Genomic DNA, 57671 nt, shown 5'->3' on the forward strand with positions numbered 1-57671 from the left:
TGTTTGGTTTCGCCTCCCTGGCCACCGCATTTGCGCAGACTACCGAGCAGATCCTGGTCCTGCGCTTCATCGCCGGGCTTGGCATGGGCGGTGCGACCCCCGTAGTGCTATCGCTCGCGGCCGAATACGGCAGTGCCAGACAGCGGGGCACTATCATGACCACCGTTTTGCTGGGGCTGCCCGCAGGCGCCATTCTTGGCGGGCTACTGGCCGCCCGGATGCTGCCCTCGATCGGTTGGCAAGGCATTTTTGCCGTCGGCGGTATCGTGCCGCTGCTGCTGGTGGTTGTCTTGATGTTCGCACTGCCAGAGTCGTTGTATTTCCTCACGAGACGCCGCACGAACAGCAGCCTTGCAAAGATCGGGAAAATTGTTGCCACCATCAGCAAAAAGCAGTTCTTGCCCGGCAGTACCTTCAGTGTTCCGGAGGTGGATGTCAAAACCAGCGTAACCTCCCTGTTCTCTGGCGGCCAGGCGCGCAATACCTTTGGAATATGGACGATCTACCTGTTCAATTGGGTCGCATGGTTCATGTTTCTCTCCTGGCTACCCACCGTTCTCAAAGCCACCGGGCTCCCCGCAGAGCAGGCACCCATGGGCACTGTTGCGGTCAACGCCGTGTTTGTCGTTTGTGCGATTCCACTCTCGATCATCTTGCCGAAGATCAACATTCGACTGTTGCTGTTGGCCCTGTTCCTATTCGGGATTGCCCTGTGCCTGGGCCTGGCGAACAGCGGCACGAACTGGGCGCTGGTGTTCATCCTCGCCGGTTTGGCCGGCTTGGGTATCGGCGGTCAGCAAATCGTCCTGAACTACATGGTTGCCCAGGCGTACCCGACCGCCTTGCGCGCCACGGCGACAGGCTGGGCGATTGCCCTGGGGCGGGTAGGCGCGATTATCGGATCAGCAAGCGGCGGCTGGTTTCTCGAGCACGGCGGCCCTGCGGGTTATTACTCGGCGCTGATCGTGCCATTGGCGATTGCAGCGGCGGGACTGATGATCATTCGCACCCAGCCCGATGCGCTGGACAGTCAGCCTGTCGCAGCGCATTGAACGGACTCGCAGGGTTGGGATTACTATCCAGATGCCTGCAAGGCTCAGTCAAAACGGAACGAAGCCCCATAGGCCGAGGCTGGCAAACGACTTGAACCGTCTGCCCGCAGCCGCGAACGGAAGGTGCCGCTATGCGGTTGGCTGCGGTACAGCCCGCGCTTTTGCAGCTCGGGGATCACCAGTTCAACGAAATCCTCGAGGCTGCCGGGGCTGATCAGCGGGTTGAGCATGTAGCCGCTGGTGCCGGAGATTCGTGCATGTTCCTCGATGTGCTCGGCCACCTGTTGTGGTGTGCCTACCAGGATCAGGTCGCTGCCTCGGGTCACCTTGGCAAAGCGCTGTTTGACGTCGCCGGCGGTCAAGGGTTTGCCACTGCCATCGGGATGCATCACGTAGGAGGTCATGCCCTCGGTGTGGGTGGACAGCGCCTCACTGTCGGCGTAGCGGCCGATATCGATACCGGTGTCACCGGCATAACTCACCAGCTGTGCCTGCAAGTGGTAGTTGCTTTGCAGTTCGTCATATTTGCGCTGGGCTTCGATTTCGGTTTTCGCCGTGACGATGCGCAGCACCGTCAGCGACTTTACATCTTCGCTCTGACGACCACGGGCCTCGGCCTTGGCCCAGATCTCTTCCAGCCCGAGACGAATTTCCCGGGGGTTGGACTTGGCGATGAAGATCAGTTCGGCGTGTTTGGCGGCGAACTCACGACCGCGCCCCGACCAGCCCGCCTGAATCAACACAGGCGTGCGTTGCGGCGATGGAGAAGTCAGGTGCGGTCCGGCCACGCGGTAATGCTCACCCGCATGATTGATCGGTCGCACGCGATCACCCCGGGCGTAGAGCCGGCTCGCCTTGTCCGCGACCACGGCGTCGGCAGCCCAACTGCCTTCCCAGAGTTTGTAGGCCACATCCAGGAACTCTTCGGCGCGCTCATAACGATCATCGTGCTTGATCATCTGCTCCAGGCCGAAGTTGCGCGCTGCGCTGGACAGGTAGGACGTGACGATGTTCCAGCCGACCCGGCCATTGGTGAGGTGATCCAGGGTGCTGAAGCGGCGGGCATGGGTAAAGGGATGCTCGTAGCTGGTGGTCACGGTCACGCCAAAGGCCAGGTTTTGCGTGACGGCCGCCAGTGCCGGAATGATCATCAGCGGGTCGTTGGCTGGCGCTTCCACCGCCCATTTCATCGCCGCATCGGCGTTGCCGCCAAACACGTCATAGAAACCCAGGACATCGGCGAAAAACAGCATGTCGAGGTGCGCCTGGTCGGCGATGCGCGCCAGGTTCGACCAGTAGCCCAGGGAATTGATCGCCAGGCGTTCGTCAGCAGGGTGCGTCCACAGGCTTGGCGCACCGCCACAGCCCACGCTGGCTTGCTCATAGAGAGCAAACAGAAGAGGTTTTGGATCGGACATGGTGGTTCCTGAAAAAAGTGAATGACTGAGAGCGAATCAGCGCGGGTGCTTGAACCCTTTGCCGTAGTGGCGCTCAAGGCGGTGCTGGATCAGCTCGAGCCCGATGGACAACAACCAATAGATGACGGCTGCGGTGGTGAGCATTTCGATGTAGCGATAGGAAGACCGCCCATAGGACTGCGCCAGGAACATCACCTCCCACACGCCCATCACCGAAATCAGCGATGAGTCCTTGAGCATTGAAATGAACTGGCTGGTGGTCGGTGGAATGATCGTGCGCATCGCTTGCGGCAAAATGATGTGCACGAAAGCCGCGATCGGCCCGAGCCCCAACGCCATCGCCGCTTGCCGTTGCCCGGGGGCGACCGCCTGGATGCCGGCACGGAAGATCTCGCTGAGGTAGGCCCCGTAATTGAGCGACAGCGCAATGATCCCGGCACTGATGGCGCCAGGCACCACGCCCAACTGCGGCAGGCCCAGGTAGATCAGCAGGATCTGGATCAGCAACGGCGTGCCGCGAAAGAAGGACGCATAGAAACTGGCGATGCCATAGGCCACCGCGCTGCGTGACAATCGCGCCAGCGCCGTCACGAAGCCCAGCAGCAATGAAAGCCAGATCGAGCCGAAACACAGGAACAACGTCAGCGCGGCACCTTGCAGGAAACCGTTCGGCCCCAGATGCAGTCCGACCAGGTTCGGCAATTTCTCCAGGATGATCGAGAACTTCAGGTCGAAGCTCATGAAAAACATCACGCACAATCCGAACAGCGTCGCCCACGTCAGGTACAGGCGCGTGCGAAAGGCAAACAGCGGGTGCACACGACGCTTTCCGATGTCGGCGGCCAGCGTCGTTTTGGCCGGGTGTGGGTTCAGGGCTGTCATTGGCTGATGTCGGCACCGATCCACTTCTGCGATATTTTGCTCAAGGTGCCGTCAGCCTTCAGTTGGCCGATCACCTCGGTCACCTTGGCATTCCATTGCGCATCGCCCTTTTCAATCGCCACCACATTCGGCTCGGCATAGAGCGTCTCGCCGGCGATCTTGAAACGCGGGTCTTGGGCAATTCGCTCGCGGGCCGTGATCAGGTTGGTGACCATTGCATCCAGACGCACGCCGCTGCCCAGTGCCAGGTCCTGGAAGGCCACGGTTTCATTGTCGTAGGGCGCCACTTGGACGTTGTCGAACGGAAAGCTCAATGGCTTGTCCCCGGCGCCCTCGATCACCAGGTCCTTGTTCAAGTAGGCTTCATAAGTTGAAGCGCTGATCACACCGACTTTCTTGCCGGACAAATCCTTGCCCGCCGTGATGGCGTTGTCCTTGGCATTGACCACGATCACCGCAGGCGACTGGTAATACTCCACGGGGAAATCGAACACTTCGGCGCGGGCCTTGCTCGGGGTCATCGAGCACACGCAGATGTCATAGCGTCCGCTCCAGCGACCTGCGGCGATGACATCCCAGGACGGTGTTTCCAGCTTGAGCTTCACCCCAAGGCGTTGTGCAACGGCCTTGGCCACGTCCACGTCAAAGCCGTCCAGCTGGTTCTGCTCGTTGAGAAACGAGAACGGCGGATAGCTCTCCATCAGCACGCCGGTCAATTCGCCTTTTTGCGTGACGCGATCGAGGGTGGCACCTGCCCACGCAGTTGAGCAGGTAGCCAGCAAAGCCAGGCCCAGGGGTAAAAAAGCTCGGGTTTTCAATGACAAATACTCCAATCAATTCAAAATACCTGATTAGATTAAAACGCAATATAAAATTCGTTAGTACTTGTTTTGCGGAATAAAAACCTCGTTTCAAGCTATATCAAATGGCTCATGCGGCGGCCACTCGCTCGGTATTACTGCTCACCTCGAATTGCCCCACCAGTTTCTGCAGCTTGTTGGCATTGAGCCGCACCGTTTCCGCACTGTTCTGCAGCACCACCACGGTCTGGCGCATTTGCGTGGAGCAGTGATCGACCTTGCTGATCGTCTTGCCGCAGTCGAGGCTGCGCCTGTTGAGCTGCTGAATGATCGCGAACATGCTTTCTACAGCCTGATGCAGCTGCACGTTTTCCGAGGAGGCATCTTCGGCCAGGCGCAGGCTGTTATCGACGTCCTTGACGCCCTCCTCCATGAAGCTGACGGCTTTTTGCGTTTCTTTCTGCAAGCCTTCGACCATGTGCCGAATATCGTCGGCCGCCCGTGACGTGCGTGAGGCCAGGCTGCGGACCTCGTCGGCAACCACCGCGAAACCTCGCCCGTGTTCACCCGCTCGTGCGGCCTCGATGGCGGCATTGAGCGCCAGCAGATTGGTCTGGTTGGTGATGTCGCTGATCAGGCCGGTGATCTTGCCGATCTCGGTCATTCTGCTATCGAGCAACTGCACGCTAGAAGAAGAACGCTCGACGACATCGCGAATGGACTGCGTCCCTTCCTGCACGGCGAGAAATTGCTCGCGGGCGCGGGTGACCACTTCGTCCATCGCCTGTTTCATTTGTTCAGCGCTGGCCGAGGCCTGCTGGATCTCGCCCAATTGGTCTTCGACGATGATCATCATCCGATGCACCGCTTCGGCCACCTCGGTGGAAGTGACACCGGCTTCCTGGCTGCGGCCCAGCATCATCAGGTTGGTGGTGCCGACGTTGCTGCTGGCCTTCACCACTTGCCCGACCACCGAGTCCAGGTTATCGATGAAACTGTTGATCCAGCGTCCCATATCACCGGTCTCATCGTTGGCCATGCGCTTGATGTCCAGACGCTGACGCAGGTTGCCCTCGCCTTCGGCGATGGTCCTGATCACGCTCGTCATCTCGTTGAGCCTTGCCGCGAGACGCTTGGGCCCGAGCCGGCTGAACAGCAGCGTCGCACACAACATGCTCAAGACCTCGACACTATCGATCACGCCCTGGCCCAGGCCGCTGTAATGCTGGGCCAGGAAATTGCTGGCAAAGAGTCCGGTCATGGTCGCGACGTAGGGTTTCATCAGGCCGTGGCTGAGCGAGCGCCGGCGGTAGACCTCCTCCAGGTCGGCCTCGCACATCATGCCCCAGCGATCAGGTGAGCCTGGCAGCTGGAAGGTCACGCCCTTGCCGACTACCGGAATGTGCCGGTAGTCCGAGTAACCGGGGTAAGTCACGAACAGGTTGGAGCCGGCACGAATGGTCTCGCGTACGCCCGGGTGCAGTTGCTGGGTCGCCGGGTCGGTGAAGCGCAGCTCCAGTTCGGTGTGGCGCTGGATCTTCACGGTCTTCCAGGGGGTGTGTACACCGCTTTTGAGGTTCTCGCCGTGGCTGAAGGTGCCGTCCTCGAAACGCGAACGTGACAAGGCGGTTCCGGGCTCGATGGCCGGATCAAAACGCGATTGCGCCATGAACAGATAGTTGTCGCCCGACTCGGCAAAAATGTGCCCGGCCTCGCGCTGGATGAGATCGCCCAACACATCGTTGGGCACGCGCCCGCAGAGGCAGCCCAGGACTTTTCCATTGACGCGCAGGGGCTGATAGAACATCAGCGTGACCTCATCATGGAAGCGCGAAGACGAGGGGCCGATTGGCAAGGTCAACGGATCGCTGTAAGGACCATGGAGGAACGGCGCTTTCAAGCCTTCGGCCAATGCGCGGGTGTGCTCGAGCCGGGTTTTGCCGCGGCGACTCCAGGTCGACACGATGACCTGGCCGCTGGCATCAACGACAAATAACTCGGAAAACTCTGCGGCCTGGTCGAGCTTGTCCGTTAGCGCAGTGCTGTCGAGGTTGGCGAAATCACGACCGAGGTTATCCGCCAGTTCCGCCAGGTGCTCCCACTGTTCCCGCGTCCAGTTCTGCAGCAACTGCACCCGGGTTTCAGCGATAGCCTCGAAGGTTTGTTCGATCACCGGGTATGCCGATCGATTGAGCCAGCACGACCAGCCCATCGAGAGTTTTCCAGTCTTGCCGAACCAGGGTAGCCAGCGCTTCTCGCTTGCGGACAACGGCATGAAATGACTTGATAGCGACATCCACTTAATCCACTGCGACATTGAGATGGCAATTGGACAGCAAATACCAGGCCAAGTCGTAAGCACACTAATCAATTCATCTCGCAGGCAAGAAGGTACTGGCTCCCTGGCCGGTTCATCTCACGCCGTGCGCGTGCGGGTTCTGGACTGCACAGGGATCGCCGTTGCGGCGTTGGCTATTTCCCAGGCATCGCGGGGTTCGTCGAGGTCGCGGTTGAGGGTTTCCGGGGTGTTGAACGTTGTGTACAGGGTGACCAGCGTTTTGTAAGGCATGGAGACGTTCATGCCACGCACGCCCAAGGCGCGAATGGCCGCCACGGCGGCACCCGGATCTTCGACGCCAAAACAGACAAAGGAGTAGTCCAGGCCCAGGGCCGCATACGCGGCGTTATGGATCTTTGCCGAGAGCGAAAAAACAGCGAGCCCATGATCGAGCCGCAGAGGGTTGGCAGGGATTGAGGAATGTGGGTGCCCATCGCGAGAGTTAGACGACGCTGGTCAAGCCGCGCGCCTGCACATCGTCCAGCCGGCCTTGAGTGCGCAGATACGTCCCTAGGAGGAAGATGTCGGCGCGCAGTTGTTCGAGCGTGACCGGCACGGGGTCGAGTTGACCGACGAAGGCGCGCTGTTCCTGCCTGAGGCGCTGGATTTTGGCCTGGTGCGCCTGCCCTTGAATGTGCCTGGCGTGCACACGCGCCTGCTCTTCGAGGAATCGCTGGTGGTGGCGTTGCCGCAAGACCATCCGCTGTGCGCCAAGCGACGTATACAGCCTCTGGATCTGGCGGAATGCCAGGTGATGGTACTGGCGCGCAAATTCGCGGCCGGTTTGTATGACCAGATGCTGGCGGGTTTTCATCGACGCAAGATCACCCTGAAGATCGCCCGGGAGATGGGCGAGTTCACCTAGTTGGCGTTGGTCGCCGCTGGCCTCGGCGTGGGCATCCTGCCAAGCGGCGCCGCCTCGGCGCTGACAGCCGGCGTCGTGCCCCGGCCACTGGCGCTGGCCATGAGCGGCGCGGGCATTGGAGTGGCCTGGACCGGCCTGGAAAATCCGCGCAAGCGCGCGCTGATGCAGGTGCTTGACGAACTCTATTCCCGCGACGTGTCCTGAGCTGACACGAACGCCCGGCTGCCGCCGCCCCCCTGGAGCTGCCGAGTGAAACGAGGCTGCGATCTTTTGATGTTGTTTTTAGAAGCAAGATCAAAAGATCGCAGCCTGCGGTGTGAAGCTCCTACAGGATGTCGGGGGCGTTTGTTGAATCTCGGCAAAAAACGCCACGAACCTATTGCCAGGCGGATTGCTGGCTACGCAGAACTTGGCCGACCACTTACATCCTCCCTCTGTCTTTGCATATGCCCTCGATCGAAACCGATATGTGCTGGCATGACCGATTCCAACTAGTTCCGAGCCCCCCAAGCAAAGCCTAAGGATGCTCAAGCGTCGCGCCAAAAAAAGGAAACATCCTTAGAAAAAACCAGACATGTCTGAAAGAATTTTCCGAAAAATGCAACAAAAAATGTGAGCTCTTGAAGTTTCAATCCGCAAAAAATATACATACAGTTCCATGACACCATTTCAAAATCACACGCAGTCCTTTCAAGACGGGGGAACTATGAAAAACGCCATAGCACCTACAAGAAGTGAAAACTTCTCTGAATGGTATCAACAAGTCATCAGCCATTCTGAGCTGGCTGAAAACTCGCCCGTTAGAGGTTGCATGGTCATCCGTCCCTGGGGCTATGGCATATGGGAGCAGATGCAACGAGAGCTTGATCAAAAATTCAAAGACACAGGCCATGTAAACGCTTATTTCCCACTTTTGATCCCATTATCCTTACTTCAAAAAGAAGCAGAACATGTCGATGGATTTGCCAAAGAGTGCGCAGTCGTAACCCATCACCGCCTGGAACAGAATGCAGATGGAACGCTCACTCCCGCTGGCGAACTGGAAGAGCCTTTGATCATCAGGCCTACCAGCGAAACGGTGATCGGGGCTTCCTTTTCACGATGGGTGCAAAGTTATCGGGATCTGCCGTTACTAATCAACCAGTGGGCCAACGTCTTGCGCTGGGAGATGCGTCCAAGGATCTTCCTGCGTACCTCGGAGTTCCTGTGGCAAGAAGGCCACACCGTTCACGCCTCCAGTGAAGAGGCCTTGGGCGAGACGCTGAAGATGCTGGATATCTATGAGCGGTTTACTGTCGAGCACCTGGCGATACCAATAATCAAGGGTGAAAAGTGCTCATGGGAACGTTTCCCAGGCGCCGTGAGCACTTATACCATCGAGGCAATGATGCAGGACGGTAAGGCCTTGCAAGCAGGCACTTCACATTTCCTCGGACAAAATTTTGCCCAGGCATCAGACATCCGCTTTGTTAACAAGGAAGGGGTAAAAGAACTCGCCTGGACCACATCGTGGGGCGTTTCCACGCGTTTGATTGGTGCCATGATCATGGCCCATGGCGATGACGATGGCTTGGTGATCCCACCGCTAGTGGCACCGATGCAGGTCATCATTGTTCCGATCGTACGCAGTGGACAGGATGCCGAAGCCATCCATGCTTATTGCGATAAGTTGCAAAAGCAGATCTCCCGGAAAAGACTGAAGGGACAAAACCTGCGTGTCAGCGTTGATAAACGGGACATGAATGGCGGCGAAAAAAAGTGGTATCACATCAAGCGCGGCGTGCCTGTCCGGGTCGAAGTCGGAATAAAGGAACTGGAGCAGAGCACGGTTTCTTATTCCTGCAGAGACAACAGCAAGAAAACGTTGAACGTAGAGATGAGCAGCTTTGTTAAAGACTTGCCAAAAATCCTGCAAACTATTCAGTCAGGCATGCTGGAAAGTGCCAGAAAAAAGCTGTCGAACAACACCAAAACAGCCACGACGCTTGACGACTTCAAACAAGCCTTCAAACGCAAGGACAAACTCAATACATTCGTACTCGCCCCCTTCGTCGATGACGAAAAAGTTGAGAAAGTCATCAGCGAACTGGGTGTAACCGTGCGATGCATTCCACTCGCTCAACCTAAGGTTGCAGCCACCTGCTTATTTACAGGTCAGCTCACCAAAACTTGGGCATTGTATGCGAAGTCATATTGATCCTTGATCACCAACTTCCAGGCACGGCTGGGATTTTCCTGCACTTGTCACCAAATGAAAAGAAACTGTCGCCGAATGCAGGTCGCCGACCACGAAATCCGCGTAGAACACGTCGCGTATTCCTCTGATTTACATGCTCCACACCATAATAATAATCCGACCAGGGATCGCCCTTAATGCGCGTGAATTTGCCCGTAACCGACCATGAAAGACTGTTTCCCGCCGAACAACGCCTGATCTCCACCACCGACCTTGATAGTCGAATCACTTACTGCAATGACGCGTTTGTCGACATCAGCGGTTTCACCTACGACGAACTGGTCGGCCAGACCCATAACCTGGTGCGACACCCCGATATGCCGCCTGGGGTGTTCATTCATATGTGGCACACCATCAAGCAAGGCAAACCCTGGATGGGGATTGTGAAAAACCGGGCGAAAGATGGTGATTTCTATTGGGTCAGTGCCTATGTCACGCCTATCTATGAAAACGGCCGCATGAGTGGTTACGAGTCAGTTCGCTCGGTGCCCACCCGCGACCAGGTGCATCGGGCATCAGCGCTCTATGCAAGGATGCGTGCGGGCAAGCCGATCGTCGCGCTGAGTGCGCGGATTTTCCGGCCACTGCAGCACGGTTGGCCATTGCTGGTGGCAGGCGCGGTTTCGCTGCTGGCTGATCAGTGGCTGCCAAAAGCGGCGGCCCAGGGGGTGCTGGTGGTGAGCCTGGGGATTGCCTGGTACCTGATCGAGTCCCGACAACGCAGCGCCATAAGACGTACACTGGCCGATCATCCGAAAGCATTTTCCGATCGGTTGGTCGCCCTTACCTACAGCGACAACCATGGTCCCCAGGGTCAACTGGACATGGCCATGCTCAGTGAGGAAGCCCGTTTGCAGACAGCTTTGAGCCGGCTCGTCGATGCCGGGGTCAGTGTCAAGGCCAAGGCGGCACAATCGTCCGAGCTGTCGGGATTGCAGGCGCAATCGCTCGATCGCCAGCGCAGCGAAACGGATCAGTCCGCCGCCGCGATCTCGCAAATGGCTGCTACCAACCAGGAAGTGACGCAGAACGTCATCAATACCGCCCATGCCGCCTCGGAGGCTGACCAGTTGACGAGGGACGGCAGCGAATTGGCCGGGCAAAGTCTGCGCGCCATGGAGGCCATGAACGCGGCCGTCAATGAAATCGGCCAGGCGGTCAACGCGTTGGCGAGCGAGACGCAATCGATCGGCAGCGTCGTCGACGTGATTACGTCCATTGCCGAACAGACCAACCTGCTGGCGCTGAATGCGGCGATCGAGGCGGCGCGGGCCGGAGAGCAAGGTCGCGGGTTTGCCGTAGTGGCCGACGAGGTGCGATCCCTCGCCCAGCGCACCCGCACCTCCACCGAACAGATCCACGGCATCATTGCTTCGCTGCACGAAGGAGCTGATCGCGCAGTTTCGACGGCCACACGCGGTGAGCAGATTTCCCGCGAAAGCATGCAGCGTGTCGAGGCGGTGCAGGCTGCCCTGGTCGGCATCAGCCAGGCCGTCAGCCGGATTACCGACATGAGCCAGCAGATGGCATCGGCGTCGGAAGAGCAAAGTCACGTGACTGAAGACATCAATCAACAGATCACGCGCATTGCGCAGCTGTGTGATCACAGTGCCGGGCAGGCCAAGCAAGGTGCGGCCATCAGTCAGGACCTTGAAGAGATGGCCGAGTATCTGCACAGCCTGGCGGAGCGTTTTAACCGATAACCGTCAGTTCAGCGGCGGGCTGGCTCGGCCCGTCGCTGGTGCACAGGACTATGCAAATCCAAGGAACGACAGGACGACCACGACGACCACCACCAGCCCAACGATGTAAATAATGCTGTTCATCAGTCCACCTCTCAATCTGAACGGGATTGCGAAACGAGGGTGTGCCAACTTCCAGATTACCCACCTTCGCTTGTCACTCCATTCGACAACGCACAGGGCGCATTGTCCCAATCAGGCGTGGAGACACTATGCTTGTATCCAGCCAATTACTCCGGACATCGAAATGCCCGCCGACGAATCCACCCTCCTCCAGAGCTGGAACCACAACGCCCACGCCTGGATCGAAGCCATCCGCAGCGGCGCCATCGAAAGCCGTCTGAAGGTCACGGACCAGGCAATCCTGCTGGCAATACTGGGCCGCCAGCCAGAGCGCGTGCTCGACCTCGGCTGTGGCGAGGGTTGGCTGTTGCGGGCACTGGCGGAACGTGGCATCGAGGCGGTCGGTGTGGATGGCGATGAGACGCTGGTCGAGGCGGCGCGGGCGGCGGGGTCGTCACCGGTGCATCTGGCCAGCTATGAACAACTGGTGGAGGCGAGAGTGGATGTTGGCCGCGACTACAACCTGATCTGCGCCAATTTTGCCTTGCTGCACCAGGACATCATCCCCTTGCTCGCGGCCATGGACGCCCTGCTCGCCCCCGACGGCGCGCTGGTGATCCAGACGCTGCATCCATGGACCGTGGCCGCGGGCGACTATCAGGATGGCTGGCGGGAAGAGACGTTCAGTGGATTCGACGGGCATTGGCAACCCATGCCGTGGTACTTGCGAACCTTGTCCAGTTGGATCAATGCGCTGGACATGGCCGGTTTTCGGCTGGCCGGCCTTCAGGAGCCACAGCACCCGCAAAGTCCCGTGCCGCAGTCATTGTTGTTAGTGGCCGAGTCGCGGCTGTAGGAGCTGGCTTGCCAGCGATGGCGGCAACACGGCCACCATCGCATCGCCAGCAAGCCGGCTCCTACAGAGGTGTGTGACCACAAATTCAACATGGACCCGCAAATCCTGTAGGAGCTGGCTTGCCAGCGATGGCGGCATCACGGCCACTACCGCATCGCCAGCAAGCCGGCTCCTACAGAGGTGTGTCACTCCACAAATCCAACATACCCCGCAAATCCTGTAGGAGCTGGCTTGCCAGCGATGGCGGCATCACGGCCACCATCGCATCGCCAGCAAGCCGGCTCCTACAGAGGTGTGTCACTCCACAAATTCAACATACCCCCGCAAATCCTGTAGGAGCTGGCTTGCCAGCGATGGCGGCATCACGGCCACCATCGCATCGCCAGCAAGCCGGCTCCTACAGAGGTGTGTCACTCCACAAATTCAACATGGACCCGCAAATCCTGTAGGAGCTGGCTTGCCAGCGATGGCGGCATCACGGCCACCATCGCATCGCCAGCAAGCCATCTGTCCAACTTATTATTAATATTTAACGTCCCGGGCCGTGTCGCGGGTGTCCTGTTTGGTGTCGCGCTTGTCCTGGCGACAATCGGCACGGCTCTTTTCATCACCCTCTTTGCATTCTTCCTTGGTTTCCCTTGAGGCTTCGCGCCCTTCCTGCTTGGTGTCACGCGATTCCTGCCGTTGGTCAGCCTGGTCGGTCGCGTAGGCCGGCAACGACACGCCGTATACGCCAGCCGCGAGGGCCAGTGACGCCAGTGCAGCCATGTAAAACCTGCGAATCATGAGCTTTCTCCTGTTCAAGAGTACTCAATCACTGGTTTTTCCCGGTCATTGACCGGGAACACACTTTCCAAAAAGATCCTCTGGAGTGGGAGTTTTAACGATAGTCGATACAGGCAACCCCACAAGCTCGGGGGCCTATACGGTCTAGAGCATTTTCTCCAGGCCGATCTTGTCGCTGAGCCAGGCCTTGAAGCTGCGCCATTTGCTGCCGGGCTCCTGGCGCAAGACATGCAGGCGGCCGTCGTCCTCAGCGATCCAGACCACTTCGCCGTTTTCCAGGCGGGCCTGGTAACTCACCGCTGGCGCCATGCCCTCAAGCGCCAGCTTGCGCACGTAGCCGGCCAGTTCAGGGCTGTCGACCAGCACCCCGACTTCAGTGTTCCACAGCACTGAGCGCGGATCGAAATTGAAGGAGCCGATGAACACCTTCTGCTGGTCGAGGATCATGGCCTTGGTGTGCAGGCTGGAGTCCGAGCCACCGCTGAGGCCAAAGGAAGAAGAACCACCGCTGGGGTCGTCCGGTTGGCGCCGCAGCTCATAGAGCTTCACCCCATGTTCGAGCAGGCGCTTGCGATAAGGCGCATAGCCGCCATGCACCGCAGGCACATCGGTGGCTTCCAGTGAGTTGGTCAACAGGCGCACATCGACCCCGGCATCGGCACGCCCGAGGAGGTAACGCATGCCGGATTGTTGTGGGACGAAGTATGCCGAGATCAGGATCAGCTCTTTATTGACTCTATCGAGCTCAGGCCGCAATTGCGTGGTCATCAATAGCGCGCGAGCCGGTTCGTCGTCGGCCAGGACTTTGCTCGGGGCGTCCCACATCGCCGTGACATTGGCCCAGATCAGCTCCTGACGCCAAATCGCCAGTTGCGGTTGAGTGCGGTAGGTCATGAGGTGGTCGTACAGGGCCTGGTTTTCGATACGCGTGCTCTGAAGTGATTGTTCCAGGCGTTGCCGACTCTCCTGCAAGTCTTGAGCTGTCGGCTTGACGATCAGGAAGTCACTGATCGACCGGCTCAGGGCGCTGTTCCAGTATTGGTCGAAGCTGTGGCCCAGTTGATCGGCGACCGGGCCGAGGCACAACAGGTCCATGTCGGTGAAGTTGAGATCGGGCTTGGCGTCGAAATATTCATCCCCCAGGTTGCGGCCGCCGACGATCGCCGCGCTGTTGTCGGCCAGCCACAGCTTGTTGTGCATGCGCCGGTGCTGCTGCGACAGATTGAGCAGGCGGCCCATGGTGCGGGTCACCAGGGTGCTGCGACCCAGATGCAAAGGGTTGAAGACACGGATATGGATGTTCGGGTGCACGGCCAATGTAGCGATGACTTCTTCCTGGCCATCGCTGGCGGTGTCATCGAGCAATACGCGAATCCGCACGCCGCGATCGGCCGCCAGCAGCAGTTCCCACACCAGCGCCCGGGTGCTCAGGCCGTTGTGCACGATGTAGTACTGCACATCGAGGCTTTTCTGCGCATTTCGGATCAACTCGGCACGCGCCCGGAACGCTTCACTGCTGTTTGGCAGCAGGCGAAAACCCGACCGTCCCTCATGCTGGGCGGCCGCGGCCTGGATCGAACGCCCGAATGCCGATTCGCTGGCGGGTATGGCCCTACTGAACTCGTGGGGCAAGCGCGTTGGGGTGGCGCAGCCGGCGAGCAGCAGGGTGAGCAACAGCGCGGGGACGAACAAAGACATGGACAAGGGGCTCGTCCTCAACCTCGACGGGATGGGTTTCGACTTATTTCAGTAAAGCCCCGTTCAAGCGCGGTATTGCGATATTTTGCGATAGTTCCCGGCAGTGCCGGTTTTTTTTTCATGAAGGCTATTGGCTTCCATGGATGAGCTACCATAGCTAAACCGTTTTTTTTCTTTCGGGAGAAGATTATGCATCGATTGGTTAAACCGTCGGATTATGTTCTTCAGACTGCAATGGACAAAATGGTGTACATCCTGCCTTGGGAACGCCGACATTGCCCCGGTAATCCTACGGATGAGCCCGAGCAAGGCGCCCTACTCTATAACCAATACATCCTGAACTTCCTTCATGGCCTGGAACCTCGAACGCCAGGTGAACGAATCATTGAAATTGCGCAATGGTGCCTGGCGTTAGCCGGAGAGCCTGCCAGGGCCCTGGCCGATGATTTGTCTGCGGCCTACCTCAGTCGGTACAGCTTTGTGCTGGCTGATATCTCAAGATACGATGATGAATCGAGAGAACTTCGCGGGCACCTGGCGCTCTGGCCTGACGAAATAAAAAAGATGCCAGCCAATCTGGTGATGGCTTTGCGAGCCCGGGCTGCAGGCCTTTTGTTGGGCTGACGCCCGGGATAACCAGAAATTGGGGCAGGCCAGCAAATAGACAGCTGCTGGCGCTCCCCAAGTGGTCAGGGCGTGAGATTAGGGATAGTCTCTGAGCGACATTATTTCGAACAGCCGAGCCATGACCCGCGCAGAGTTTTCGCCAGACGTTGAAGCCATCCGCACCATCGATGCCGTTCCAGTCATCCTGAGCATGGTCAAGCATCTCACCGGGATGCGCTTCGCCGCGGTAGCGAGAGTCACCGAAAGAAACTGGGTCGCCTGCGCCGTCGATGATTCAATCGATTTCGGCCTCAAGCCCGGTGGCGAGTTGGTCGTCGAGTCAACCATCTGCCACGAGATCCGCCAGCACCGGCAGCCCGTCATCTTCGGCCACGCCAGTGCGCACCCGGTTTTCTCGTTGCACCACACCCCCAGGACCTATGCGTTGGAGAGCTATATCTCCATTCCCATCATCAGGGCCAATGGCGAATTTTTCGGCACCCTGTGTGCCATCGACTCCGTGCCGGCGAATCTCGATGAGCCCGCGATCGCCAAGTCACTCACCCTCTTCGCCCAGCTGATCGCGATGAGTCTCGACGCCCAAAGCCATCTGCAGGCGACGCAAACCGCACTGGTCAATGCCCATGAACACGCAAGGCTGCACGAGCAGTTCGTCGCCGTCCTCGGCCATGACCTTCGCACGCCCCTGAGCGCGATCCGGATGAGCGCTGATCTGCTGGAAACCAGGGCAACGGAAAAACGCTCACTGAACCTGATTGCAGCGATCCGCAATAGCTCGACTCGAATGGGTGCACTGATCGAGAACGTGCTGGATTTTGCCCGGGGAAGGATGGGTGGTGGGATTCCGGTCAAGCGCCAACTGGTCGATGACCTGGGTCGCACGCTCAAACTGACGCTGGACGAAATACAGGCCTCTCACCCCGAAGCGAAATTGACCCACGACCTGGATGTTCCGACCGGCGTCTATTGCGACGCGCTGCGCATCAGCCAGTTGCTTTCAAATCTCCTGGGCAATGCAGTGACCCATGGCTCGACAGCGGAACCTATCCGCGTGCAGGCCCATGCCGAGGGGAATGAGATGGTCATATCGGTGAGCAATCAGGGTGCCCCGATTCCACCGGCGTTGATGCCATTGCTGTTTGAACCCTTTACCCGGTCAGAAGCTGGCCAGCGCGGCGAAGGCCTGGGCTTGGGACTTTACATCGCTGCCCAGATCGCCACCGCGCACAAAGGTAGCTTGAGCGTTACCTCGACGCTGGAAGCAGGCACTTGTTTCGTCGCAAGATTCCCGGCTGACTTCAAATGGCTCAGTTGAATTTTTCTGAACTAACCTCCGTCTGCGCTCCTCTCCCGCTTACCATCAAACCCATGAGAGGGGCAGGACGTCATGAGAGCACTCACCTATCACGGCGCGCATAGCGTCAAAGTCGACACCGTCCCCGATCCGGTTATCGAGGACAGCGACGACATCATCCTTCGCGTCACCGCCACGGCAATCTGTGGTTCGGACCTGCATCTGTATCGCGGGAAGATCCCGACCGTCGAGCATGGCGATATCTTCGGTCATGAGTTCATGGGCATCGTTGAAGAAACGGGCTCGGCCGTCACTGCCGTGCAACCCGGCGACCGAGTGGTGATCCCCTTCGTTATCGCTTGCGGCAGCTGCTTTTTCTGCCAGATGGATCTGTTCGCCGCCTGTGAAAAGACCAACACGGGGCGTGGCGCGATCCTCAACAAGAAAGCCATTCCATCGGGTGCCGCGCTGTTTGGGTTCAGCCACATGTATGGCGGCATCCCTGGCGGCCAGGCGGAATACGTGCGTGTGCCCAAAGCCAACACCGGGCCGTTCAAAGTCCCGGGCACCCTGTCCGACGAGAAGGTGCTGTTCCTTTCGGACATCTTGCCTACCGCCTTCCAGGCCGTGACCAACACCGGCATCGGCAACGGCTCGAGCATCGCCATCTATGGCGCAGGTCCGGTCGGCCTGTTGAGTGCAGCCTGCGCCAGAATGCTCGGTGCCGAACAGATTTTCATGGTCGATCACCACCCTTACCGCCTGGCTTACGCGCAGAAGACCTATGGCGTGATACCGATCAACTTCGATGAAGATGCCGACCCCGCCGACACCATCGTGCGCCAGACCAAAGGCATGCGCGGCGTGGATGGCGTGGTCGATGCGGTGGGTTTCGAAGCCAAGGGCAGCACCACCGAGACCGTGCTCGCCACGCTAAAGCTCGAAGGCAGCAGCGGCAAGGCATTGCGTCAGTGCATTGCAGCGGTACGACGTGGCGGGGTGGTGAGCGTGCCGGGTGTGTACTCCGGGTTCATCCATGGCTTCCTGTTTGGCGACGCCTTCGATAAAGGCCTGACCTTCAGGATGGGCCAGACCCATGTGCAGCGTTATCTGCCGGAGCTTCTCGAACACATAGAGATGGGGCGCCTTAGCCCTGAGGTCATTATCAGCCATCGACTGTCGCTGGAGCAGGCCGCCGAGGGCTACAGGATGTTCGACAAGAAGGAAGACGATTGCAGGAAGGTCATCCTGACACCGGACGATAACCGGATTGCGTTGCCCGAGAGCGACGACACCGCCGCAGTCCTGGCGACCTGATAATGCTCCCCGAAAAAGAGGACGAGATTTTCGTCCTCTTTCCAACTGTTGCTCAGGTTTCACACACCGCGGGTTGCAGGTCATCACTTTTGCATGGCTCTTGCGACGTTTCCAACAGCAGCTGATCCACTACTTCGGCCAGGGCGGCATGAACATCCCCAGTGCTGCGCAGGGCTCGTTGGTAAAGATCTCGCTGGCGGTCTGCACTGGTGCCGTTGCGCAGAATTAGCCGGGCCTGGGCGAAGACGTTTTCCACACGCAGCTTGCGCGCCGTATCGCCAAGGATCTGCTGCGCCAGAAAGAGCCACTGCTCGGCCGAGAAGGTTCGATCGTACCCCTCAACAATGAATGACGCCTGTGTTCCATGGCGTTTCGCGCGCCAACGATTTTCCTTGAGGATCAAGCGGGACGTTTGCGAATAGGCCAACCCTGGTCGAGGTTGATCAATCGCATAGGCAACCAGCAAGCGAAACAATGAGGCAATGCACAAGGCATCTTCCAGCCGTGGGCAGGCATCCGTCATGCGCAATTCCAGGGTCGGATAGCGGCAAGCGGGCCGTAATCCCCACCAGCATTCGCTGGCCTGGGTGATGGTGCCGGTACGTATCAGCAAGGCGACGTAGGCGTCATAGGCAGGCGTATCCTCGAAGAACTCCGGAATGCCCATCCTCGGCCACTCGTCACAGGCTGTTTGCCGGTAGCTCATGAAGCCGCTGTCGGCACCGTCCCAAAAGGGCGAGGAGCTGCTCAGTGCGAGCAAAAGCGGCGTCCATGGCAAGACTTCGTTCATAACCTGTATACGATCAAGGTGACTCGGAATTTCAACGTGTACATGCAGACCGCAAAGCAGACTACGCCTAGCGACCCGTTGATAGTCTGCAAACAGTTGAAGAAAGTGATGTTGCTCAGTGGGCTGTTGCACGCGCCAGTCAGCCAGAGGATGACTCCCTGCACAGAGCAGTCCCAGGTCATAAGACTCGAGCGAACGCCGCAGGCTTTTGCGAGCAGCCACAAGGTAGTCCCCTGCTTCATCCATGCAGGTGAAGATCGGCGAAGCCACTTCGATCTGGCCCTGGAACATCTCATAGGCGAAACAAGCCCCCATCGCCGCCTCGCACGCGTCAATCGAAGCCTTGGGTGGCTTATCGGTCATGCGCCGGGTGTCCAGATCGGTGATGAAGTATTCCTCTTCAATGCCGAACCTCAGCTGTCTGTCCATGGATGGGCCCTCAGTGATAGTCCTCTCCCGCTACGGCGCGCAGAAACGCCTCGTCCGCCTTTATTCGCAAATCGCGCCACTCTTGCCAACTGACAATGCGCTGGCGATCCATCTCATCCGATTGGCGCAGCAGTTCTTCGTGATAGGCATCGGGAGATTCCATGCGCAGCGCGATGTCATCGAGTGCTCGATGCCAGGCGTCCAGTGCACACAATCTTCGTTCCTGGGACGGCGTCAGCTGGTTCTTGAAGGCGTTCATGGCAGTGCAATCCCGGAGTCATTTTCTGAATGGATCAACAGGGTTCGAGCCAGGTTCACGAGGGCCGACCAGAGGTGCCTGCTGCAAAAAGGGAGGCCGGCATTCGACCTCCCGCTTTGCACGCGACGCCTTACGACGTCCCCAGTCCACGGGACAGATCGGCCGGTTGACTGGCTACTGAGTGGCCATTCCCTTGCGGCTTCTCCACTTCCGCGTTTTCCGTGGTTTTAGTCACTGTATCGCGGACCGCTTCGTAGCCCTCCCGCGCCTGCTGCTTGACCTTGTCGGCCAGCCCGGCGCTGGTCTTGCCCATGTAGCGCTGCTCGGTGGCCGTCGAGGGTAACGCCGCCCCCAGCATGGCTCCCAAGGCGATGCCCGCGGCGGCAACCATCAGCGGCTGTTCCTTGAGCAACTGGCTGACTTGATTGCTCATCACCTGCGTACTGCGCACCAGGCGGTCGCTGGCGTCATGCATGGCATGGCTGATGTTTTCGCTGGCAGCGCCCAGGTTGTCGCCCAGGTGCGCCGCTTTGTCTTTCACACTCTGGTAGCCCTCCTTCAAGGTGTCCGCCGTCTCGTGCAAGTGCTCGCGCGCACTGTCGATGCCCTCGCCCAGGCCTTCGGTCCACTCCCCGACCTTGTTCCGTGTGGGGGCTACGGGATAAGCCGGACGAGGAGTCGGCGGACGGTTCTGGCTCATCATCAGCCATAACAGACCCACCGACGTCACTACCGCCGGGACGGGATTGTTGCGAACGCTGGTGCCCAGGTTGCTCAGGAACGTCGTGCCGTTGCTCTGCATGAACGACAACGCCTGGTCGAAAAACTGTCCCGGGGTGAATTTGCTTTCCAGCGCGTCGACGATGTTGCCGATGCTGGCACGCTGGGCATCGATTTCCCGCTCGATGGTCTCGGGGCTTTTTTGCGACTCGATGTCGAATTCAGTGGTCATGAGACTTTCCTCCGCAGCGCTTCCTGGTCTTTGTTCAAGGCGTCCAGCGTGCGATCTGGCTTGAAGTGGGACGGCTCGAACTGTTTTTTTCCGGACTGCAGCATGGCGAACCCCACGATCATCACCACGACACCAACGATGAGCGCAGCCAACCACGGCGCCATGAACATGCTCAAGGCGTAGACAGCGGACATCAGCAGGATGATGAACCCCGCCAGCAGCACGATCGCACCACCGGCGACACCGGCAATGCCGGCCTTCAGCGTCGTGAGGCTCTCCTGCAGCTCGGCCTTGGCCAACGCCAGTTCCTTGGTGAACAGCGCCGGCACTTCGCGAGTCAGCTGACGCAGCAGGCCGACGACCGAAGCGTCAGGCTCCGGGGTGGGCACCGGTCTGACGCCCGGCAAATCTTGATCTTCTCTGTTCATCACAGCGCTCCTTTATAGGGTGTGGAAGCGGGTGTCGAATTCGTTGCGAAGTCTGATGGATGATCCTGTGCATTCGGCGAGGCTGGCGTGATGCCGGTGGCCAGGCCAGGATTTTCATCAGTACGTGATGGAACGGAGGTTTCGTAGGGGCGTTGCGCGCCGAATCCACCTGACGGCGGCATTGAATGCCCTGCTGCCGGGTCGCCAGCATCGCTGAGCGTCGCCGCCGGCGCGGCCCCGGCCTTGAGAAAACGCGACAGGCCAAAGCCCAGCGCAATGCTGCCGGCAATGAACAATGCCGGGTTGTTGCGCGCCAGTTCGGCGCCGTCATGCAGCAGCTGTTCCGCACTTTTCCCGCGCAGATTGCCCGCCAGCCCGCTCATGGACTCCGCCATGTCCGCGAGGTAGTCGGACATGCCCAGCCTGTCCTTGTCCTGCAGTTCTGAAACGAAGGATTTTGCCCCTTCGGCCAGTGCCTCTATCTGGTCTGCTGCCGTGTCACGGTATTGGCCAAACTGTTCATCCGCCTGCTGCCTTGCTCCGCCAAGCGCCTCCGTTACGTTTTCCTTGAGGTGTTGAAAGTCTGGGGAGTCGGGTTTGTCTGCCTGGCTCCCGGTCGTGCTGTCTGCAGTATTCATGTCGTCCCTCGCCTTCTGATTGAAGAAAAAGCGTTAGCAGGGTTCGCCACGAATCAGCCGCAGCCCCCCTACTGCTGATGACGGAGCGACGTCATGGGGAGTTCCAACAGAATGATGAGTGAGAGGTACATCTCGATCGGGCAGCAAATTTCCTGAACTGTTGCGCGCCGCAGGCTTCTATCGGTAGACCGCGTTGGTCATCCATCCCAGAACCTACTCCGGAGCGCTTGATCATGACGGATCAACCACAGAGCGACAGTGCATCAAGCCAAGAACGTCCCGCCAGCCGTGTCAGCGAGGGGCTGCCCTATCCGTTGGGCGCAACGTGGGACGGCTCGGGCGTCAACTTCGCGATTTTTTCCGCGAATGCCACGAAGGTCGAACTGTGCCTGTTCGACGCCGACGGCCAGGCAGAAATCGAGCGCATCGCCCTGCCGGAATTCACCAACGAGATCTGGCACGGCTACCTGCCCGACGCCCGGCCTGGAACGCTGTATGGCTATCGGGTGCATGGCCCCTACGATCCGGCCAATGGTCATCGATTCAACCCCAACAAATTGCTGATCGACCCCTACGCCAAGCAGATCTCGGGTGAACTGCAATGGGACGATGCGCTGTTTGGCTACACCGTCGGCCATGCAGACGGCGACCTGTCATTCGATGAACGCGACAGCGCACCTTTCATGCCCCGCTGCAGGGTCATCGACCCGGCCTTCACCTGGGGCAATAGCGCAAAACCCAACGTGCCTTGGGAAAATACGGTTTTCTACGAAACCCACGTGCGCGGCTTCAGCAAACGTCATCCTTCGGTGCCAGAGCCTGATCGTGGCACCTTCGCCGCTTTCCACCAGAACGACGTGGTGGAATACATCCGCTCACTCGGCGTGACCTCCGTGGAACTGATGCCCGTGCATTACTTCCTCGATGACAACCACCTGCTGGAAAAAGGCCTGCGCAATTACTGGGGCTACAACACCCTGGGCTTCTTTGCCCCCCATGCGCGCTACATGGCGGGTCAGTCGATCGGCGAGTTCAAGATCATGGTCTCGCGCTTTCACAAGGCCGGGCTGGAGGTGATCCTCGATGTGGTCTACAACCACACGGCCGAAGGCAACGAGATGGGGCCGACCCTGTCGCTCAAAGGCATCGACAACGCCAGCTACTATCGACTGATGCCCGACGATGCGCGCTACTACATCAACGACACCGGTACGGGCAACACACTCAACATGAGCCACCCTTGCGTATTGCAGATGGTGACTGACTCCTTGAGATACTGGAGCTCAGAGATGGGCGTGGACGGGTTCAGATTCGATCTGGCGACCATCCTCGGTCGCGAGCCTGAAGGATTCAGTGAGGGCGGTGGCTTTCTCGATGCCTGTCGCCAGGACCCGGTCCTGGCCAAGGTCAAGCTGGTCGCCGAACCTTGGGACTGTGGCCCTGGCGGTTATCAGGTCGGCAACTTCCCGCCGGGGTGGATGGAGTGGAACGACAAGTTCCGGGATGTCTCCCGTGCCTTCTGGAAAGGCGACGATGACATGCTGGGCGACTTCGCCAAGATCTTTCTCGGCTCGGGCGAGCAGTTCAATCGGCGTGGTCGCAAGCCGGCTTCATCGGTCAATTTCATCACCGCCCATGACGGCTTTACCCTCAATGACCTGGTCTCCTACAACGAAAAGCACAACGAGGCCAACGGAGAAGACAACCGCGATGGGCACTCCGATAACAGGTCGTGGAACTGCGGGGTCGAGGGGCCTACCGAGGACCCTGAGATCATCGAACTGCGCTATCGGCAGATGCGCAACCTGCTCGCCACGTTGTTCCTTGCACAGGGTACGCCCATGCTCCTGGCGGGAGACGAGTTCGCCCGGACCCAGGGCGGCAGCAACAATGCCTACTGCCAGGACAGCGAGATCGGCTGGATAGACTGGAATGTGAGTGAACAAAGCAGCGAGCTGCAAGAGTTTGTCCGCTACCTCATCGAGCTGCGCAACCGCCACCCATTGCTGCGGCGAAATCGTTTCTTCACCGGCGAATACGACGAAAGCCTGGGCGTCAAGGACGTCAGCTGGCTGCAGCCGGGTGGCGAGGAAATGGGTGTGGAACAGTGGCATGACGGCAGTAACCGCTGCATGGGAATCCTGCTCGATGGACGTACCCAGACCAGCGGCATTCGCCGCGAAGGCGTGGATAAATCGCTGCTGATCATCGTCAACGCCCATCACGACGTGGTGAATTTCACCCTGCCGGAAGTGCCACAGGGCCAACAGTGGATTTTGCAGCTGGACACCAACCAGGCGCAGCTCGACCCTGGGGAATCGTTTTCGTTTGGCGATGAGTATCAGGTAACGGGCCGCTCGATGCTGATGTTCGAGCTGAAGAAACCTTCGACGAAAAAACGCAAGTAGGACGCCTCAGACAGGGGATGTGCCAGGCACGGCATTTGCGTACAACGCCGATCAACTGTAGGAGCTGGCTTGCCAGCGAAGGCGCCGGGGCAGTCGACATCGATGTTGAATGTCAGACCGCTTTCGCTGGCAAGCCAGCTCCTACAGGGGATCTTCGTCAGACCCGAGATCTTCGCCAAGCACGGAATTTGTGAACGACGCCGACCAATTGTGGGAGCCGGCCTGCCGGCGATGGCAGTAGGACGCCCCAGACAGGGGATGTGCCAGGCACGGCATTTGTGTACAACGCCGATCAACTGTAGGAGCTGGCTTGCCAGCGAAGGCGCCGGGTCAGTCGACATCGATGTTGGATGTCAGACCGCTATCGCTGGCAAGCCAGCTCCTACAGTGCATCCGGTACAGCCGCGAGCAATTGCTTGGCTGTGAGGTCGCCATCGCCGGCAGGCCAGCTCCCACAGGGAATTTTTGCCAGGCACGGAATTTGAGTACGACCCGATCAACTGTAGGAGCTGGCTTGCCAGCGAAGGCGCCGGGGCAGTCGACATCGATGTTGAATGTCAGACCGCTTTCGCTGGCAAGCCAGCTCCTACAGTGCATCCGGTACAGCCGCGAGCAATTGCTTGGCTGTGAGGTCGCCATCGCCGGCAGGCCAGCTCCCACAGGGAATTTTTGCCAGGCACGGAATTTGAGTACGACCCGATCAACTGTAGGAGCTGGCTTGCCAGCGAAGGCGGCGGGTCAGTCGACATCGATGTTGGATGTCAGACCGCTTTCGCTGGCAAGCCAGCTCCTACAGGGGATCTTCGTCAGACCCGAGATCTTCGCCAAGCACGGAATTTGTGAACGACGCCGACCAATTGTGGGAGCCTGCCTGCCGGCGATGGCAGTAGGACGCCCCAGACAGGGGATGTGCCAGGCACGGCATTTGTGTACAACGCCAATTGCCGTCACCCAATCACTCGCGCATACACTGATCTGTCGATGTTCCCCCCGGACAGAATCACACCCACCCTTTTGCCCCCCATCGTTTCACGCTCCTGTATAAGCGCTGCCAGGGCCGCCGCGCCTGCCCCTTCGGCGAGATTGTGGGTATCGGTGTAATACACGCACATGGCCTCGGCAATCTGCGCGTCTGTGACCGACACGATCCGCGCCGCACCTCGCGCGTAGACGGCAAAGGCTTCAGCAATGGGCTTGCGCACGGCCAGGCCGTCGGCAAAGGTGTCGGCTGACGCGGTTTCGCATATTGCACCCGCTTCAAACGACAACTTCGCGGCCGCCGCTTCACTTGAAACCACGCCCACCACCTCGGTTTTCAGGCCCAGCGCATCGCGGGCGGCGATGACCGCGCAGATGCCCGAGCCACAGCCAATCGGCACGTAGACGGTATCCAGATCCGGCGCGGCCTTGAACAGCTCGAGCGCATAGGTGGCCACGCCTTTGACCAGTTCGGTGTGGAACGGCGGCACCAGGTAGAGGCCATGGGCGCTCGCCAAGCGGGCGGCCTCTTCCCGGGCCTCATCGAAATCGCGACCATACTCGACCACTTCACCGCCAAAGCCGCGCATGGCATTGTTCTTCTCCAGTGAGTTTCCCTGCGGCACGACAATCAGCGAGCGCAAACCCAGTGCGGTCGCCGCCAGCGCCAGGCTCTGGCCATGGTTGCCGCGGGTAGCGGTGACAATGCCCTGCGCCTCGGGATGGGTGCGCTTTAGCCAGTGCATGAAAGTAATGCCGCCTCGCACCTTGAAGGCACCGGTAGGCGTGTGGTTTTCGTGCTTGACCCACACCGTGCAACCCAACCGCTCGGCCAGCAAGGGCCAGGCGTACTGCGCGGTGGCAGGCATTACCTGGTAGACCAGGCCGGCAGCTTGTTCGATATCGTCGCGAGTCAGTCTGTACATGAGGCGTCTCCCTGAGGTGTTGCCCAGTGTAGACACGGGCGCCACTGGCCGGCTTTCAGAAAACCGACCTGACTTTTGCGGCCTCTTTTCTCTACTATGGTGTTCATGAACCGTCACAACCGCCAGCAACCACCCTTCCCGTCTGAACCGGTGCGCCGCATCGAGGCCGGGCCCTGGGCGATCGAACTACTGCCCGGCAGCGCCTACGCGACCCGCTATGTCGCGACCCAGTCGGCAATTGGCTTCGCTTTCGACAGCCAGCAAGGCCTGCACGCCATCGGCAGCGATCGGGTGTTGCCCTTCGTCGCGATGCCCAACGGCCTGGCGTTTGTCCCTGCGGGGTGTGATGTGTTGTCCGAATCCCCCACGGGCGGTGAGTACCTGCGGGTGCTGCGCACCGACGGTTTGGCGCTGCCGGGGCATCGTGCCTTCAACAATCGCATCGATCCGCAAGCGACCGCCCTCGCCCTACGCATGCGTGGCGCGCTTTTGCAGCCCAGAGTGGCGGACGATTGGGAAGCGTGGGCCCTCGCATTGGCTGAACGGGCCCAGGGTAACGAAGCGCTATCGGCACCGCTGCAGGGCTCGATAACCGCCAGCCGCATGCGCTTGCTCGATGAATTCATCGACGCCGGCCTCGGCGGTCCGCTGGGTGTACAGGCGATGGCGCAGTTGCTCGGATTGTCCGAAGGCTATTTCATGCGGGCCTTCAAGACCGCGACGGGTAGAAGCCCCCACAGTTACCTGATCGACCGCCGCCTCGCCAAGGCGCGGACCCTGATGCGCGACTCGACCGCGCGGCTGGCGGAGATCGCCCACGCCTGCGGTTTCAACTCCCAGGCGCACATGACGACCGCTTTCAAGCAGCGCCTTGGCGTGAGTCCGGCGCAGTTGCGTGAAAGCACGCGGTACTAGGCTCAAGCCAGCAGCTCGGTGATCCACCGGGCCTGCCGTGCAATCTCCTGCACCTTGTCCTCAGGCACCGCCTGCCGCGCCCGGCCGAAATGGCTCAGGGTCTTTTGCTTCACGCGCAGCATTCGCTGCCACTTGACCAGGAACGCCGGGCTGCGGGCCTGTATCTGCAGCGGGCCGAAGTACAGCTCCTCGGCGCTATACACCACCGGTCCGGTACGCTCGGCGACGATGATTTCGTAGTCGAAGCGATTTTCCCGCAGCACTTCCTCGCAGAGGATGCGATAGCCATTGTCCATCAGCCATTGCCGCAGGGGCTGTTCGCCGCCATTGGGTTGCAGGATCAGGCGTTCCTGGCCGCTAAGGTGTGCCTTGCCGCTGTCGAGGATGTCGCGGATCGTCTCGCCACCCATGCCGCACAGGGTGATCGCCGTGATCCCGTCTCCCGGCTCGATCGCCGCCAGGCCATTGGCCTGGCGTACGGTGATCCGTTGCGCCTGGCCACTCTCGCGCACGGTGCGTTCGGCCGCGTGGAACGGCGTCAACGCCACCTCGCCGGCCACCGCCGCTGCGATGACACCACGGCGCATCAACGCCACCGGCAGGTAGCCGTGATCCGAGCCGATATCTGCCAGGCGCGCCCCGACGGGCACATGCGCCGCCACGCGCTCCAGGCGCATGGACAATGTCTGTTCGTTCAACTGCAGCCCCTTTTTCACCGCGAACGTCCGGCACCTTTGGCCGAAACGGAGGCGATTCTGTCGGGTAATGCCGTGCATTTCAAATCCATGCGACAAGGGCGCCATGACTGTTGATCGGCCGCACGCCCGCCGGGGCCCCGGCCGTCTAGACTGATCAGGCACACCACAGGTTTCCAGCCGCCTGATCCAGGGGAAACGGGATGACCGCAATCACCGCGAGCCAATGCATGTCATGGGTCCTGCCCTCCCTTATCGCCATCAACCTGGTGCTGACGGCGGGATGTTCAGGCAAGTCCTCCACGGCCCGCTACTCGGCCTCGAACATGGGCTCAAGCTGCTATGCCAAGGCACTGCCCACTGCCGGCGAGGGTGGTCTCGCCTGGGGCAACACCTTGAGCATCGCGCGGCAGAAATCCTTGAATAACTGCATACGTTATGCCGGCCGGTCGGGTGGCACACCCCGTACCTGCCAGGTGGTGTTGTCGGAGTGCAGGCATTGATCTGGCGGCGTTCGCTCCTGTAGGAGCGAGCTTGCTCGCGAAAAACGTCTGGACAACGCAGTCATTCAGACAGTTCGCGTCATCGTTGACGACCATTGCTGGCAAGCCAGCTCCTACAGCTTGACCGGGGTGCCCCCGTGGGAGGCCGCCTTCGCTGGCAAGCCAGCACTTACAGGGCCCTGGTCACGGCAATGCCCTTTCGTCCCAGTTGCTTGACCCCATACATCGCCTGGTCAGCCGCCTTGAGCAAGGTGTCGAGCGTCTGCCCATGCAACGGACACAGGGCAATGCCGATACTGCACGAGAGTGAAATCTCCCCCGCACTGGTAACGATTGACTGACCAATCGCCTCGAACATCTTCGAAGCCTTGACCTCGGCCATATCCGGGTCGGCCAGGTCGGTGACCAGCACCACGAACTCATCGCCGCCATAGCGGGCAACCGTGTCCCCCGTACGCGTGGCCCCCAGCATGCGACTGGCCAACGCCCGCAAGACCTGATCGCCGACCTCATGGCCGTAGCGGTCATTGATGTCCTTGAAATGATCCAGGTCGATCAACAGCACCGCAAACGACACCCGGTCGCCCTTCCAGCGGGACAGCGCCTGCTCGAAGCGTTCGGCAAACAGGTAGCGGTTGGGCAGATCGGTGAGCACATCATGGGTGGCCAGGTAAGCCGAGCGCTGGTGCTCGGCGTCTGCCCGCTCGAGCGCCTTGAAATGCCGGATCAGCAGCAGCGGGATCAACACGAACGCCGCACCCAGTATCGCCAGGAGTGCCAAGGCTTGCCCGGTCAGGACGTCGGCCAGGCGCAACTGACGCTCGAACAGCAACGTCATCGGCTGCGAGGCACTGTGAATCTCCACCCGTTCTTCAAGCAGGGGCAGGAAAAAACCATCGATCAATCCGGCATCCGAGGTCCCCGTGGCGAAGACATGGCTTTCCGTGCCGGCGGCGGTCTGCAGCACCGCGCGAATGTGCACCCGCGAGTCGACGTTGGCATGAATCACGGCATCCAGCAGCGAGCCGGTCCTGATCAACAGCAAGGCGACCATGGTGCTGCCAAAGAAATTCGGTCGGGAGCTTTCGCGCACCCGTTCAGGCCGGTTGACCGATTGCATCAGAATGAACGCATCGCCGCCCTCGTACATCGAGAACACCGGCGAGACCACCGGCTTGGGATTGTTGTAGGTGCGGGCCAGCGCATGGGACAGATAGCCGACGGTTTCCAGCCTGACACCGTAGATCGCATTGGCCTCCGACAGCACCGGGTACATGAACAGCACCGGCCAGGTCTCGCGCAGAAAGGCCTGGTGCCGGGCGGGTTGCCGGGTCAGGGTGGGAAAATCCTTGAGGGTGAAGTCCGGTCGCCAGGTGCGGCGCAGCAGCGCTTCGAAGGCTGCCTGCTCGGCCACCGGCACCGCGCGTGCCGCTTCGAGCATGTACAGATGCGGGTACGCCGACATCACCGCGGCGGCATAACGCGCCGCCGCTTCGGTGTCGCTTTGGTCGACCGCCTGGAGAAAAGCGGAAAACCCGGCCAGTACCGCTTCGTTGGTGTCGAGCTGATTGCGCACGATGCCGGAAATGTTCTGCACGTATTCGGAAAAACGCGTTTCCCGCCGTTGCGTCTCGGACTTGAGCAACAACAGCGCAGACATGCCCATCAGGCCTACGGCCAGGAGAATGAAACCGGCGAAAGCACGGTGGCGTCTGGTCACTCGCGGCCCACCTCAGCGCTGCCCTTCTTTCTGCGCCGGGGCGGCATACCACTGGTCCCTGGGCACCCGCTTCTCAAAGTCCGGGTCGCCCAGATAGTGCGGCGACATGATCTGCACCTCGTACTCATTGAACACATCCTGGATATTGGCGTGCAACATGCTCAACAACACCGCGCGCGGGCGTGGCTGGCTGGGGATGGCCTGGGCCACGAGGCGGTATTCGGGATAGAAATCCGACAGGGCCGTCTGGAACACCTGCGCCGGTGGATCAGTGAGGACGCCGGGGGTGCGCCGGGCCGCTTCCAGCAGCATCGCTTCGACCTGGCGCCACGGCGTGTCGTAGCCGATGGTCACCACAGTGTCGACCACGTAACCCGGGCCTTGCACGGTGCGCGAATAGTTCTTGGTGACGGTGGCGGTGATCATTGAATTGGGCAGCGTCAGCACCTCCCCCAGGCCGGTACGAATGCGCGTGGTGAACATGCCCAGTTCAGTCACCGTGCCTTCGTATTCGCCAATGCGCACGAACTCGCCGGGGCGCAAGGTGCGGGTGTAGGTCAGGATCAAACCGGCCGCCGCCTGCCCGACCACACTGGTAGCGCCCAGGGAAATCATCAGGCCGATCAGCACCGACAGCCCCTTGAACGCATCGGTGCCAGCGCCCGGCAGGTAGGGATAGGCCATCGCCAGGGCGAACAGCCAGATGGCCAGCGACGTCAGCCGTTGGGTCGGTTGCAAGGTTTCCTGGTTCAACCAGCTGAAGGTGCCGGGCGTGGCCATGCGCCGCAGGATCCGTCGGGCAAAGGCCGTGGTGCCCCGGGCAATGAAGAAGATTGCCAGGGCCACGCCCAGTCCCGGTATGGCGCCGACGATACCCTCGAACAAGTAACCCGCGACTTCCAGCAGGTAGTTGTTGAGGCTTTCACCCCAAGGCCTGGTGTAGGGAAACCGCGACAGGACAAAACCCAGCCATTCGTAAGTCAGCAACAGCACGACCAGCCAGCGCAGTAACCCCAGCAAGCGGCTGACCAGCGGATACAGGTAGTTGGCATCGAGCACCTGCACCCGCCCGACTTTCAGGGCCTGGGTGTGCCGGTGCATCAGGTCCGGCAGTTTCTTCAGCAAGCGGCGGCGCAGGTAGGCCATGCCCCAGAGCAAGGCGAAATAAATACCGGTGGCAATCGCTGCGCCCGCCAGTGACCGGAAAATCAGATGCAGGCTGCGGGCTTCCCCGGTTTCGGCCACCACCTGGCGCAGCTTGTCGGCGGCACTTTCTGCCGCCTGCCTGACCGATTCGAACTCGCTGGCATCGACATCCTTTGGGGACACGATAAAGGCGCGCTTGGCACCCAGCAGCACCAGGTAGCTGTCCTGGATGGCATCGAGGGTGACCCGCAGGTCGTCCGCGTCATCCAGTGCTTCGTTGATCGCTGTCCTGGCCCGCTTGACCCGGGTCTGCGGCGTTTCACCCAGCAGCGCGCCGCGAAACACCATGATGCTGCGATTGGCGATTTTCAGTTCCGCTGGCGTAGGTGCAGGATCCAGCGGTTTCGCCGCGTCCTCGGCCCACAGCAGTACCGACCAACACATCGCGAACATGACGATCAATGGGGTGAGCAGCCTGCTCCGCATGCATCGATTTCCTTACGTCACAGGGTTCTGGACAGGGGTACGTATCGCAGCGTAGTCCAGCGATGAGCGGTTGTCAGATAGGCGCCACTCAGTTGGGGTCGAGTAACCCACCGCTCCAGTTGCGCGACGGGCGGCTGCCGGTGAACTTCGCCACCCCCATGCCCTGGGCGATCAGGCGATCGCGATAGCGTGTGACCAGGCGCCCGGTCTGCTCGGCATACAGCACCACTTCGGAGGACGGATCGCCGGGGCGGCGCAGGATGCGTGCGAAGCGCTGACCTTGCTCGACCCGATCGCCCAGCTCCTTCTCGAAGATCAGCACCCCAGGCTGCGGCGCAAGAACGGTCTCCATGTGGCCCATCTCCACCGCCTCGACCGGCCAGTCGGCGGGCGCCGCCCCTTCGTCGATCACCCCATAAGCGCAGAGCCAGGCGTAAAGCCCCTGGGCATCCTGTGCGGCGAAACGGTCGCTGACGTCGCCCTGCCCGCGCAGCTCCAGGGTCGCGGCCATGCGGTGCGCGGTCGTGCCCTCGCGCAGCCAGGGTGCAATGATGGTTTCCTCGAAGGAGCCATCGTCGCCGTCATCCCAGATGATCGCCACGTCCATGCGCAGCGCCGCCGCCAGTTCACGGCCACGGGGCCAGAAACTGCGGTGCACATAAAGGTAGGGCAGCGCCTCGTCATCGGTGTGCAGGTCCAGCACCACATCCGCCGGCGCCGCCAGTTGCACCAGTTTCTGTTGCCACACCTGGACAGCGGTCGAAGGTCGCTGCATCGCGGCCGACTGATCGAAACCCCGGTTGAAGTTATGCCCGGTCGCATCGTGATAGCGCCCAAGAATCCGCCCCTGGCGAAACTGGCCGATGCCCAGCGGGTTGGCCTGTGGCACCACCGTCACGCTGCCTTTGAGCCGGCCTTGCGACTCAGCCGCTTCAAGGCGTTGCATCAACAGATGCAGCACCAGCATGCCGGCGATTTCATCGGCATGCACCCCGGCCTGCAAGTGCACCTTCGGTCCACCTTTGGAACCCTCGAAGCGCCAGACTCCGACCTGCACCGGATCGCCATTGTTGTTGCGAACGCTGAACGAAATATCCTGCGCCATCCGTTTGTCCTCCTGTCATTGATCCGCGACACCCGTCCGGCCGCCATCGGGTTTGATCTCGTCCGCTTCGGGATAAAGGGGTTGCGACACGGAACATTCGGCGCCGACGACGTCCTGCGACGGGTGCCGACCGAAAATCATCGCCAGGGTGCCGCTGACTGCGATCAACCCGGCGCCGATCATCAACGACACATCCATCAGCGTGCCCCAGATCAGGCTCGACAGCAGGAAGGCCCAGATCAGCCCGGTGTACTCGAACGGCGCCAGCACGGTCGCGGTGGCGCGCTGGAAACTGGCGAACAGCAGGAACTGGCCGATGCCGCCCATCAGGCCGGCGCCGAGCATGCCCAGCCAGGCTGGAACCGGTGCCGGGGTGTGGGTCCAGGGCAACGCCAGCGCCATGCAGATCACAAACACCACATTGGTGATCAGCATCTGCTCCAGCACCGAGGTCTGCTCATCGACCTGGCGCAACTGGATATAGGTGAACGCCCAGCACATCGCCGCCAGCAGCGTCAGGACAATGGGCAGCGGATCGGCCATGTTGCTCGGGCGACAGGCGATCACCACCCCGATAAACCCGATGATCAGGGTGAACCACTGCCAGCCGTTGACCCGTTCCTTGAGAATCGCCGTCGCCAGCACCGTGACCATGATTGGCGCCGAGAAATACAGGGTGGTCATCTCCGCCAGGGTCAGGTCGCGGGCCGCCGTGTAGTACAGCAGCCAGGCCGCGATCGACAGCAGGCCGCGCACCACCAGCAGTCGCCGGCTGGACGAGCGCCAGGCACGCCGCACCAGTTGCAGGCGCCCGATCAGCAAACAGGCGAGCACCACCACCAGGGCGCGCCAGAACAGGATGGTGAACACCGAATAATCGGCCACCAGCCACTTGATGCCGGCGTCCTGCAAGGACAGGAACGCGTAGCCCAGGGTGCACAGGCCAATGCCTTGCAAGGAGCGGTCAACCATTGGCGTGCTTTTCATCAGGCGGACCTGCGAACCGGGGTGCCACGGCGCTCGAAGAAGGCGAACAGCGCCTCGATCAGGAACGTCAGGCACACGTAGACACCGGCCACCAGCAGCAACGGCTCATACACTTGCAGGGTTTGCGCGCGCACCACGTTGGCCGCGCCCAACAGATCGATTACGGCAATGGTCGAGGCCAGGGCCGTGGATTTGAGCAGCATCACGGTTTCCCCGGCCAGCGTCGGCAACAGCAGGCGCAGTGCCCGGGGCAAGCGCACCCGCAACAGGGTCTGGCGCGGGGTCATGCCAAACGCCGAAGCCGCTTCCATTTCGCCTTTGGGCACCGCCAGCAGGCCACCGCGGATCACTTCGCCGACATAGGCCCCCACCGACACCACCAGGGCGAACACGATGTACCAGTAGCCGTCACGCAGGTACGGCCAGAGGAAACTGCCGCGAATCAGCGGGAACTGCGCAAACAGGCTGCCCAGGCCGTAGTAGAAAATGTAGATCTGGATCAGCAAGGGGGTGCCGCGGGTCACGCTGGTGTAGAACAGGCTGAGCTTGGCGATGACCGTGTTCTTCGAGATCCGCGCCAGCGCCACCAGCACCGCCAGGACAAAACCGAACACACTGGAAATCACCAGGATCAAAAGGGTCGTCTGCAGCCCTCGGACCAGCAGCGACGCGTATTCAACTATCCACGCTGGAATCATTTCATTCTCTCTGCCGATTTAGTCAGCAAGAGGCATCCAGCGACGAATGCGTCGCTCGAGCCGTCCCGACAGGTAGTTGGACGCCAGCGTCACCGCGTAGTACAGCGCCGCGGCCGTGAGGTAGAACAACAGGTAATGACGCGTCGAACCCGCCCCTTGCCGGGCGGTGTACAACAGCTCGTTGGTGCCGACCACGCTGATCAGGGCGCTGTCCTTGATCAGATTGATCCACAGGTTGGCCATCCCCGCCATCGCGTAGGGCGCCATGATCGGCAGCGTGACGCGCCGGAACAGACCGAAACCGTGCAGGCCGAAGGCTTTCGCCGCTTCGATCTGGCCGAAGGGAATGGCCTGGATCGCCGCCCGGAAAATCTCCGACGCGTAGGCGCCCTGTACCAGGCCCAGCACCACGATCGCCGCCAGCGGCCCGCTGACATTCACCGCGTCGTAACCCAGGGTTGCCATCAGCGAGTTGAGCAGCATGGAGCCGACGTAGTACAGCAACAGGATCAGCAACAGCTCCGGCACCGCGCGGAACAAGGTCGTGTAGCCGCGAGCCAGCGCTGCAACGGGTCTTGGTCCGCCCAACTTGAGGCAGGCCACCACCAGGCCGATGGCCAGCCCGACCACGAAGGCCCCGGCGGAGATCTGCAGGGTCATCCACAGGCCCTTGAGCAGCGCCGTGCCCCATCCCTGCTCGCTGAAACTGATCAAATCGAACATTGCTGGCATTTGAGTCTCCAGTGGCGCACGCGATCCCTTGTGGGAGCGAGCCTGCTCGCGATAGCGGTGGTTCAGTCAACATCGATGTCGACTGTAATGCCCTCATCGCCAGCAGGCTGGCTCCCACAGGGTCTGTGTACAGATCCGGCAAATCAGAACGCCGGCTTCACGCTCGTGCCGAAGTAGCTCTGGGACAAATCGTCATAGTCCTTGCTCGCCAGCAGCTCCTGGATGGCCTTGTCGAGTTTGGCCTTGAGTTCGGTGTCATCCTTGCGCAGGCCGGCGCCCACGCCCTTGCCGAAGATCGGGTCGTACGGCACGGCGCCGAGGTAGGCCAGGTCCTTGGCGTCGGGGGTCTTGACGAAGGCGGCCATGGCGGTGCCGTCGGCCATCATCAGGTCGAGGCGCCCGGCAATCAGGTCGGCGTTGGCCGAGTCCTGGGTGTCGTAGTACTTCACGTCGGCGATTTTTTCGTAGTAGGTCTTCAGGTAGCTGGCGCTGACCGTGGAGTTCTGCACACCGATGGTCTTGCCCTTGAGGTCGTCCGGGTACTTCTTCACCGAAGCGTCCTTGGGACCGACCACGGCGATGACCGAGTCGTAGTACGCCTTGCTGAAGGCGATCTGTTTTTCCCGCTCCTGGGTCACCGACATCGAGGAAAAAATCACGTCGATCTTCTTCGCCAGCAGCGACGGAATGATCCCGTCCCACGCCACTTCCTTGATCTCGCACTCGGCTTTCATTTCGCTGCACAGCTTGTGGATCAGGTCCACTTCAAAGCCCTTCCACTCGCCGTTGGCCTGTTTCTCGGTGTACGGCGGATAGGGTTCGGCGGCGACCGCGAAGCGGATCGGCTGGGCTTGTGCCGAACTCATGGCGGCCAGCAGCAAACAGCCGGCGCCGGTCAACCAGTGTGCAAAACGTCGATTTCCCATGGTGTTTTCCCGTCTTTTTATTGGTGTTAGCGAGTTTGATGAGCGTTGACGAATTGCCGGCAACGCTCGCTGCGTGGGTGTACGAACACTTCGTCCGGCGAACCGGTTTCCTCGATCAGCCCTTGATGCAGAAAGGCGACTTTGGACGAGACATCGCGGGCGAAGGCCATTTCATGGGTTACCAGGATCATGGTCCGACCTTCTTCGGCGAGAGAGCGGATCACCCGCAGCACTTCCCCGACCAGTTCCGGGTCGAGTGCCGAGGTGGGTTCATCGAACAGCATGACCTTGGGCCGCATGGCCAGGGCCCGGGCGATGGCCACCCGTTGTTGCTGTCCCCCGGAGAGAAACGCCGGGTATTCGTTGCGCTTGGCCGCAAGGCCCACCCGATCGAGCAAGGCTTCGGCACGTTCGGTGGCCTCCGCCTTGCTCTCACGAAGGACCTGGGTCGGCGCTTCGATGAGGTTTTCCAGCACCGTGCGATGGGGCCAGAGGTTGAAATTCTGGAACACCATGCCCAGGCTCGAGCGGATGCGCACCAGCTGTTTGGCGTCAGCCACCAGCGGTGCGCCGGGGCGGGTGTGGTTCAGGTGAATGCTTTCGCCGTCCACCAGGATGCGCCCCTGGTCCGGCACTTCGAGCATGTTGATGCAGCGCAGCAAGGTGCTTTTGCCCGAGCCGCTGGCGCCGATCAGCGAGATTACCTCGCCTTCGCGGGCCGTCAGGGACACGCCCTTGAGCACCTCGATGTTGCCAAAACGTTTGTGCAGGCGGTCGACTTCGATCATGGTTCGCGCAGTGACCGGCTCCCTGACCGGTTCGCTCGACACGCGGCTGATCACAGGCTTGGGTGCTGGCGCTTGCAACGCCTGGACAAAATCGCGGATACGCTGGGAGGCCTTGGCCAATACCAGGGACTCGGCATGCGCGACCAGGGCGGGATCAGCGACGATCCAGGCCATGGCCCAATCGGCCATCGGGTGGGATTTCGCCAGGCTGCCGATCACCACGCAACGCTCGGCCATGCCCGGCGCTGCCGCGAGACTCAGATGCGGGTGCTGCAGCGTCAGTTCGTCATGGACCTCGTCGATCACCAACCACAGGTCATGGGCGATGGCGAGTCCGGCGATGGCTTGCAAGGCTTCAGGGTTGCGCTTCGGGCCGGACAGGTAAATTGCCCGGGTCCGCGGGGTAATCGCCTTGGCCAGCGCTGTGGCATCCGCCGAGATCGCCACCTGCACCAGCTTGACGCCGCAGGCCTTGAGCGACGCCTCACAGGTCAGGACCATCGGATCGAGGACAATCACCTCGTCACCTGCGGCCAGCAGGCACATCGACGTGACAAACAAGGCGTTCTGCGCCCCGTCCAGCGTGATCACGCTCGCGGTCTTCGGCTCTCGATTGAGCTGCTTGCCGTAGTGGTCGGCAAGCGCTTCGCGCAAGGCAAGTCGGTCGGTAGATTCGCTGTTGTGTGTGTCACCTTCAGCTGGCACATCAAGAGCGGCCTCGGTGATGAAATCGGCGGCGGGAAAATCCGCGGTGCCAACACCGGGCGTCCGCTCAACAAAGGGTGAAAACCGCATGCCAGTGCCTCGTTCAATATGAAGAAACGCAAGCCCGCAACCAGCCGGGAGAGAAGGTGGAACGAACATAGTCCAAGCTGAACACTCGTTCAACAGAAAACTGTCGAGGGTTCGCGTTCAGCGTAAACAGGTCGTTTTTGCGACAGTCGCGACGTTTTTGCGTACCGACTCTTCAGGCCCATGCAGAAGGCATACAGACGGCTATGCTGCTGTGATGTCCTTTGGTTGGAAAACACCCAATGCAATCAGGTACATCCACACGGATGCGGCATGGTCGACTGCTGCTGCTTGGGGTAGCGGTCCTTGGCGGGTGCGTTCGGCTGGGTCCGGACTTCCAGCCGCCCGGCGAACCCTGGGTCGACCACTGGAACACCCCGGCCCTTGAACACGCCAGTCAACGCGCGCAGTACCCGGACATCCGCCAGTGGTGGCAGATCTTCGCCGACCCGGTGCTCGACCGCCTGATTGCCGAGTCGGACGCGCACAACTCCAGCCTGAAGATCGCCGGCCTGCGGGTGATGGAAGCCCGCGCACAATTGGGCATCGCCGAGAGCGGGCGCTACCCGCAGCTGCAACAGATCGCCGCTGACAGCGTGTACATCGACCGCCATCAGTCCGGCGGGGATAACCCGGTGGACAGCCATTTATGGCAACACAGCGCCGGGTTCGATGTCGGTTGGGAGCTGGACTTCTGGGGTCGCTTCGCCCGTGCCATCGAGGCTGCCGATGCCAGCTATTTCGCGTCTGAAGCCAACTACGACGACGTGCTGGTCCTGCTGCGGGCGCAAGTCGCCGACAGCTATTTTTTCCTGCGCACCACCGAGGCGCGCCTGCGCGTCGCCAATGCAAACGCCAAGCAGCAACATCGCAACTACGAGATCACCGAGAAGCTGTTCAACAGCGGCCAGACCGCCGAACTCGACCTGCAACAAGCCAAGACCCAATACCTGGGCACGTTGAGCACCATCCCCCTTCTGGAAGATCAGCTCCATCGCACCCGCAATGCGTTGGCCGTGTTGATCGGCCAGGCACCCGGTGCGCTGCCACTGGTGGTCGACAACACCCGGTTGATCCCGCTGGTGGATCGCGCCGTGCTGCAGGATGTGCCGGCCAACCTGCTGCTGCGCCGGCCCGATGTGCGCGCAGCCGAGCTGAATGTCGCGGCGCAGTCGGCGCTGGTCGGGGTGGCCGAAACCGATTACTACCCGGCCCTGACGTTGCTGGGCAGCATCGTCTGGTCCACCGACTCCTTGAGCGCAACCTCCCGCAGCCTCGACCTGATTGGCGGGCCGAGCCTGCGCTGGAACGTGTTCGACTATGGCCGCATCGCCAACAACATACGCGTGCAGGATGCGCGCTTGCAGCAATTGATCGAAGCCTATCGCGACAAGGTGCGCCAGGCTGCACGCGAAGCGGATGACGCCGCCAACGGCCTGACCCGCTCCCTGCAGCGCGAACGCATCCTGCGCGAGGCCGAAAGCGCCGCACAACGTTCGCTGGCCCTGGCCAACACGCTGTACCGCGAAGGTTATTCGGACTTCCAGCGGGTGCTGGACGCCCAGCGCGCGCTGCTCGAACTCCAGGACAATTACCTGGTCAGCCGTGGCGATGCGGTGAGCAATGTGATTGCCCTGTACAAGGCGTTGGGCGGCGGTTGGTACAGCGCCCAGCCCAGGGTCGATGCCGCCACGCGCCAGCAAATGGAACAACGGACTGACTGGGGCGACCTGCTCAAAGACCCTGTGCCTGAGCAGCCAGCCTCCCCCTTGCCCACTCAGGTGAAAAAACCATGACTGAAGCCGCGCCCTCCCCTCAGCCAGCGCAGCCTGCCGCCGATCCCGCGAAAAAAGGCATCAAGTGGGTGTTACTGCTGATCGTTTTCAGCCTGGCCTGGTACCTGTTGGCTGACCGTTTCACACCGTACACCCAGCAGGCACGGGTGGGCGCGTTCGTGATTCCGGTGGCGGCGGAAGTCGCCGGCCGGGTGATCCGCGTCAATGTGCGCAATAACCAGGACGTGAAGGCTGGCGAGGTGATTTTCGAGGTGGACCCGCAGCCCTACCAGATCGCCGTTGACCGTGCGCGTGCCGACTTGGAATCCACCCGCCGGCAGATCGGTGCCAGCACCGCCGGTATCGCCTCGGCCCAAGCCAGTCTGCGCGCGGCACAAGCCAACGAACTCAAGGCGAAGCAGGATAACCAGCGGCTTGAAGGCTTGTACCGTGAAGACCCCGGGACCGTTTCCGTACGCCTGCTGGAGGTTTCCCGCGCCGCCCGCGAAGCGGCCACCAGCCAGGTCGCCGCTGCCCGCGCTGAAGTCCAGCGTGCGAAGGAGCAGGAAGGTGGTAAAGAGGAAGACAACGCCTTGCTGCGCAGTGCAGCCACTGCCCTGTCGAAAGCCGAACTGGATCTGTCCAACACGCAGATCCGCGCCCGTTCGGCCGGGTTGATCACCGACCTGCGCACCGACGTCGGCCAGTTCGCCGCGGCCGGCAACCCGGTCATGACCCTGATTGCAATCCACGATGTCTGGATCAGCGCCGACATGACCGAGAACAACCTCGCCCTGGTCAGGCCCGAGACCCCGGTGTCCATTGCCCTCGATGCGCTGCCCGGCGAAGTGTTCCAGGGCCGCGTGCGCAGCGTCGGCTACGGGGTCAGCGTGGGCACCCCGGCCGCTCCCGGCAGCCTGCCGACGGTGCAGAACAGCCGTGATTGGCTGCGCCCCGCCCAGCGTTTTCCGGTGATCATCGAGTTCTCGGCCGAATCCTTGTCGATGCTCAAGGACAACCGCGCGATCCGCTCCGGTGGCCAGGCCGAAGTCATGGCCTTCCCTTCCGAAGGCAACGTGCTTAATCCGCTGGGTCGGTTGTTCCTGTGGCTGATGAGCTGGCTCTCGTATGCCTACTAAGCGTTCGCCGAGGGTGCAGCGCGCGCTGCGCCTGGCCAGTGGCACTGCGTTGTGCCTGGCAGTGAGTTTTGGCCTGGGGATGCCGATCCCGTTCCTGGCGCCGGTGCTGGGGGCATTGTTGCTGGTCAGCATCAATCGCCCGTTGCCGTTCAAGGCCACCCTGGTGCTTGCACTGACTGCGATGCTGACCACCGGCATCGGCCTGCTGCTGATCCCCCTGCTGCGTTATTACGCCTTCAGCGGCGTGCTGCTGATCGGCCTAGGCCTGCTGGCGGTCTTTAGATACGGCCAACGGGGCGGCAACAACCTGGTGGTGACATTCCTGGTGATCGGCCTGACCATGATCCCCGCAGCCGGAGTCGCCGACTTCGGCCTGGCGGCGACGGTGATCAAGGCGCTGACCAGCGGCTTGCTCCTGGCGGTCCTGATCGGTAGGGTGAGTCACTGGCTGTTCCCCGAACCGGCCAATACCCCGACGCCCCCACCCGCCCCGGCTCTATCCACTGAAAACGTCGACCGGGTGGCGTTACGCGCAACCCTGATCGTAATGCCGACGTTTCTGCTGGCCCTGATCGACCCCGCCAGCTACATGCCGATCGTGCTCAAGGCCGTGAGCCTGGGCCAGCAGAGCTCCACCACCAACGCCCGCGATGCCGCCCGCGAGCTGATTGGCTCGACCTTGCTGGGCGGCCTGTTGGCCATTGCGTTCTGGAGCGCACTGACGGTCTTTGTGCACCTGTGGATGTTCTTCCTGTGGATGCTGCTGTTCGCCCTGATCCTGGCGCGCAAGCTCTATGGCCTGAGCCCGGGGCGGTTTAGCCCGGGCTTCTGGCTCAACACCTTGGTCACCCTGATTATCCTGCTCGGGCAATCGGTGCAGGACAGCCTGGCGGGCAAGGACGTCTACACCGCGTTTGCGGTGCGCATGGGGCTCTTCATCGCCGTGACGCTGTATGCCTGCCTGATGGGGTATTGGCTGGATCAGCGGCAGAACACCAGCCTCGCCCCTACAGGCTCGACATGATCATGGATTGACCTGATACCCCTTGCCCTGCAAGCAACTGGTATAGGCCGTCGAAGTGGTCGCGGCGTTGGTTTTCTCCTGCTCCCGGCGCTCCTGGCGCTGGCGCGAACCGCCGACCACAACACCTGCCGCCGCCGTTTGCTTGGCGCGGTCCTGTCGGTAGTCCTGCTTGTTATCGTCATCGACTCGATCATAAAACTCGTCATGCTGACGCCCGCGCACCTGGGCCCCGGCCGCACCGGCCGCAGCGCCCACGGCGGCGCCCTTGACCCGTCCGCCCGAGGGTGTCGAGGTGGTCGATGCACTACTGGCGGCGATGCTGTTGCATTCATTGATATCCAGTTGGGTCTGTTGCGAAGTCTGGCCCTTCAGCGGTACTACCGTCTGGGTCCATCCCTGGGCACTGAACAACGACAGTGCGACGCACAGGCCGATGGGTGACAACCTTTTCATGATGATCTCCTGATGGGCATGATTCACCCTGAGAGAGTGTAGTTCAGCCCTCCTCTACACCAGCAATTCCATTCTAGGCAACTTCAGTGTTTGCGTGTTCAGAACAATGCTGCGGGGATTTGAACCCAACGCAAATCAAACTGTGGGAGCCAGCCTGCTGGCGATGGCGCAGGTCAGTCAACCTGGATGTTGAAGCTGATGCCCCCATCGCCAGCAGGCTGGTTCCCACCGTGTTTTCTGGTCTACACAGGTTTTCACCTATCAGTTCTGTTAGTTCCCGCATCCGAAAAATCCTCTGATACTCAAGCCTCCCAGACTTTTGAAAGTTCGGAGCGCCCAATGTCCAACCCACAGCAACCCTGGCTCATCCGCTATAGCTACGATCCACTGGACCAACTGACCAGCCACACTCAGTTAGGCAACCCGGAACGTCATCGCTTTTACTGCAAAAATCGACTGGTTACCGAGGTTCAGGGTGCAATCGGGCACTCTATAGTCCAGCACGATGAATGGCTGCTGGCCCAGCAACTGCGCCACAACACTGGGCTCGATACCACCCTGTTGGCCACAGACCTGCAACGCTCGGTGCTGCACACGCTCACGAGGAACCAGCAACCGCAACACATTGCCTATTCTCCTTACGGACATCGCCTTGTAGAAAACGCACTGACCAGTTTGCTGGGATTCAACGGAGAACGGCCGGATGCGGTGACCGAGAACTATTTTTTGGGTAACGGTTATCGCGTATTTAATACGAAGTTAATGCGGTTCAATAGTCCGGATGGTTGGAGCCCGTTCGGAGAAGGTGGATTGAACTCTTATGGGTATTGTTCAGGAGATCCTGCAAACAAAATCGATCGAAATGGGAGATCGGCTACTGCTTTTTTAAGAGCGTTCTTCAAAAAGAAAGTTGAAATCCAGGACCACTCCTTTAAAATGTTCTCTCGAACAAAAGCTTCAAAAGCTCTACGCGCGAAAAAAATCATAGAAAAAAATCTGCTAGAAGAAGTCGAAATCAAAACAAGACTGTCTAAATCCCTTGATGCAGATGCCGAGATGAATTTTTATGCACCATTATCAAAGCATACAAGTTTAAAACAGCGAGCGATGAGTGTTGTCCTGAAAACTCCAGAACTCAAGGACACCGAGTTCCCTATTGGGTTTCGCCCACCAAAGATCCGTAGTATAACCGCAGATGGCCTTTATCAGGACGTTATTACGGGGCGAAGAAAATTCGCTAGGAGCGGCATTAACACGGAAGGTTTAAACCCTGAACAGCTAACAATGGTAGCTAATTTCAAAATTCGTAGACAGGTCGATTTAGATCGCCTCGCTGACGTACGTTCGGCTAGGGCAGGGCTTATGAATAAATACTTTAGAATGTCCGCGAACGATAACCCAAGAGCAAGAGAATTTTTCGCTTATTGGTAAACTTATTAAGGTCGAGTAAAAACCTGTCGATCGTTCCCAGGCGTGGGAGCGATCGACAGATCGATTAGATCAGGCATTGGCATCTGTAGCGGTTGTCTTACACAATGGTCAACAACCCGTCAAACTGCGAAAGCTTCGGAAACACCAGCGGCGGATCATCACTCAGCTGTTGCAACCGCTGGTCGTAATCGACCAGAAATTGCTGGCGCGCCTCATCGCTGATGTACGGCACATGCCACGCCACAAACGGCTGCAGTGCGTCGAATCCGACATACACCAACGTCCCGCGCAAAATCGGCCGAAACATGTCCTCCAACGGACCACACCGAAGGGGAGGCCTAAAGCAAGGTATGCGTCTTGGTGAGCCCACGCTGGTGCTCCACCCGGTCGTTGGCGGATCGTGGTGTTCGGCGTAATGGAGGCTACAAGCCCGCCACTGCACCAACAATTCCATTCTCGGCGACTTCAGTGTTTGCGTATTCAGAACAATGCTGCGGGGATTTGAACCCAACGCAACCGAACTGTAGGAGCCAGCCTGCTGGCGATGGCGTCGGGTCAGTCAACTCAGGTGGTGAAGCTGATGGCCTCATCGCCAGCAGGCTGGCTCCCACAGGGGATCTGTGGTGGCTGCAGGATTTGCGTACGACGGAGATCAAACTGTGGGAGCCAGCCTGCTGGCGATGGCGTCGGGTCAGTCAACTCAGGTGGTGAAGCTGATGGCCTCATCGCCAGCAGGCTGGCTCCCACAGGGGATCTGTGGTGGCTGCAGGATTTGCGTACGACGGAGATCAAACTGTGGAAGCCTGCTGGCGATGGCGGCGGGTCAGTCAGCTCAGGTGGTGAAGCTGATGGCCTCATCGCGAGCAAGCTTGCTCCTACAGGTATTGTGGCGCTGATCAGGCTTTCGACGGCAGCGGATACAGCTGTTCGTCGAACTGCGACAGTTTCGGAAACACCAGGGGCTGGTCGTCGCTCAGTTGTTGCAGGCGCTGGTCGTAATCGGCAAGGAATTGCTGGCGCGCCTCGTCGCTGATGTACGGCACATGCCAGGCCACGAATGGTTCCAGCACGTCGAAGCCGACATAGGCCAACGTCCCGCGCAGGATCGGCCGCAGCATGTCCTCCAACGGACCATGGATCGCCTCTTCACCGAACATGTGTTCACGGCCACCCAAGGTCACTGTGACCAACGCTTTTTTGCCGGCGAGCCCGCCCTGATCATAGAAACGCTTGCCGCCATAGCAAATCCCGGATACCAGTACCCGGTCAATCCAGCCCTTGAGTATCGCCGGGGTGGAGAACCAGAAGATCGGGAAGTTGAGGATCAACAGGTCGGCCCACAGCAGCTTGTCCAGTTCCGCCTGGATGTCCGCGGCCAGGGACTGGCTTTTCACCCCCAGGCGTTGTTCCAGGGCGTAGACCAGGTACTCGGGATTTTCCCGCGAGGAGAAGTCATCGGCGCTGGCCACCGGGTTCCAGTTCATTTTGTACAGGTCGCTGACCTGCACTTCGTGGCCCTGGGCTTGGAGGGTGGCAATCGCCTGGTCGCGCAAGGCGGCGGTGAACGATTGGGGCTCTGGGTGAGCGTGGACAATCAGTACTTTCATGGTAATTCCTTAGACTTTTTCCAGCGTAGGGTTTGAATTCGGGGTAGCACGGCTGGCCAGCAAGCGGTCGAGCCAGTCGGGGTCCATTTGCGGTTCGGAGGAAAACAGCAATCCGGTGTAGTCCTGATGCGGTGGGGTGAAAATAGCACTGCGCGAGCCATGATCCACCACCCTGCCCCGTTGCATCACCAGCACTTCGTCGGCGATCGCCCGCACGGTGGCAACGTCATGGGTGATGAACAGGTAGGCCACGCCGAGCTGTTGCTGAATGCGGTTGAGCAGCTTGAGCACGCCTTCGGCCACCAGCTGATCGAGGGCCGAGGTGACTTCGTCGCAGATGATCAGCTGCGGATCGGCCGCCAGGGCCCGGGCAATGCAGATCCGCTGTTTCTGCCCGCCGGACAATTCACGGGGCTGACGCTCCATGAAGGTCGCCGGGTCCAGCTCAATCATTTCCAGCAGCTCGGCGACCCGCGCACGCATGGCTTTGCCCTTGAGCCCGAGATAAAAGGTCAGCGGCCGGCCGATGATGTCGACGATGCGCTGGCGTGGGTTCAGCGCCGTGTCGGGGATCTGATAAATCATCTGGATGCGCCGCAGTTGCTCCTTGCTGCGTTGGCGGAAGTCCGCTGGCAGCAGTTGGCCGTCATACAGCACCTCGCCGTAAGTAGGCGGCAGCAAGCCGGTAATCAGTCGCGCGGTGGAGCTTTTGCCGCTGCCGGATTCGCCGATGACCGCCAGGGTCTGGCCACGATACAGCTTCAAGGAAACGTCGTGCAGCACCGGTTGATGACCGTAACTGGCGCAACTCTGGCGCAACTCCAGAAGCGGTTGCTCCTGCTGTGGCAACGCCTTGGGTTCGGTGCGGAAACTGCGCACCGCCCATAACGACTTGGTGTAGTCCTCCTGCGGGTCACCGAGCATCTTGCGGGTCTCGGCCTCTTCCACCAGCTTGCCATGGCGCAGCACCATGATGCGGTCGGCCATCTGCGCCACCACCGCGAGGTCGTGGCTGATGTAGATCGCCGCACTGCCGTAGGTCTTCACCGCATCGCGAATCGCTGCCAGCACCTCGATCTGGGTGGTGACGTCGAGGGCGGTGGTCGGTTCGTCGAAGATGATCAGGTCCGGGTGGCAGGCCATCGCCATGGCAGTCATGACCCGCTGCAACTGGCCGCCGGAGACCTGATGCGGGTAACGCTGGCCGATCTGTTCGGGGTTGGGCAAGCGCAGCACGCGATACAACTCCACAGCCTCGCGCATGGCCTGTTCGCGGCTGATGCCGCCGTTTTTCACCGCCGTCTCGACATGTTGATCGATCAGGCGGTGAGCCGGATTGAACGAAGCCGCGGCACTTTGCGCGACGTAGGCGATGCGCAAACCGCGCAACTTGCGCAGGGCTTCGGGCCTGGCCTTGAGCAGGTCGATGCCGTCGAAATGCACGGTACCGCCGGTAATCTTGCAGCCGTCGCGGGTATAGCCCATGGCGGACAGGCCGAGGGTCGATTTGCCCGCCCCCGATTCGCCGATCAGCCCCAGCACCTCACCGCGTTGCAGGGTCAAGTCGATGCCCTTGATCAACGGATGCCAGGCGTCCTCGTAGTGGCCTTCGATGTGCAGGTTGCGGATTTCCAGCAAGGGTTTGGAGGTCGTCATGTTCAGCATTCCTTGAGGCCGCTGGATTTGTGCAGCATCCAGTCGACGACGAAGTTGACGCTGACCGTGATCAGCGCCACGGCCAGGGCGGGCAGTAATGGACTGATGTCGCCGAAAGTGATCAACACGGCGTTGTCGCGCACCATGCTGCCCCAGTCGGCGGTGGGCGGCTGGATGCCCAGGCCGAGGAACGACAGCGCACTGATGAACAGGAACACGAAGCAGAACCGCAGGCCGAATTCGGCAATCAGCGGCGCCGCCGCGTTGGGCAGTACCTCGCGGGTCACCAGCCAGTACAGGCCTTCACCGCGCAGGCGCGCAGCCTCGACGAAGTCCTGCACCACCACGTTCATCGCAACGGCGCGGGACAGGCGAAACACCCGGGTCGCATCCAGCAGCGCGATCACCAGCACCAGCGACGTCGCGTTGGTGCCGACCACACTGAGAATCAGCAAGGCAAAAATCAGTTGTGGAATGGCCATCAGGATGTCCACCACCCGCGACAGCCCCTGGTCGATCGCACCGCCCTTGATCGCCGCAATCAGGCCGCAGGTGCCGCCCAACAGGAACGCCAGCACCGTGGTCAGGAAGGCAATGCCCAAGGTGTTGCGCGCGCCATAGACCAGGCGGCTGAACATGTCGCGTCCCAGGTTATCGGTGCCCAGCAGGAACTGCCCACCCCACGGTGCGAAGCCCTCGCCCACCACCTGGGTTTCGCCAAACGGTGCGAGGACCGGGGCAAACAACGCCACCAGGATGTACACAACGATCACCAGCAAGCCGAACTGCGCACTCAGCGGCGCCCGGAGCAAAGTTTTAAGCAGGCTCATGGTCTACCCCTTTGGATGCATCAGACGTGGGTTGCTGGCAATCGACAGCACGTCGGCGCTGGTATTGAGCAGGATGTAAGTCGCGGCAAAGATCAGGCTGCAGGCCTGCACCACCGGGATGTCGCGCTTGGCCACCGAGTCCACCAGCAACTGGCCGAGGCCCGGATAGACAAACACCACCTCGACCACCACCACGCCGACCACCAGGTACGCCAGGTTCAGCGCCACCACGTTGACGATCGGTGCCAGCGCATTGGGCAAGGCATGGCGGAAAATGATCCGCGACTGGCTGATGCCCTTGAGCCGGGCCATTTCGATGTAGGGGCTGGCCAGCAGGTTGATCAGCGAGGCGCGGGTCATGCGCATCATCTGCGCGATCACCACCAGGCTCAGGGTCGCCACCGGCAGCACCGAGCGCTCCAGTACCTCGCCCAGCGAGGCGTTCGGCGAGAGATTGGAAATGCTCGGGAACCAGTTGAGCTTCACCGCGAACACCAGGATCAGGATGTAGGCGACGAAGAACTCGGGGAACGACACCGCGCTCAGGGCCGAGGTGTTGAGCAGGCGGTCGAACCAGCTGTTGCGATACAAGGCCGCGAGCATCCCCAGCAATAAGGCCAGCGGCACCGAGACCATGGCCGCCAGCAAGGCCAGGCTGAAGGTGTTGCCCAGGCGATTGCCGACCAGATCGGCGATCGGCCGCTGGTTGGCCAGCGACACGCCCAGGTCACCGTGCAGCAATTGCCAGATCCAGTGACCGAAACGGGTCAGGGGCGGCAGGTCCAGGCCCAGTTGCGCACGGTAGGCCGCCACGGTTTCCGGGGTGGCGGACTGGCCGAGCATGGCCTGGGCGATATCGCCCGGGAGCAGGCCGACGGCGAGGAAGATGATGACTGAAACGGCGAACAGCGATAACAGGCCTAATGCCAGGCGCTGCCCTAATAGCTTGAAAATACTTCTCATCGTGCGGTTCCTTGAAATGGGCACGTCTTCGAATTCTGCGAATTCCCCCTGTAGGAGCTGGCTTGCCAGCGAAAGCGGTAGGTCATCCAACATCAATGTTGCCTGTACCGACGCCTTCGCTGGCAAGCCAGCTCCTACAGGGATCTTGGAATTACGCCTGCCACCAGCGCTCGATGACGCGCAAACCGTCGAGCTCACCGTAAGGCGCGGTCTGTCCGCCGTGTGCCACCTTGTTCGAACGCGCCGCCACCGAGCTTGCGAACAACGGCACGATCGCCCCGCCGTCATCGCGGCACAGCGCCTGCATTTCGTTGTACATCTCGCGGCGCAGCGGCTCGTTCATTTCGCCCCGGGCGGCGTTGAGCAGTTGGTTGAAACGCGGGTTGTCCCAATGGGTTTCGTTCCATGCCGCGCCCTTGGCGTAGCCGATGCTGAACATGCGGTCGGCGGTCAGGCTGCTGTACCAGAACGAGGTGGTGAAGGGTTGCTTCATCCAGACGTTGGAGAAGAAACCGTCGGCCGGCTCGCGCACCACGTCGATGTCGATCCCCGCCGCACGGGCCTGCTCCTTGAACAGCACTGAGGCATCGACTGCCCCGGTGTACGCCGCGTCGGAGGCCTGCAGGCGGACCTTGAGCGAATCCAGGCCGGCCTGCTTCAGGTGAAAGCGCGCCTTGTCCGGATCGTAGGTACGTTGCTCCAGCGCCGTGTTGATGAAGCGGCTGCCGGGCTGGATCGGGTGATCGTTGCCCACCAGGCCATAGCCGTACAGCACCGACGCCAGCAGGGTTTCGCGGTTGATCGCGTGCTTCATCGCCAGGCGCACATCGTTGTTCTGGAACACCTGGCTATCGGTGAGCATCGGGAAGGTGTAGTGCTGGGCGCCTTTGGTTTCTTCGATCACCAGGTTCGGGTTGCGCTTGAGCAGCGCCACGGTCTTGAGGTCGACCTTGTTGATCACGTCTACCTGGCCCGTGACCAACGCGTTGATTCGCGCGGCGCCATCGCCGATCGCGACCAGCTCGGCGCCAGCGAAGTGCGCCCGCCCGGCTTTCCAGTAATCCGGGCTGCGTTCCAGGGTCATGCGCACACCCGGCTCGAAGTCCTTGAGACGATAACCGCCGGTGCCGACGCCGGCTTGCCAGTCCGGCACGCCGTCCTTGCTCGGCATGATCACCAGATGGTAATCGGCGACCACGTAGGTGAAGTCGGCATTGCCCGAATGCAGCTCGAACACCACGCTGTCACTGCCGTTGGCGCTGACCTTGGCCACATCGCCCAACACGGTCTTGGCCGCCGAGCTGGATTTTTCTCCGAGGTGATGCTGGATCGAGGCGACCACATCGTCGGCGGTCAGGGTCTTGCCGTTGTGGAAGGTCACACCCTGGCGCAACTTGAAGGTCCAGACGCGTGCGTCGGGGGTTGAGGTCCAGCTTTCAGCCAGTTCGGGGATGGCCGAGCCGTCTACGGCGATTTCAGTCAGGGTGTTATAGATCGCCGAGAAGCCGACGAAGGTGAAGGTGTCGACCCAGGAGCCGGGGTCTTTCGAGTCGGTGGTGCTGGCACCCGCCAGGCCCAGGCGCAGCACGCCGCCGGGTTTCGGTGTCGACTCGGCGGCCATGGCGCCAAACGGCAGGCCCATGGAGAACGCTCCGGCCACCGCCGCAGCTGCCGCGCTGTACTTCAGGAAGTCTCTGCGCGGGAAACTGAATTCTTGGTTCGCTTGAGTAATCTTGTTTTTGTTATCGCTCATTGCATTGCCCCTGATCAAAAACTAATGGAATACCGGTTCAACACCACGCAAGACACCGGGCCAAGGCCCGGTGCGCATAACCTTTGAATCGCCAACAGTCACACCTGGATCGCCTTCACTTCGACGAATTCGTTGAGGCCCTCTTCCCCCCATTCACGTCCGTTACCGGATTGTTTGTAGCCGCCGAAAGGCGCCTGGTAATTGAATGCCGCGCCATTGACAAAGCACTGGCCCGCCCGCAGTTGCCGGCCCAATTGCAGGGCTCGTTCGGCACTGCCGGCCCAGACGCCGCTGGACAGGCCGAACGGCGAGTCGTTGGCGAGCTGGATCGCCTGCACCTCATCGGCATAGGGGATCAGGCACAGTACCGGGCCGAAGATCTCTTCCTGGGCGATGCGCATGCGGTTGTCGACATCGGCGAACAGCGTCGGGCTGACGTAATAACCCCGTTCGAACGCCGCGGACGAGTCGCCGCCGCACAGAAGCCGCGCGCCTTCCTCCTGGCCGACCTTGATGTAATCGAGCACGGTACGGCGCTGGCCGGCCGAACACATCGGGCCGAGAAAACTTTGCGGGTCGAGGGGATCGCCCATGCGCAGGCTCAAGGTTTCTGCCAACGCCAGTTCGACGGCCTCGGCATACCGACTGGCCGGGAGCAGCATGCGCGTCAGCGCCGTGCAGGTCTGGCCGGAGTTGATCATCACGTCCTGCACGCCATAACGCACGGCGGCAGCCAGGTCGGCGTCCTCGGCAATCAGCAGCGGCGACTTGCCGCCCAGTTCCAGGCACACCCGCTTGACCGAAGGCGCAGCCGCTTGCGCGACCCGCACCCCGGCGCCGGTGGAACCGGTGAACGACACCATGTCCACATCCGGGTGTTTGGCCAACGCTTCGCCAACTTTCGAACCGGGCCCGCTGACCAGGTTGAACACCCCGGCCGGCAGGCCGATGTCCTCGATCATCTGCGCCAGCAGGAAGGCATGCAGCGGCGTTTCCTGACTCGGCTTGACCACCACCGTGCACCCGGCGGCCAGGGCCGGCGCGAGTTTGCCGATCAACTGGTGCAGCGGGTAATTCCACGGATTGATGAACGCGCAGACGCCCACCGCCTCGCGAATCACCAGCGAGTTGCCGACTTCGCGCACTTCGTCCATCAGGCCGGCGAGTTCGACGTACTGCTCCAGGCCAACGATCGGCCCGTCCACCTGCACCGAGCGGCACCATTGCACCGGCATGCCCAGCTCAGTGGTGATCACCGCGGCCATTTCATCGGCGCGGGCGCGCAGTTGTTCTGCCAGCGCGCGGATGTAGCCGGCACGCACGCTCGACGGCGTGCGCGACCATGGACCAAAGGCCTTGCGTGCGGCGGCCACGGCGTTGTCGACATCGCGTTCGTCGCCCAGGGGCACGCTGCCGGCGACTTCTTCGGTGGCCGGGTTGATCACCTCGGCGATGCCCTGGCCCGACGGGGTAATCCAGCGGCCATCGATAAACAGTGCCTTGTGGTTAAGCATGCAGCTGAGCCTCCATCAGTTCATGGGCACAACGGGCGATGCGCTGACAGGCATCGCGCAGCGGACCGGCGCCGACCACCAGGCCGAGGCGAATGTGCCCGGCCGCACTCGGCCCGAAGGCTTCACCGGCCAGTACCGAAACACCGTGGCGATCGAGCAGACGGTCGGCAAATGCCTGGGCGCTGAGCCCGGTTTCGCGGATATCGACCATCACGAACATCCCGCCATCGGGCTTCAGGGCGCGCACGCCCGGGCAATCGGCCAGGGATTCACACACCAGGTCGCGGCGCTGGCGATAGGCTTCGCGCATGGCGTCCAGTTCCGGCAAGTTGCTTTCCAGCGCCACCACGGCGGCGTCCTGGACGAAGTCGGGCGAGCCGTAGAGCATGCACAGCGCGAGGTTTTCCAGGTGCGCGGTCAGGGACGGCGACGCCACCACCCAACCGACGCGCCAACCGGTCATGGCGTGGGATTTCGACAGGCTGTTGAGGGTCGCGGTGCGCTCGGCCATGCCCGGCAGGCTCGCCGGGCTGACGTGTTCGCCCTCGAACAGCAGCTCGCTGTAGACCTCATCGGAAATCAGCCACAGGTCGTGGGCGATGCACAGTTCCGCCAAGGCTTGCCAGGTGCTGCGCGGCAGGCTCGCGCCCGACGGGTTGTGCGGACTGTTCAGCGCCAGTGCACGGGTACGCGGGGTGATGCGGGCGGCGACGTCTTCCGGCAGTACCCGGAAACCGTTCTCGGGACGCACCGGCACCGGCACGACCTTGGCGCCGCATGCGCCGAACACCGCTTCGTAAGTGACGTACATCGGCTCGGCGACTATCACTTCATCGCCGGGATTGAGCACGCACTGGGCGACGCAGAACAACGCGCATTGCGCCCCGGCCAGCACCGTGACCTCATCGGCCGAAACGACCTGGCCGCTGCGCTTCTGATGACGCCGGGCGATGGCTTCGCGCAAAGCGCGCTTGCCGCGTACATCAGCGTAATGGGTGTTGCCGGCCAGCAGGCTATCGATCGCCCCCTGGACGATGGGTTGTGGCGTGTCGAAATCCGGGTCGCCCACGGACAGCAGCAGGATGTCTTCGCCCTGCTCGCGCAATGCCAGCGCGCGGTAGTGAATATCCCAGGCGGCGGCGCCGTCACCGGCGATTCGTTGCGTCAGATCGGAAAAGCGCATGGCCCTACTCCCTCTAAAAAGTTGAACGTCAGCGAACGCAGGCGTGCTTGAGTTCGATCAGGGTGACCCCGTTGCGCTTGAAGCCCAGGCGCAGGTCGGTTTGCAGTTCCGCGAGGTTCTGCGGCTGGGTCACGGTGCAACCGAAGGCGCGGCCAAGGGCGGCGAAATCCGGATTGCGCGGCAGTACGCCGATCGGCTCGATGTCCAGGCCAAGCATGTCGTCGCGGATCTGCCCCAGGGCGTCGTTGTTCCACAGCAGCACCACCAGCGGGCTATCCAGCTCCTCGACCGCGGTGGCCAGTTCCTGCGCGGTGTAGAGGAAACCGCCATCGCCCACCAGCACCAGGCCTGGCCGTTGCGGTGCACCGAACTTGGCGCCGATACCGGCCGGCAAGCCGTAGCCCAAGGTGCCGTAACCGGTCGGGTGCAACCAGCTGCGGGTGGCCTGGCTGGCGAAGGCGTAGTTGCCGGTGTAGGCCAGCTGGGTCATGTCGGTACTGATGAAGGCGTCTTGCGGCAGTTCGGCAGCGATGCGATCAAGGATGGCTTGATGGATCAACTGCAACGAGCCATGGCTGGCCTTGACCGCTTCATGCAATGCGGCGACCGAGGCAACCGCTGCGCTGGCATCCCGTACATCGTTTGGCAGACGCTCCAGCAAACCGCTGAGGGTTTGTTGTGCATCACCCTGCAACGCCACCGTACAGGGGTAGAAATCGTTGAATTTGCGCGGATCGATATCCACACGCAGGAGTTCAGCGTTGAGCGGCAGGCGCTCGCGCCAGTAATCGGTATCGGCCATTTCGGTGCCGACCGCCAGCACCACGTCGGCTTCGGCGATCAAGTTCCAGCCCGGCTCTACGCACAGGGACGAACCGGCATTGAGCGACGCGTCGGGTGGCAACAGGCCCTTGCCGGCAACGCTGGTGAACAGCGGCGCGGCCAGTCGAGTGCTGAGTTCATTCAGTTCTTTCGCCGCATTCAAGGCACCACCACCGGCGATGATCATCGGACGTTTTGCGCCGTTGAGCTTGGCCACGGCTTGATCCAGTGCAGTGGCGGACGCCGGACCACGCCCCGGACGACGCACCACGTCATTGCTCCAGTCTCGCGCCACGGGTGCCGACAACACGTCCAGCGGCACCGAAATATGCACCGGCCGTGGACGCTCGCTGTCGAACACTGCATAGGCACGGGCGATCAATTGCGGCAGGTCTTCGGCGGTCAAGGCGACGGCGGAGAACGCGGTGATCGGCGCGGTCATGGCGCGCTGGTCCTGGCACTCGTGCAGGATGCCCCAGCCCTTGCCGAGGCTGGCGGTGTGGTTGACGCTGGAAATCACCAGCATTGGAATCGAGTCGGCATAGGCCTGGCCGATACCGGTGGCGGCGTTGGTCACGCCGGGGCCGGTGATGACGAAGCACACCCCGGGTTTGCCACTGACCCGGGCATAGCCGTCGGCCATGAAACTGGCGCCCTGTTCATGGCGGGTCAGCACGTGGCGAATGCCGCTACCGGGCAGGCCGCGATACAGCTCAAGGGTGTGCACGCCGGGAATGCCGAACACGGTATCGACACCGTAGTTGGCCAGCAGACGCACCAGCGCCTGGCCACCGGTCAAGGTTTTGTCTTGCATGTTCAGGTCCTCACGCATGAGCGATGCGAATCAACGCATCGACCGCGGTCGTGCCATGGGCGCCGACCAACAATGGGTTCACATCGAGTTCCAGCAACTGCGCGGCGTTTTCGCAGGCGTAGTCGGCCACGGCGCGGATCGCCGCCACCAGTGCGTCCAGGTCCGCCACTTCGCGCCCGCGAAAACCTTGCAGCAACGGGGCGCTGCGCAGGCTCAGCAAGGCCTGGCGAATCGCGCCGTCGGTGGTCGGCAGCAACAGGCTGCGACTGTCCTTGAGCAACTCCACCAGAATCCCGCCCGCGCCAATCACCAGCGCCAGGCCAAAATCGTTTTCGCGCTTGATGCCGACGATCAGTTCGGCCAGCGGTGGCTTGGCCATCGGCTCCAGCAGCACTTGATCGAAGGGCACGCCCGGCGCGTACGCGGCAATGTTCGCCCGCATGTTGTCCAGGGCAGCGCTCAGGGCGGCGCTGTCCTCGAGGTTCAGGGCCACGGCGCCGGCTTCAGTCTTGTGCGGCAACTGTGCACTCACGGCTTTCAATACCAGCGGATAACCCAGTGCCTGGGCATCGTTCAGCGCGTTGTCCGGGTTGCTCAATACACCATTGGGTGTCGGTAGACCGAACGCACGCAACGCCTGTTTCGAGTCCCACTCATTGAGCAGCTGTCCTTCGCCTTCCAGCGCTTGCGGGCAGAGTGGCACGAGGGCCGATTCGCCCAGCGCCAGCAACGCCTGGCGGTTGCGCTGATAACCGGCGATGCGGCCCCAGGCAGCCAAGCCGTCTTCCACGCCTTGCAATGCCGCCACACCTTGGGCATGCAACTGCTCGCGGGCGTGGGCCGGCAACAGTTCCGGGAATGCCGAGGTGACGAATCCGGTCTTGCCATGCCGCACCAGCGCCTTGCAGTACAGGTCCAGCAGCAGGTCGCACTCCTTGCGCTCGCCGGTAAACTCCGCCGGATAGTCGAGCACCAGCATCGCCGCATCGGCTTCGGTGCGCAGGGCGCTGTCGAGCATGCGGTTCAGCGCCTCGCCGTCGCCCCAGATCGCCGTGGTGAAATCCAGCGGGTTGACCAGGTTGGCGTAGCTGGGCAGCACCTCGGCCAGTTCGCCGACTTGCCCGGCATCGAGCTTGGGCAAAGCCAGTTCATTGCGTTCCGCGTAGTCGGCGATCAAACCAGCATCGCCACCGGAACAGGCCAGCGCGATCAGGCTGTTGCCCGCCGGCAAGTTGCCGCAGGCCGCCGCTTTCAGGGTTTCGACGAAGCTCACCGGGCCGCTGACGCGAATCACCCCGAGGCGATCGAACAGCGCGTCGTACAACGCATCTGAACCGGACAGCGAACTGGTGTGACTCAGGGCCAGTTCAGCGCCGATCTGCGACACGCCGGTTTTCAGTGCGATGATCGGGATGCCCTTCTCCAGCGCCTTGTGCGCGGCGCGGGCGAATCCCGGGACGTTCTTCAGGCCTTCCAGGTGCAGGCCGATGGCGGTGACACGCGGCTCGTCGAGCAGCACGTCCATCAGTTCGGCCACGCCCAGTTGCGCCTGGTTGCCCACCGAGGCCATATAGGCAACCGGCAGCGAGCGGTCGCTCATGGACAGGTTGTAGGCGAAGTTGCCGCTCTGGGTCAGCACCGCCACGCCCTTCTCCACCGCTTTGCCGCCATGGGCCACCGGCCACAGCGCGCTGCTGTGCAGGTAGTCGAGCAGGCCGTAGCAGTTGGGGCCGAGCAAGGCCATGTCGCCCGCGGCTTCGAGCAATTGCTGTTGCAGGGCCTGGCCTTCGGCGCCGGTCTCGGCGAAACCCGAGGCGTAGCAGATCGCGCCGCCGGTGCCGATGGCGGCAAGCTCCGCGACGCAGGTCAGGGTCAGGTCACGGTTGGTCGCAATGAACACCGCGTCGGGCCCGCACGGCAGGTCGGCAACGCTGCGCACGCACGGCACGCCTTCGAGGCTGTCGTGCTGCGGGTTGACCAGCCACATCTGTCCTGGGTAGCCGCCCTCGGCGCAGCGCTTGAGGGCGCGGGCCATGCTGCGGCCGCCGACAAAGGCCACATGGCGGGGCGCGAGCATGCGCTTGAGGTTGTCACGAATGGTCTGGGACATGGGAATTCTCCGGGCCGATCAGCGCAGCAGCGGCCGCAGCAGTTCGCGGGAAATGATGTGCCGCTGGATTTCCGAGGTGCCTTCCCAGACCCGCTCGATCCGCGCGTTACGCCAGATGCGTTCCACCGGACTTTCGTCCATCAGGCCCATGCCGCCAAAAATCTGCACCGCCTCGTCGGCCGCGCGACCGAGCACTTCACTGGCGAACAGCTTGGCCATGCCGGCCTCGCCGTCGGTCATGGTGCCCTGGTCCATTTTCCAGGCGGTGTGCAGGGTCAGCAGCTCGGCAGCGCGAATCTGCGTGGCCATGTCGGCCAGCTTGAACGACACGCCCTGGAAGTTGCCGATGGCCTGGCCGAACTGTTTGCGATCCGCCGCCCATTGCAGCGACACGTCCAGTGCCCGTTGCGCCTGGCCCACGCAGTTGGCGGCGACCATGACCCGGCCGGCGGTGAGCCAGGCGTTGGCCACGTCCCAACCCTTGCCGACTTCGCCCAGCACTTTATTGGCCGGAACGCGGCAGTCGTCGAAGAACATTTCGAAGGTGTGGTAACCGCGGTTGCTCACGCACTTGGGACCCCGGCGGATGGTCATGCCCGGGGTGTTGCGGTCGACCAGGAACGAGGTCACGGCGTTGCGCTTGCGGCCGTTGTGTTCGTAAGTGTCAGTGACGGCGAAGACGATGGCGAAATCGGCGTGGCCGGCGTGGCTGATGAAGTGCTTGCTGCCGTTGAGCACGAAGTCGTCGCCCTCACGCACGGCGCGGGTCTTGATCGCGTTGGCGTCGGAGCCCGCGCCCGGTTCGGTCAGGGCGAAGCAGTCGATTTTCTCGCCCTGGATGCACGGCAACAGGTAGTCGTTGATCTGCTCGCCGGTGCAGGCCATGAGGATTTTCGACGGCCGCGCAACGAAAACGTGCAGTGCCCAGGAGACCTTGGACAGCTCACGCTCGATCAGTGCCTGGGACAGGTAGTCCAGGCCACCACCGCCCACCTCCTCCGGCATGTTGAAAGCATAGAAACCGGCGGCGATCGCCTTGCCGCGGATCTGCGCGGCCAGCTGCGGGGAGACTTCGTCGGCGCGGTCGACCTCGGTTTCATAGGGCAGCAGTTCCTTCTCGACGAAGCTGCGTACCGAGTCCACCAACATTTCTTGTTCTTGGGTCAGTTGGAAATTCATGCTGCTACCTGTTGTTCGTGTGCAATGAGAGGTTTGCCGAGATTTAGCGACCGATAAAACGTGCCGGGCGTTTTTCCGTGGCGGCGCGCAGGGCTTCGTTGCCGTCTTCACTGCGCCCACAAAGCAGGCCGGCGGCCAGTTCC

The 57671-nt window shown here is 61.2% G+C and carries 48 protein-coding genes and 4 pseudogenes (1 of these 52 running past the window's edge); 16 read left to right on the top strand and 36 right to left on the bottom strand.

All coding sequences use genetic code 11. The annotated features are described in order from the left end of the window. A partial coding sequence (locus tag NPS56_RS17225; RefSeq protein ID WP_274075699.1) for an MFS transporter occupies nt 1–1052 on the top strand: 1052 nt, incomplete at its 5' end. Between the two features lie 44 nt (nt 1053–1096). Here the strand turns inward: NPS56_RS17225 and NPS56_RS17230 are convergent. The 6 genes and pseudogenes from NPS56_RS17230 to NPS56_RS17255 all read right to left on the bottom strand — a co-directional run. After that, nucleotides 1097–2470: an LLM class flavin-dependent oxidoreductase gene (locus NPS56_RS17230; protein ID WP_274075700.1), complete on the bottom strand. Its 1374-nt coding sequence runs from the start codon at nt 2468–2470 to the stop codon at nt 1097–1099. A gap of 36 nt (nt 2471–2506) precedes the next feature. Further along, nucleotides 2507–3352 carry an amino acid ABC transporter permease gene (locus tag NPS56_RS17235; RefSeq protein WP_274075701.1) on the bottom strand — a complete coding sequence of 282 codons (846 nt, stop codon included), beginning with the start codon at nt 3350–3352 and terminating at the stop codon, nt 2507–2509. Next, a complete protein-coding gene (locus NPS56_RS17240) occupies nt 3349–4170 on the bottom strand; it encodes an ABC transporter substrate-binding protein (RefSeq protein WP_274075702.1) in 822 nt (273 codons plus the stop codon). The genes NPS56_RS17235 and NPS56_RS17240 overlap by 4 nt, the downstream gene beginning before the upstream one ends. A gap of 112 nt (nt 4171–4282) precedes the next feature. Continuing rightward, nucleotides 4283–6448 carry a methyl-accepting chemotaxis protein gene (locus NPS56_RS17245; RefSeq protein ID WP_274075703.1) on the bottom strand — a complete coding sequence of 722 codons (2166 nt, stop codon included), beginning with the start codon at nt 6446–6448 and terminating at the stop codon, nt 4283–4285. Nucleotides 6449–6568: 120 nt separating this feature from the next. Then, nucleotides 6569–6721, bottom strand: coding sequence for a hypothetical protein (locus tag NPS56_RS17250; RefSeq protein ID WP_274075873.1), 153 nt, complete (start codon nt 6719–6721; stop codon nt 6569–6571). Then, nucleotides 6701–6912, bottom strand: a pseudogene (locus tag NPS56_RS17255) (hypothetical protein); the annotation flags it as partial. The gene NPS56_RS17250 and the pseudogene NPS56_RS17255, both read right to left, overlap by 21 nt. Between NPS56_RS17255 and NPS56_RS31330 the strand changes: the two are divergent. The 5 genes and pseudogenes from NPS56_RS31330 (at nt 6894) to NPS56_RS17280 (ending at nt 12252) form a co-directional block, all read left to right on the top strand. Further along, nucleotides 6894–7559 (top strand): annotated as a pseudogene (locus NPS56_RS31330) (LysR family transcriptional regulator). The pseudogenes NPS56_RS17255 and NPS56_RS31330 overlap by 19 nt on opposite strands. Before the next feature lie 502 nt (nt 7560–8061). Continuing rightward, the gene (gene proS / locus NPS56_RS17270) at nt 8062–9552 is read left to right on the top strand and encodes a proline--tRNA ligase (RefSeq protein ID WP_274075706.1); all 1491 of its coding nucleotides are present in this window, start codon (nt 8062–8064) and stop codon (nt 9550–9552) included. Nucleotides 9553–9728: 176 nt separating this feature from the next. After that, nucleotides 9729–10007: pseudogene (locus tag NPS56_RS31335) on the top strand (PAS domain-containing protein); the annotation flags it as partial. Nucleotides 10008–10142: 135 nt separating this feature from the next. Beyond that, the gene (locus NPS56_RS17275; protein ID WP_425313633.1) at nt 10143–11294 is read left to right on the top strand and encodes a methyl-accepting chemotaxis protein; all 1152 of its coding nucleotides are present in this window, start codon (nt 10143–10145) and stop codon (nt 11292–11294) included. Nucleotides 11295–11580: 286 nt separating this feature from the next. Continuing rightward, a complete protein-coding gene (locus tag NPS56_RS17280) occupies nt 11581–12252 on the top strand; it encodes a class I SAM-dependent methyltransferase (protein WP_274075708.1) in 672 nt (223 codons plus the stop codon). Nucleotides 12253–12774: 522 nt separating this feature from the next. Here NPS56_RS17280 and NPS56_RS17285 read toward each other — a convergent pair. Together NPS56_RS17285 and NPS56_RS17290 are read right to left on the bottom strand one after the other, a co-directional pair. After that, nucleotides 12775–13038: a hypothetical protein gene (locus NPS56_RS17285; protein WP_274075709.1), complete on the bottom strand. Its 264-nt coding sequence runs from the start codon at nt 13036–13038 to the stop codon at nt 12775–12777. Between the two features lie 144 nt (nt 13039–13182). Next, nucleotides 13183–14736, bottom strand: a complete 1554-nt coding sequence (locus tag NPS56_RS17290) for a phospholipase D family protein (RefSeq protein ID WP_274075710.1) — start codon at nt 14734–14736, stop codon at nt 13183–13185. A 189-nt stretch (nt 14737–14925) separates the two neighbouring features. On the opposite strand from NPS56_RS17290, the gene NPS56_RS17295 reads away from it, so the two are divergent. The 3 genes from NPS56_RS17295 (at nt 14926) to NPS56_RS17305 (ending at nt 17974) form a co-directional block, all read left to right on the top strand. Next, on the top strand, nt 14926–15360 hold the full coding sequence (locus tag NPS56_RS17295) for a hypothetical protein (protein WP_274075711.1): 435 nt from the start codon (nt 14926–14928) through the stop codon (nt 15358–15360). A gap of 121 nt (nt 15361–15481) precedes the next feature. Next, the gene (locus tag NPS56_RS17300; RefSeq protein ID WP_274075712.1) at nt 15482–16678 is read left to right on the top strand and encodes a GAF domain-containing sensor histidine kinase; all 1197 of its coding nucleotides are present in this window, start codon (nt 15482–15484) and stop codon (nt 16676–16678) included. 72 nt (nt 16679–16750) lie between these two features. Next, on the top strand, nt 16751–17974 hold the full coding sequence (locus tag NPS56_RS17305; RefSeq protein WP_274075713.1) for a zinc-dependent alcohol dehydrogenase: 1224 nt from the start codon (nt 16751–16753) through the stop codon (nt 17972–17974). Between the two features lie 52 nt (nt 17975–18026). Here NPS56_RS17305 and NPS56_RS17310 read toward each other — a convergent pair whose 3' ends face one another. The 5 genes from NPS56_RS17310 to NPS56_RS17330 all read right to left on the bottom strand — a co-directional run bounded on the left by NPS56_RS17310 (nt 18027) and on the right by NPS56_RS17330 (nt 21470). Then, nucleotides 18027–19193, bottom strand: a complete 1167-nt coding sequence (locus NPS56_RS17310) for a carboxylate-amine ligase (protein WP_274075714.1) — start codon at nt 19191–19193, stop codon at nt 18027–18029. A 10-nt stretch (nt 19194–19203) separates the two neighbouring features. Beyond that, complete coding sequence (locus NPS56_RS17315; protein WP_274075715.1) at nt 19204–19452, bottom strand: hypothetical protein; 249 nt, start codon at nt 19450–19452, stop codon at nt 19204–19206. 130 nt (nt 19453–19582) lie between these two features. After that, nucleotides 19583–20404 carry a DUF3618 domain-containing protein gene (locus NPS56_RS17320; protein WP_274075716.1) on the bottom strand — a complete coding sequence of 274 codons (822 nt, stop codon included), beginning with the start codon at nt 20402–20404 and terminating at the stop codon, nt 19583–19585. Next, entirely contained in the window at nt 20401–20832 is a 432-nt protein-coding gene (locus NPS56_RS17325) for a phage holin family protein (RefSeq protein ID WP_274075717.1), read from the bottom strand. Before NPS56_RS17325 ends, NPS56_RS17320 begins: the two co-directional genes overlap by 4 nt. Beyond that, on the bottom strand, nt 20832–21470 hold the full coding sequence (locus tag NPS56_RS17330) for a hypothetical protein (protein ID WP_274075718.1): 639 nt from the start codon (nt 21468–21470) through the stop codon (nt 20832–20834). Before NPS56_RS17330 ends, NPS56_RS17325 begins: the two co-directional genes overlap by 1 nt. A gap of 233 nt (nt 21471–21703) precedes the next feature. Here NPS56_RS17330 and glgX point away from each other — a divergent pair, with 233 nt between their 5' ends. Continuing rightward, nucleotides 21704–23878 carry a glycogen debranching protein GlgX gene (glgX, locus tag NPS56_RS17335; RefSeq protein ID WP_274075719.1) on the top strand — a complete coding sequence of 725 codons (2175 nt, stop codon included), beginning with the start codon at nt 21704–21706 and terminating at the stop codon, nt 23876–23878. Nucleotides 23879–24825: 947 nt separating this feature from the next. Here glgX and NPS56_RS17340 read toward each other — a convergent pair. Continuing rightward, nucleotides 24826–25782, bottom strand: coding sequence for a threonine dehydratase (locus NPS56_RS17340; protein ID WP_274075720.1), 957 nt, complete (start codon nt 25780–25782; stop codon nt 24826–24828). Between the two features lie 96 nt (nt 25783–25878). Here NPS56_RS17340 and NPS56_RS17345 point away from each other — a divergent pair, with 96 nt between their 5' ends. After that, the gene (locus tag NPS56_RS17345; RefSeq protein WP_274075721.1) at nt 25879–26697 is read left to right on the top strand and encodes a helix-turn-helix transcriptional regulator; all 819 of its coding nucleotides are present in this window, start codon (nt 25879–25881) and stop codon (nt 26695–26697) included. A 2-nt stretch (nt 26698–26699) separates the two neighbouring features. Here NPS56_RS17345 and NPS56_RS17350 read toward each other — a convergent pair whose 3' ends face one another. Beyond that, nucleotides 26700–27395, bottom strand: coding sequence for a tRNA (adenine(22)-N(1))-methyltransferase (locus NPS56_RS17350; RefSeq protein ID WP_274075722.1), 696 nt, complete (start codon nt 27393–27395; stop codon nt 26700–26702). A 200-nt stretch (nt 27396–27595) separates the two neighbouring features. On the opposite strand from NPS56_RS17350, the gene NPS56_RS17355 reads away from it, so the two are divergent. Then, nucleotides 27596–27895 (top strand): hypothetical protein, encoded by a 300-nt coding sequence (locus NPS56_RS17355; RefSeq protein WP_274075723.1) that lies wholly within the window; start codon nt 27596–27598, stop codon nt 27893–27895. Between the two features lie 169 nt (nt 27896–28064). Here NPS56_RS17355 and NPS56_RS17360 read toward each other — a convergent pair whose 3' ends face one another. The 8 genes from NPS56_RS17360 to NPS56_RS17395 form a co-directional block, all read right to left on the bottom strand. Further along, nucleotides 28065–29561 carry a diguanylate cyclase domain-containing protein gene (locus tag NPS56_RS17360; RefSeq protein WP_425313634.1) on the bottom strand — a complete coding sequence of 499 codons (1497 nt, stop codon included), beginning with the start codon at nt 29559–29561 and terminating at the stop codon, nt 28065–28067. Nucleotides 29562–29627: 66 nt separating this feature from the next. After that, nucleotides 29628–31247, bottom strand: coding sequence for a mechanosensitive ion channel family protein (locus NPS56_RS17365; protein WP_274075725.1), 1620 nt, complete (start codon nt 31245–31247; stop codon nt 29628–29630). A gap of 88 nt (nt 31248–31335) precedes the next feature. Then, nucleotides 31336–32352 carry a succinylglutamate desuccinylase/aspartoacylase domain-containing protein gene (locus NPS56_RS17370; RefSeq protein WP_274075726.1) on the bottom strand — a complete coding sequence of 339 codons (1017 nt, stop codon included), beginning with the start codon at nt 32350–32352 and terminating at the stop codon, nt 31336–31338. Between the two features lie 15 nt (nt 32353–32367). Continuing rightward, a complete protein-coding gene (locus NPS56_RS17375; protein WP_274075727.1) occupies nt 32368–33339 on the bottom strand; it encodes a DMT family transporter in 972 nt (323 codons plus the stop codon). After that, nucleotides 33339–34037: an ABC transporter permease gene (locus NPS56_RS17380; RefSeq protein WP_274075728.1), complete on the bottom strand. Its 699-nt coding sequence runs from the start codon at nt 34035–34037 to the stop codon at nt 33339–33341. Before NPS56_RS17380 ends, NPS56_RS17375 begins: the two co-directional genes overlap by 1 nt. Before the next feature lie 18 nt (nt 34038–34055). Then, complete coding sequence (locus tag NPS56_RS17385; RefSeq protein ID WP_274075729.1) at nt 34056–34769, bottom strand: ABC transporter permease; 714 nt, start codon at nt 34767–34769, stop codon at nt 34056–34058. Between the two features lie 143 nt (nt 34770–34912). Continuing rightward, nucleotides 34913–35695, bottom strand: coding sequence for a transporter substrate-binding domain-containing protein (locus tag NPS56_RS17390; protein ID WP_274075730.1), 783 nt, complete (start codon nt 35693–35695; stop codon nt 34913–34915). A gap of 26 nt (nt 35696–35721) precedes the next feature. Next, the gene (locus NPS56_RS17395) at nt 35722–37278 is read right to left on the bottom strand and encodes an aminotransferase class I/II-fold pyridoxal phosphate-dependent enzyme (RefSeq protein ID WP_274075731.1); all 1557 of its coding nucleotides are present in this window, start codon (nt 37276–37278) and stop codon (nt 35722–35724) included. Between the two features lie 239 nt (nt 37279–37517). Between NPS56_RS17395 and NPS56_RS17400 the strand changes: the two genes are divergently transcribed. Genes NPS56_RS17400 through NPS56_RS17410 form a run of 3 tightly spaced genes read left to right on the top strand, consistent with a single transcriptional unit; the run spans nt 37518 to nt 41213 of the window. Then, nucleotides 37518–39071 carry an efflux transporter outer membrane subunit gene (locus tag NPS56_RS17400; protein WP_274075732.1) on the top strand — a complete coding sequence of 518 codons (1554 nt, stop codon included), beginning with the start codon at nt 37518–37520 and terminating at the stop codon, nt 39069–39071. Continuing rightward, entirely contained in the window at nt 39068–40189 is a 1122-nt protein-coding gene (locus NPS56_RS17405) for an HlyD family secretion protein (RefSeq protein ID WP_274075733.1), read from the top strand. The genes NPS56_RS17400 and NPS56_RS17405 overlap by 4 nt, the downstream gene beginning before the upstream one ends. Further along, nucleotides 40179–41213 carry a DUF2955 domain-containing protein gene (locus NPS56_RS17410; RefSeq protein ID WP_274075734.1) on the top strand — a complete coding sequence of 345 codons (1035 nt, stop codon included), beginning with the start codon at nt 40179–40181 and terminating at the stop codon, nt 41211–41213. Before NPS56_RS17405 ends, NPS56_RS17410 begins: the two co-directional genes overlap by 11 nt. Here the strand turns inward: NPS56_RS17410 and NPS56_RS17415 are convergent, their stop codons facing one another. Beyond that, complete coding sequence (locus tag NPS56_RS17415) at nt 41214–41666, bottom strand: YMGG-like glycine zipper-containing protein (protein ID WP_274075735.1); 453 nt, start codon at nt 41664–41666, stop codon at nt 41214–41216. It abuts the gene before it with no gap. Between the two features lie 339 nt (nt 41667–42005). Here NPS56_RS17415 and NPS56_RS17420 point away from each other — a divergent pair, with 339 nt between their 5' ends. Further along, nucleotides 42006–43097, top strand: a complete 1092-nt coding sequence (locus NPS56_RS17420; RefSeq protein ID WP_274075736.1) for an RHS repeat-associated core domain-containing protein — start codon at nt 42006–42008, stop codon at nt 43095–43097. Nucleotides 43098–43194: 97 nt separating this feature from the next. Here the strand turns inward: NPS56_RS17420 and NPS56_RS17425 are convergent. From NPS56_RS17425 to NPS56_RS17480, 12 genes and pseudogenes are all read right to left on the bottom strand, one after another. Continuing rightward, nucleotides 43195–43419, bottom strand: a pseudogene (locus NPS56_RS17425) (NAD(P)H-dependent oxidoreductase); the annotation flags it as partial. Nucleotides 43420–43993: 574 nt separating this feature from the next. Continuing rightward, entirely contained in the window at nt 43994–44704 is a 711-nt protein-coding gene (locus NPS56_RS17430; RefSeq protein ID WP_274075737.1) for an NAD(P)H-dependent oxidoreductase, read from the bottom strand. A gap of 9 nt (nt 44705–44713) precedes the next feature. Further along, nucleotides 44714–46360 carry an ABC transporter ATP-binding protein gene (locus NPS56_RS17435; protein ID WP_274075738.1) on the bottom strand — a complete coding sequence of 549 codons (1647 nt, stop codon included), beginning with the start codon at nt 46358–46360 and terminating at the stop codon, nt 44714–44716. A gap of 2 nt (nt 46361–46362) precedes the next feature. Continuing rightward, on the bottom strand, nt 46363–47190 hold the full coding sequence (locus NPS56_RS17440) for an ABC transporter permease (protein WP_274075739.1): 828 nt from the start codon (nt 47188–47190) through the stop codon (nt 46363–46365). Between the two features lie 3 nt (nt 47191–47193). Continuing rightward, nucleotides 47194–48153: an ABC transporter permease gene (locus tag NPS56_RS17445; RefSeq protein WP_274075740.1), complete on the bottom strand. Its 960-nt coding sequence runs from the start codon at nt 48151–48153 to the stop codon at nt 47194–47196. Nucleotides 48154–48304: 151 nt separating this feature from the next. Next, nucleotides 48305–49906 (bottom strand): ABC transporter substrate-binding protein, encoded by a 1602-nt coding sequence (locus tag NPS56_RS17450; RefSeq protein WP_274075741.1) that lies wholly within the window; start codon nt 49904–49906, stop codon nt 48305–48307. Nucleotides 49907–50004: 98 nt separating this feature from the next. Next, nucleotides 50005–51420, bottom strand: a complete 1416-nt coding sequence (locus NPS56_RS17455; protein WP_274075742.1) for an aldehyde dehydrogenase family protein — start codon at nt 51418–51420, stop codon at nt 50005–50007. After that, a complete protein-coding gene (locus NPS56_RS17460) occupies nt 51413–52603 on the bottom strand; it encodes a pyridoxal phosphate-dependent aminotransferase (protein ID WP_274075743.1) in 1191 nt (396 codons plus the stop codon). The genes NPS56_RS17455 and NPS56_RS17460 overlap by 8 nt, the downstream gene beginning before the upstream one ends. A 28-nt stretch (nt 52604–52631) precedes the next feature. Continuing rightward, nucleotides 52632–54239: a 5-guanidino-2-oxopentanoate decarboxylase gene (locus tag NPS56_RS17465; protein ID WP_274075744.1), complete on the bottom strand. Its 1608-nt coding sequence runs from the start codon at nt 54237–54239 to the stop codon at nt 52632–52634. A 10-nt stretch (nt 54240–54249) separates the two neighbouring features. Then, nucleotides 54250–56349, bottom strand: coding sequence for an acetate--CoA ligase family protein (locus NPS56_RS17470; RefSeq protein WP_274075745.1), 2100 nt, complete (start codon nt 56347–56349; stop codon nt 54250–54252). Between the two features lie 18 nt (nt 56350–56367). After that, nucleotides 56368–57528, bottom strand: coding sequence for an acyl-CoA dehydrogenase family protein (locus NPS56_RS17475; RefSeq protein WP_274075746.1), 1161 nt, complete (start codon nt 57526–57528; stop codon nt 56368–56370). Nucleotides 57529–57571: 43 nt separating this feature from the next. Next, a protein-coding gene (locus NPS56_RS17480; RefSeq protein WP_274075747.1) for an enoyl-CoA hydratase/isomerase family protein crosses the window boundary here: on the bottom strand, nt 57572–57671 show its 3' end. 692 nt of this gene lie beyond the right edge of the window; the window shows 100 of its 792 coding nt (coding positions 693–792); its start codon lies beyond the right edge, outside the window; it ends in the stop codon at nt 57572–57574.

It is taken from the genome of Pseudomonas putida (assembly GCF_028682635.1).
Taxonomy (GTDB): domain Bacteria; phylum Pseudomonadota; class Gammaproteobacteria; order Pseudomonadales; family Pseudomonadaceae; genus Aquipseudomonas; species Aquipseudomonas putida_AE.

Excerpts from the sequence above, each read along its gene's own strand:
- NPS56_RS17230 (WP_274075700.1), bottom strand. The coding sequence starts at position 2,470 with ATGTCCGATCCAAAACCTCTTCTGTTTGCTCTCTATGAGCAAGCCAGC.
- NPS56_RS17235 (WP_274075701.1), bottom strand. The coding sequence starts at position 3,352 with ATGACAGCCCTGAACCCACACCCGGCCAAAACGACGCTGGCCGCCGAC.
- NPS56_RS17245 (WP_274075703.1), bottom strand. The coding sequence starts at position 6,448 with ATGTCGCTATCAAGTCATTTCATGCCGTTGTCCGCAAGCGAGAAGCGC.
- NPS56_RS17250 (WP_274075873.1), bottom strand. The coding sequence starts at position 6,721 with ATGCCTTACAAAACGCTGGTCACCCTGTACACAACGTTCAACACCCCG.
- proS (WP_274075706.1), top strand. The coding sequence starts at position 8,062 with ATGAAAAACGCCATAGCACCTACAAGAAGTGAAAACTTCTCTGAATGG.
- NPS56_RS17280 (WP_274075708.1), top strand. The coding sequence starts at position 11,581 with ATGCCCGCCGACGAATCCACCCTCCTCCAGAGCTGGAACCACAACGCC.
- NPS56_RS17285 (WP_274075709.1), bottom strand. The coding sequence starts at position 13,038 with ATGATTCGCAGGTTTTACATGGCTGCACTGGCGTCACTGGCCCTCGCG.
- NPS56_RS17290 (WP_274075710.1), bottom strand. The coding sequence starts at position 14,736 with ATGTCTTTGTTCGTCCCCGCGCTGTTGCTCACCCTGCTGCTCGCCGGC.
- NPS56_RS17295 (WP_274075711.1), top strand. The coding sequence starts at position 14,926 with ATGCATCGATTGGTTAAACCGTCGGATTATGTTCTTCAGACTGCAATG.
- NPS56_RS17300 (WP_274075712.1), top strand. The coding sequence starts at position 15,482 with ATGACCCGCGCAGAGTTTTCGCCAGACGTTGAAGCCATCCGCACCATC.
- NPS56_RS17305 (WP_274075713.1), top strand. The coding sequence starts at position 16,751 with ATGAGAGCACTCACCTATCACGGCGCGCATAGCGTCAAAGTCGACACC.
- NPS56_RS17310 (WP_274075714.1), bottom strand. The coding sequence starts at position 19,193 with ATGGACAGACAGCTGAGGTTCGGCATTGAAGAGGAATACTTCATCACC.
- NPS56_RS17315 (WP_274075715.1), bottom strand. The coding sequence starts at position 19,452 with ATGAACGCCTTCAAGAACCAGCTGACGCCGTCCCAGGAACGAAGATTG.
- NPS56_RS17320 (WP_274075716.1), bottom strand. The coding sequence starts at position 20,404 with ATGACCACTGAATTCGACATCGAGTCGCAAAAAAGCCCCGAGACCATC.
- NPS56_RS17325 (WP_274075717.1), bottom strand. The coding sequence starts at position 20,832 with ATGAACAGAGAAGATCAAGATTTGCCGGGCGTCAGACCGGTGCCCACC.
- NPS56_RS17330 (WP_274075718.1), bottom strand. The coding sequence starts at position 21,470 with ATGAATACTGCAGACAGCACGACCGGGAGCCAGGCAGACAAACCCGAC.
- glgX (WP_274075719.1), top strand. The coding sequence starts at position 21,704 with ATGACGGATCAACCACAGAGCGACAGTGCATCAAGCCAAGAACGTCCC.
- NPS56_RS17340 (WP_274075720.1), bottom strand. The coding sequence starts at position 25,782 with ATGTACAGACTGACTCGCGACGATATCGAACAAGCTGCCGGCCTGGTC.
- NPS56_RS17345 (WP_274075721.1), top strand. The coding sequence starts at position 25,879 with ATGGTGTTCATGAACCGTCACAACCGCCAGCAACCACCCTTCCCGTCT.
- NPS56_RS17355 (WP_274075723.1), top strand. The coding sequence starts at position 27,596 with ATGACCGCAATCACCGCGAGCCAATGCATGTCATGGGTCCTGCCCTCC.
- NPS56_RS17360 (WP_425313634.1), bottom strand. The coding sequence starts at position 29,561 with ATGGGCATGTCTGCGCTGTTGTTGCTCAAGTCCGAGACGCAACGGCGG.
- NPS56_RS17365 (WP_274075725.1), bottom strand. The coding sequence starts at position 31,247 with ATGCGGAGCAGGCTGCTCACCCCATTGATCGTCATGTTCGCGATGTGT.
- NPS56_RS17370 (WP_274075726.1), bottom strand. The coding sequence starts at position 32,352 with ATGGCGCAGGATATTTCGTTCAGCGTTCGCAACAACAATGGCGATCCG.
- NPS56_RS17375 (WP_274075727.1), bottom strand. The coding sequence starts at position 33,339 with ATGAAAAGCACGCCAATGGTTGACCGCTCCTTGCAAGGCATTGGCCTG.
- NPS56_RS17380 (WP_274075728.1), bottom strand. The coding sequence starts at position 34,037 with ATGATTCCAGCGTGGATAGTTGAATACGCGTCGCTGCTGGTCCGAGGG.
- NPS56_RS17385 (WP_274075729.1), bottom strand. The coding sequence starts at position 34,769 with ATGCCAGCAATGTTCGATTTGATCAGTTTCAGCGAGCAGGGATGGGGC.
- NPS56_RS17390 (WP_274075730.1), bottom strand. The coding sequence starts at position 35,695 with ATGGGAAATCGACGTTTTGCACACTGGTTGACCGGCGCCGGCTGTTTG.
- NPS56_RS17395 (WP_274075731.1), bottom strand. The coding sequence starts at position 37,278 with ATGCGGTTTTCACCCTTTGTTGAGCGGACGCCCGGTGTTGGCACCGCG.
- NPS56_RS17400 (WP_274075732.1), top strand. The coding sequence starts at position 37,518 with ATGCAATCAGGTACATCCACACGGATGCGGCATGGTCGACTGCTGCTG.
- NPS56_RS17405 (WP_274075733.1), top strand. The coding sequence starts at position 39,068 with ATGACTGAAGCCGCGCCCTCCCCTCAGCCAGCGCAGCCTGCCGCCGAT.
- NPS56_RS17410 (WP_274075734.1), top strand. The coding sequence starts at position 40,179 with ATGCCTACTAAGCGTTCGCCGAGGGTGCAGCGCGCGCTGCGCCTGGCC.
- NPS56_RS17415 (WP_274075735.1), bottom strand. The coding sequence starts at position 41,666 with ATGAAAAGGTTGTCACCCATCGGCCTGTGCGTCGCACTGTCGTTGTTC.
- NPS56_RS17420 (WP_274075736.1), top strand. The coding sequence starts at position 42,006 with ATGTCCAACCCACAGCAACCCTGGCTCATCCGCTATAGCTACGATCCA.
- NPS56_RS17430 (WP_274075737.1), bottom strand. The coding sequence starts at position 44,704 with ATGAAAGTACTGATTGTCCACGCTCACCCAGAGCCCCAATCGTTCACC.
- NPS56_RS17435 (WP_274075738.1), bottom strand. The coding sequence starts at position 46,360 with ATGACGACCTCCAAACCCTTGCTGGAAATCCGCAACCTGCACATCGAA.
- NPS56_RS17440 (WP_274075739.1), bottom strand. The coding sequence starts at position 47,190 with ATGAGCCTGCTTAAAACTTTGCTCCGGGCGCCGCTGAGTGCGCAGTTC.
- NPS56_RS17445 (WP_274075740.1), bottom strand. The coding sequence starts at position 48,153 with ATGAGAAGTATTTTCAAGCTATTAGGGCAGCGCCTGGCATTAGGCCTG.
- NPS56_RS17450 (WP_274075741.1), bottom strand. The coding sequence starts at position 49,906 with ATGAGCGATAACAAAAACAAGATTACTCAAGCGAACCAAGAATTCAGT.
- NPS56_RS17455 (WP_274075742.1), bottom strand. The coding sequence starts at position 51,420 with ATGCTTAACCACAAGGCACTGTTTATCGATGGCCGCTGGATTACCCCG.
- NPS56_RS17460 (WP_274075743.1), bottom strand. The coding sequence starts at position 52,603 with ATGCGCTTTTCCGATCTGACGCAACGAATCGCCGGTGACGGCGCCGCC.
- NPS56_RS17465 (WP_274075744.1), bottom strand. The coding sequence starts at position 54,239 with ATGCAAGACAAAACCTTGACCGGTGGCCAGGCGCTGGTGCGTCTGCTG.
- NPS56_RS17470 (WP_274075745.1), bottom strand. The coding sequence starts at position 56,349 with ATGTCCCAGACCATTCGTGACAACCTCAAGCGCATGCTCGCGCCCCGC.
- NPS56_RS17475 (WP_274075746.1), bottom strand. The coding sequence starts at position 57,528 with ATGAATTTCCAACTGACCCAAGAACAAGAAATGTTGGTGGACTCGGTA.